At 44.1% G+C, this 57,671-nt stretch carries 50 protein-coding genes, 1 tRNA gene and 1 pseudogene (1 of these 52 only partly in view); 20 read left to right on the top strand and 32 right to left on the bottom strand.

The window, feature by feature from the left end:
• The 3 genes from kdpB to kdpF all read right to left on the bottom strand — a co-directional run.
• Window positions 1–1,538 carry the 5' portion of a potassium-transporting ATPase subunit KdpB gene (kdpB, locus tag MUCPA_RS29675; RefSeq protein ID WP_008511560.1) on the bottom strand. 490 nt of this gene lie to the left of the window's left edge, so the window shows 1,538 of its 2,028 coding nt (coding positions 1–1,538); it begins with the start codon at window positions 1,536–1,538; its stop codon lies beyond the left edge, outside the window.
• Between the two features lie 119 nt (window positions 1,539–1,657).
• On the bottom strand, window positions 1,658–3,373 hold the full coding sequence (kdpA, locus tag MUCPA_RS29670) for a potassium-transporting ATPase subunit KdpA (protein ID WP_008511559.1): 1,716 nt from the start codon (window positions 3,371–3,373) through the stop codon (window positions 1,658–1,660).
• An 11-nt stretch (window positions 3,374–3,384) separates the two neighbouring features.
• Window positions 3,385–3,462: a K(+)-transporting ATPase subunit F gene (gene kdpF, locus MUCPA_RS39640; RefSeq protein ID WP_083839428.1), complete on the bottom strand. Its 78-nt coding sequence runs from the start codon at window positions 3,460–3,462 to the stop codon at window positions 3,385–3,387.
• A gap of 731 nt (window positions 3,463–4,193) precedes the next feature.
• Between kdpF and MUCPA_RS29660 the strand changes: the two genes are divergently transcribed.
• The 7 genes from MUCPA_RS29660 to MUCPA_RS29620 all read left to right on the top strand — a co-directional run bounded on the left by MUCPA_RS29660 (window position 4,194) and on the right by MUCPA_RS29620 (window position 14,846).
• Window positions 4,194–4,751, top strand: a complete 558-nt coding sequence (locus MUCPA_RS29660; RefSeq protein WP_008511558.1) for a restriction endonuclease subunit S — start codon at window positions 4,194–4,196, stop codon at window positions 4,749–4,751.
• A 5-nt stretch (window positions 4,752–4,756) separates the two neighbouring features.
• Entirely contained in the window at window positions 4,757–6,316 is a 1,560-nt protein-coding gene (locus MUCPA_RS29655; protein ID WP_008511557.1) for a type I restriction-modification system subunit M, read from the top strand.
• Window positions 6,316–7,569, top strand: coding sequence for a restriction endonuclease subunit S (locus MUCPA_RS36515; RefSeq protein ID WP_008511556.1), 1,254 nt, complete (start codon window positions 6,316–6,318; stop codon window positions 7,567–7,569). Before MUCPA_RS29655 ends, MUCPA_RS36515 begins: the two co-directional genes overlap by 1 nt.
• A gap of 186 nt (window positions 7,570–7,755) precedes the next feature.
• Complete coding sequence (locus MUCPA_RS29640) at window positions 7,756–8,844, top strand: Fic family protein (protein WP_008511555.1); 1,089 nt, start codon at window positions 7,756–7,758, stop codon at window positions 8,842–8,844.
• 196 nt (window positions 8,845–9,040) lie between these two features.
• A complete protein-coding gene (locus tag MUCPA_RS29635; protein WP_008511554.1) occupies window positions 9,041–12,268 on the top strand; it encodes a type I restriction endonuclease subunit R in 3,228 nt (1,075 codons plus the stop codon).
• On the top strand, window positions 12,268–12,963 hold the full coding sequence (locus MUCPA_RS29630; protein WP_008511553.1) for a M48 family metallopeptidase: 696 nt from the start codon (window positions 12,268–12,270) through the stop codon (window positions 12,961–12,963). The genes MUCPA_RS29635 and MUCPA_RS29630 overlap by 1 nt, the downstream gene beginning before the upstream one ends.
• Before the next feature lie 977 nt (window positions 12,964–13,940).
• Window positions 13,941–14,846 (top strand): IS110 family RNA-guided transposase, encoded by a 906-nt coding sequence (locus tag MUCPA_RS29620; protein ID WP_008511552.1) that lies wholly within the window; start codon window positions 13,941–13,943, stop codon window positions 14,844–14,846.
• An 801-nt stretch (window positions 14,847–15,647) separates the two neighbouring features.
• On the opposite strand, the gene MUCPA_RS29610 is transcribed toward MUCPA_RS29620, so the two are convergent.
• The 5 genes and pseudogenes from MUCPA_RS29610 to MUCPA_RS29585 form a co-directional block, all read right to left on the bottom strand.
• Entirely contained in the window at window positions 15,648–17,003 is a 1,356-nt protein-coding gene (locus MUCPA_RS29610; protein WP_008511550.1) for a sigma-54-dependent transcriptional regulator, read from the bottom strand.
• A 473-nt stretch (window positions 17,004–17,476) separates the two neighbouring features.
• Window positions 17,477–18,570: pseudogene (locus MUCPA_RS38435) on the bottom strand (ISAs1 family transposase).
• A gap of 105 nt (window positions 18,571–18,675) precedes the next feature.
• Window positions 18,676–20,646, bottom strand: a complete 1,971-nt coding sequence (locus MUCPA_RS29595; RefSeq protein ID WP_008511549.1) for a KUP/HAK/KT family potassium transporter — start codon at window positions 20,644–20,646, stop codon at window positions 18,676–18,678.
• Between the two features lie 400 nt (window positions 20,647–21,046).
• The gene (locus MUCPA_RS29590) at window positions 21,047–22,117 is read right to left on the bottom strand and encodes a WD40/YVTN/BNR-like repeat-containing protein (RefSeq protein WP_008511548.1); all 1,071 of its coding nucleotides are present in this window, start codon (window positions 22,115–22,117) and stop codon (window positions 21,047–21,049) included.
• The gene (locus MUCPA_RS29585; protein ID WP_008511547.1) at window positions 22,114–22,548 is read right to left on the bottom strand and encodes a DUF2147 domain-containing protein; all 435 of its coding nucleotides are present in this window, start codon (window positions 22,546–22,548) and stop codon (window positions 22,114–22,116) included. Before MUCPA_RS29585 ends, MUCPA_RS29590 begins: the two co-directional genes overlap by 4 nt.
• Before the next feature lie 238 nt (window positions 22,549–22,786).
• On the opposite strand from MUCPA_RS29585, the gene MUCPA_RS29580 reads away from it, so the two are divergent.
• Both MUCPA_RS29580 and MUCPA_RS29575 read left to right on the top strand, forming a co-directional pair.
• A tRNA-Leu gene (locus MUCPA_RS29580) sits at window positions 22,787–22,873 on the top strand.
• Window positions 22,874–23,291: 418 nt separating this feature from the next.
• Window positions 23,292–23,918, top strand: coding sequence for a hypothetical protein (locus MUCPA_RS29575; RefSeq protein ID WP_040626657.1), 627 nt, complete (start codon window positions 23,292–23,294; stop codon window positions 23,916–23,918).
• 123 nt (window positions 23,919–24,041) lie between these two features.
• Here the strand turns inward: MUCPA_RS29575 and MUCPA_RS29570 are convergent, their stop codons facing one another.
• A complete protein-coding gene (locus MUCPA_RS29570) occupies window positions 24,042–24,437 on the bottom strand; it encodes a hypothetical protein (protein WP_008511545.1) in 396 nt (131 codons plus the stop codon).
• Window positions 24,438–24,925: 488 nt separating this feature from the next.
• Entirely contained in the window at window positions 24,926–26,164 is a 1,239-nt protein-coding gene (locus MUCPA_RS29565) for an IS4 family transposase (RefSeq protein ID WP_008503844.1), read from the bottom strand.
• A 467-nt stretch (window positions 26,165–26,631) separates the two neighbouring features.
• On the opposite strand from MUCPA_RS29565, the gene MUCPA_RS29560 reads away from it, so the two are divergent.
• Together MUCPA_RS29560 and MUCPA_RS29555 are read left to right on the top strand one after the other, a co-directional pair.
• Complete coding sequence (locus MUCPA_RS29560; protein ID WP_008511544.1) at window positions 26,632–27,492, top strand: hypothetical protein; 861 nt, start codon at window positions 26,632–26,634, stop codon at window positions 27,490–27,492.
• A 401-nt stretch (window positions 27,493–27,893) separates the two neighbouring features.
• On the top strand, window positions 27,894–28,814 hold the full coding sequence (locus tag MUCPA_RS29555; protein ID WP_008511543.1) for a hypothetical protein: 921 nt from the start codon (window positions 27,894–27,896) through the stop codon (window positions 28,812–28,814).
• A gap of 718 nt (window positions 28,815–29,532) precedes the next feature.
• Here MUCPA_RS29555 and MUCPA_RS29550 read toward each other — a convergent pair.
• From MUCPA_RS29550 to MUCPA_RS29515, 8 genes are all read right to left on the bottom strand, one after another.
• Window positions 29,533–31,287, bottom strand: coding sequence for a phage tail tape measure protein (locus MUCPA_RS29550; RefSeq protein ID WP_008511542.1), 1,755 nt, complete (start codon window positions 31,285–31,287; stop codon window positions 29,533–29,535).
• A gap of 175 nt (window positions 31,288–31,462) precedes the next feature.
• Window positions 31,463–31,807 carry a hypothetical protein gene (locus MUCPA_RS29545; RefSeq protein ID WP_008511540.1) on the bottom strand — a complete coding sequence of 115 codons (345 nt, stop codon included), beginning with the start codon at window positions 31,805–31,807 and terminating at the stop codon, window positions 31,463–31,465.
• Window positions 31,804–32,226 carry a hypothetical protein gene (locus MUCPA_RS29540; protein WP_008511537.1) on the bottom strand — a complete coding sequence of 141 codons (423 nt, stop codon included), beginning with the start codon at window positions 32,224–32,226 and terminating at the stop codon, window positions 31,804–31,806. The genes MUCPA_RS29545 and MUCPA_RS29540 overlap by 4 nt, the downstream gene beginning before the upstream one ends.
• 6 nt (window positions 32,227–32,232) lie before the next feature.
• Window positions 32,233–33,753, bottom strand: a complete 1,521-nt coding sequence (locus MUCPA_RS29535) for a DUF2586 family protein (protein ID WP_008511534.1) — start codon at window positions 33,751–33,753, stop codon at window positions 32,233–32,235.
• A gap of 13 nt (window positions 33,754–33,766) precedes the next feature.
• Window positions 33,767–34,141 (bottom strand): hypothetical protein, encoded by a 375-nt coding sequence (locus MUCPA_RS29530; protein WP_008511533.1) that lies wholly within the window; start codon window positions 34,139–34,141, stop codon window positions 33,767–33,769.
• Between the two features lie 19 nt (window positions 34,142–34,160).
• Window positions 34,161–34,403, bottom strand: a complete 243-nt coding sequence (locus MUCPA_RS29525; RefSeq protein ID WP_008511531.1) for a hypothetical protein — start codon at window positions 34,401–34,403, stop codon at window positions 34,161–34,163.
• A 14-nt stretch (window positions 34,404–34,417) separates the two neighbouring features.
• A complete protein-coding gene (locus MUCPA_RS29520) occupies window positions 34,418–35,347 on the bottom strand; it encodes a hypothetical protein (RefSeq protein ID WP_008511530.1) in 930 nt (309 codons plus the stop codon).
• Window positions 35,348–35,349: 2 nt separating this feature from the next.
• Complete coding sequence (locus MUCPA_RS29515; protein WP_008511529.1) at window positions 35,350–36,486, bottom strand: Clp protease ClpP; 1,137 nt, start codon at window positions 36,484–36,486, stop codon at window positions 35,350–35,352.
• Window positions 36,487–37,082: 596 nt separating this feature from the next.
• Between MUCPA_RS29515 and MUCPA_RS29510 the strand changes: the two genes are divergently transcribed.
• From MUCPA_RS29510 to MUCPA_RS37980, 3 genes are read left to right on the top strand one after another with little or no spacing between them, the layout of a single operon-like run.
• Window positions 37,083–37,664, top strand: coding sequence for a hypothetical protein (locus MUCPA_RS29510; protein WP_169316215.1), 582 nt, complete (start codon window positions 37,083–37,085; stop codon window positions 37,662–37,664).
• A 12-nt stretch (window positions 37,665–37,676) separates the two neighbouring features.
• Complete coding sequence (locus tag MUCPA_RS29505) at window positions 37,677–37,913, top strand: hypothetical protein (RefSeq protein ID WP_008511527.1); 237 nt, start codon at window positions 37,677–37,679, stop codon at window positions 37,911–37,913.
• Complete coding sequence (locus MUCPA_RS37980; protein ID WP_008511526.1) at window positions 37,913–38,338, top strand: protein-export chaperone SecB; 426 nt, start codon at window positions 37,913–37,915, stop codon at window positions 38,336–38,338. Before MUCPA_RS29505 ends, MUCPA_RS37980 begins: the two co-directional genes overlap by 1 nt.
• Before the next feature lie 200 nt (window positions 38,339–38,538).
• On the opposite strand, the gene MUCPA_RS29495 is transcribed toward MUCPA_RS37980, so the two are convergent.
• From MUCPA_RS29495 to MUCPA_RS36505, 14 genes are all read right to left on the bottom strand, one after another.
• A complete protein-coding gene (locus MUCPA_RS29495) occupies window positions 38,539–38,994 on the bottom strand; it encodes a DUF6169 family protein (RefSeq protein ID WP_008511525.1) in 456 nt (151 codons plus the stop codon).
• Window positions 38,978–39,133 (bottom strand): hypothetical protein, encoded by a 156-nt coding sequence (locus tag MUCPA_RS37975; protein ID WP_008511524.1) that lies wholly within the window; start codon window positions 39,131–39,133, stop codon window positions 38,978–38,980. The genes MUCPA_RS29495 and MUCPA_RS37975 overlap by 17 nt, the downstream gene beginning before the upstream one ends.
• Window positions 39,134–39,395: 262 nt before the next feature.
• Window positions 39,396–39,872 (bottom strand): hypothetical protein, encoded by a 477-nt coding sequence (locus tag MUCPA_RS29490; RefSeq protein WP_008511523.1) that lies wholly within the window; start codon window positions 39,870–39,872, stop codon window positions 39,396–39,398.
• 95 nt (window positions 39,873–39,967) lie between these two features.
• Window positions 39,968–40,528 carry a glycoside hydrolase family 19 protein gene (locus tag MUCPA_RS29485; RefSeq protein WP_008511522.1) on the bottom strand — a complete coding sequence of 187 codons (561 nt, stop codon included), beginning with the start codon at window positions 40,526–40,528 and terminating at the stop codon, window positions 39,968–39,970.
• A 7-nt stretch (window positions 40,529–40,535) separates the two neighbouring features.
• Window positions 40,536–40,871: a hypothetical protein gene (locus MUCPA_RS29480; RefSeq protein WP_008511521.1), complete on the bottom strand. Its 336-nt coding sequence runs from the start codon at window positions 40,869–40,871 to the stop codon at window positions 40,536–40,538.
• Between the two features lie 22 nt (window positions 40,872–40,893).
• Window positions 40,894–41,202: a hypothetical protein gene (locus MUCPA_RS29475; RefSeq protein WP_008511520.1), complete on the bottom strand. Its 309-nt coding sequence runs from the start codon at window positions 41,200–41,202 to the stop codon at window positions 40,894–40,896.
• 8 nt (window positions 41,203–41,210) lie between these two features.
• Complete coding sequence (locus MUCPA_RS29470) at window positions 41,211–41,492, bottom strand: hypothetical protein (protein ID WP_008511518.1); 282 nt, start codon at window positions 41,490–41,492, stop codon at window positions 41,211–41,213.
• A 2-nt stretch (window positions 41,493–41,494) separates the two neighbouring features.
• Window positions 41,495–45,130 carry a beta strand repeat-containing protein gene (locus MUCPA_RS29465; RefSeq protein ID WP_008511516.1) on the bottom strand — a complete coding sequence of 1,212 codons (3,636 nt, stop codon included), beginning with the start codon at window positions 45,128–45,130 and terminating at the stop codon, window positions 41,495–41,497.
• Window position 45,131: 1 nt separating this feature from the next.
• Window positions 45,132–46,481: a hypothetical protein gene (locus tag MUCPA_RS29460; protein WP_008511514.1), complete on the bottom strand. Its 1,350-nt coding sequence runs from the start codon at window positions 46,479–46,481 to the stop codon at window positions 45,132–45,134.
• Entirely contained in the window at window positions 46,478–47,083 is a 606-nt protein-coding gene (locus tag MUCPA_RS29455) for a hypothetical protein (protein WP_008511512.1), read from the bottom strand. The genes MUCPA_RS29460 and MUCPA_RS29455 overlap by 4 nt, the downstream gene beginning before the upstream one ends.
• The gene (locus tag MUCPA_RS29450; protein WP_008511510.1) at window positions 47,080–47,394 is read right to left on the bottom strand and encodes a hypothetical protein; all 315 of its coding nucleotides are present in this window, start codon (window positions 47,392–47,394) and stop codon (window positions 47,080–47,082) included. Before MUCPA_RS29450 ends, MUCPA_RS29455 begins: the two co-directional genes overlap by 4 nt.
• A complete protein-coding gene (locus MUCPA_RS29445) occupies window positions 47,384–47,899 on the bottom strand; it encodes a hypothetical protein (protein WP_008511508.1) in 516 nt (171 codons plus the stop codon). Before MUCPA_RS29445 ends, MUCPA_RS29450 begins: the two co-directional genes overlap by 11 nt.
• Before the next feature lie 211 nt (window positions 47,900–48,110).
• Entirely contained in the window at window positions 48,111–49,334 is a 1,224-nt protein-coding gene (locus MUCPA_RS29440) for a hypothetical protein (protein WP_008511507.1), read from the bottom strand.
• Entirely contained in the window at window positions 49,334–49,957 is a 624-nt protein-coding gene (locus MUCPA_RS36505; protein WP_008511506.1) for a DUF6046 domain-containing protein, read from the bottom strand. Before MUCPA_RS36505 ends, MUCPA_RS29440 begins: the two co-directional genes overlap by 1 nt.
• A 112-nt stretch (window positions 49,958–50,069) precedes the next feature.
• Between MUCPA_RS36505 and MUCPA_RS29430 the strand changes: the two genes are divergently transcribed.
• The 6 genes from MUCPA_RS29430 (at window position 50,070) to MUCPA_RS29405 (ending at window position 57,196) form a co-directional block, all read left to right on the top strand.
• Entirely contained in the window at window positions 50,070–50,615 is a 546-nt protein-coding gene (locus MUCPA_RS29430) for a hypothetical protein (protein WP_008511505.1), read from the top strand.
• 76 nt (window positions 50,616–50,691) lie between these two features.
• Complete coding sequence (locus MUCPA_RS29425) at window positions 50,692–51,924, top strand: IS256 family transposase (protein ID WP_008504193.1); 1,233 nt, start codon at window positions 50,692–50,694, stop codon at window positions 51,922–51,924.
• 764 nt (window positions 51,925–52,688) lie between these two features.
• Window positions 52,689–53,054 (top strand): NINE protein, encoded by a 366-nt coding sequence (locus MUCPA_RS36735; RefSeq protein WP_008511504.1) that lies wholly within the window; start codon window positions 52,689–52,691, stop codon window positions 53,052–53,054.
• 389 nt (window positions 53,055–53,443) lie between these two features.
• Window positions 53,444–53,866, top strand: coding sequence for a hypothetical protein (locus MUCPA_RS29415; RefSeq protein WP_008511503.1), 423 nt, complete (start codon window positions 53,444–53,446; stop codon window positions 53,864–53,866).
• A complete protein-coding gene (pta, locus tag MUCPA_RS29410) occupies window positions 53,859–55,988 on the top strand; it encodes a phosphate acetyltransferase (protein ID WP_008511502.1) in 2,130 nt (709 codons plus the stop codon). The genes MUCPA_RS29415 and pta overlap by 8 nt, the downstream gene beginning before the upstream one ends.
• Window positions 55,985–57,196 carry an acetate/propionate family kinase gene (locus MUCPA_RS29405; protein ID WP_008511501.1) on the top strand — a complete coding sequence of 404 codons (1,212 nt, stop codon included), beginning with the start codon at window positions 55,985–55,987 and terminating at the stop codon, window positions 57,194–57,196. The genes pta and MUCPA_RS29405 overlap by 4 nt, the downstream gene beginning before the upstream one ends.
• Window positions 57,197–57,671: the final 475 nt, after the last annotated feature.

Here is a 57,671-nt window from a genome sequence, read left to right as displayed (position 1 = left end):
TCACCCATCATGGCAACCAGCTTGCCGCCTTGTTGCTCGGCTTTAATGTAGTTCATTTTATCTTCGGGCTTAGCCTCGGCAATAAAATCGTCAACACCGGCTTTTTCGGCTATAAATTTAGCTGTAAGGGGGTTATCACCGGTAACCATCACGGTTTTTACACCCATCTTGCGTAAGCGCTCAAAACGTTCGGCAATGCCGGGTTTAATAATATCCTGTAACTCAATTACGCCCAGTATCTCTTCATTTTCAGATACTACCAGCGGTGTACCACCGTTAGAGGCTATCAGCTTTACCTGTTTTTCAACTTCCGACGGGAAGATGTGCCCAGCCTTTAAAGCGATGTTACGGATCGAATCAAACGCGCCTTTACGGATGCGCAAGCCATCGGGAGTATCCAATCCGCTCGAGCGGGTTTCGGCAGTAAACTTAATAAATACCGAACCGGCAGGTGCTTTCACAGCCAGCATATTTTTGGTTTGCTCGGCCAGTTCCACAATTGATTTACCTTCGGGAGTTTCGTCGGCCAGCGAGCTTAGTACGCAGGCACGGGCAAACACATCCTCGTTAACGCCATCGGCGGGGTAAAAGTTGGTGGCTTTACGGTTACCTATAGTAATGGTGCCTGTTTTATCTAACAACAGGGTATCTAAATCGCCGGCAGTTTCAACCGCTTTGCCCGATTTGGTAATTACGTTGGCACGCAGCGCCCTATCCATCCCCGCTATACCGATGGCCGATAAAAGGCCACCGATGGTAGTAGGGATCAAACAAACAAACAGTGAAATAAAGGCCGCTATGGTAATCGGAGTGTTAGCATAGTCGGCAAAGGGTTTAAGCGTGATACATACAATAACAAATATCAGGGTAAAGCCGGCCAGTAAAATGGTTAAAGCAATTTCGTTAGGTGTTTTTTGGCGCGATGCACCTTCAACCAAAGCAATCATCTTATCTAAAAAGCTTTCGCCGGGCTGGGTGGTTACCATCACCTTAATCCTGTCCGACAGTACTTTGGTACCACCAGTAACGGATGATTTATCGCCGCCCGACTCCCGGATAACCGGGGCAGATTCGCCTGTAATGGCCGACTCATCAATGGTGGCTATCCCTTCAATAATTTCGCCATCGGTAGGGATATTATCTCCGGTTTCGCAGATAAATACATCGCCCTTTTTTAATTGCGACGACATTACCCTTTGTTCTTTACCGTTAACAATAACCCGGGCAGGTGTTTCTTCGCGGGTTTTGCGCAGGCTTTCGGCCTGGGCCTTGCCACGTGCTTCGGCAATAGCCTCTGCAAAATTGGCAAACAAAACGGTTAACAACAGTACAATAAAAACGGTAAGGTTGTAACCAAAGCTTCCCTGGCCTTTGTTGGCAAACGAGAAGATGCTCACAATCAGCATCACCACGGTGCCTATTTCCACGGTGAACATCACCGGGTTTTTAATTAATATACGTGGATCAAGTTTAATGAACGATTGCTTTAAAGCATCACTCACCTGCTCGCCCTGGAATAATTTATTTTGAGTTTTCATTTTTTTATTTTGTTAAACATAAACACCGGGCCCCCTCTAAATCTCCCCCAATAGGGGAGACTTTTTTTCTTTTTGCTTTTAAAAGCCCTCTCCTTTGGGGAGGGTTGGGTGGGGCTTTTTTATTTTAAAGAAAAATGTTCGGCAATTGGCCCCAGCGCCAATGCAGGGAAAAACGACAGCGCGGCAATAATCACGATGACGGCGAAAACCATCACACCAAATGTGGAGGTATCGCTTTTTAAGGTACCGGCACTCTCGGGCACAAATTTTTTGTTAGCCAGTATACCTGCTATAGCTACCGGACCAATAATGGGTAAAAACCTGCCCAGTATCATCACAAAACCGGCGCTTACGTTCCAAAAAATATTGTTATCGCCCAGGCCCTCAAAGCCCGAACCATTGTTGGCTGCGCACGATGAGTATTGGTACAACATTTCGGAGAAACCGTGGCTGCCCGGGTTGTTTAACCATGCCGAAGGCTTAACGGCCCAATCGGCATTGGGGAAGTGTACCAGCACATAAGATGATATGGCGGTACCCACCAGGATAATAAAGGGGTGCAGCAGGGCAATCAGCGAAGCGATCTTCATTTCGCGAGCCTCTATCTTTCGGCCAAAAAACTCCGGCGTACGCCCAACCATCAATCCCGAAATAAATATGGCGATGATGATAAAAATGTAAAAGTTTAAAAAGCCTACACCCACACCACCATAAAAGCAGTTCACCATCATGCCCATCATCATGCTGAAGCCCGAAACCGGCATAGCACTATCATGCATCGAGTTAACCGATCCGGTAGAGGTTATGGTAGTCATCACGCTCCAGTAGGCCGAGTTTAAAGGCCCAAAGCGCACTTCCTTACCTTCCATGGCTCCGGTAGGCTGGCTAATACCCATGTGGGCAATGGCCGGGTTACCGTTTACCTCGGCGTTAAGGGTGGGTATCATCAGGCAAAGCATCCCAATGGTCATCACGCCAAACATCACGTAAGCAAACTTCTTTTTATTTAAATAAAAGCCTAAGGCAAATACCAAACCTATCGGTATAATCAGCTGAGCTACAAGCTCAACCGTATTGGTTAAATAGTTAGGGTTTTCCAGCGGGTGGGCCGAGTTGGCTCCAAACCATCCGCCGCCATTGGTACCTAAGTGCTTAATGGCAACCATGGCAGCAACCGGTCCGCGCGATACGTGGATGGTATCGCCCTGCATGCCTATCAGCGTATCTTTACCCTGGTAGCTGGTTGGCATACCGTTAAAAGCCAGGATAATGGCAATCAGGATAGAAAAAGGTAATAGTATACGGGTTATCGTTTTAACAAAGTTATCCCAAAAGTTACCCAGCTTATCGGTTACCTTATCCTTTAACCCTCTAAACAGGGCAACCAAGGCAGCTATACCAGTTGCGGCCGATGCAAAGTGCAAAAACATAAACACAAAATGCTGTGTAAAGTAAGTGGCACCGCTCTCGCCCGAGTAATCCTGCAGGTTACAGTTTACCAAAAAGCTAATGGCCGTGTTAAAGGCTAAATCGGGCGTTTGGCTGGGGTTGGCATCCGGGTTTAACGGCAAGTGCGACTGGTACAGTAAGCAAAAGAAAGCGTAAAACAGCCACACTGCGTTAACGGTAAGCATGGCGTATAAATGCTGTTTCCAGTTCATTTCGCGCTGAGCATCAATCCCGCTCAAGCGGAAGATCAAGCGCTCAACAGGAGCCATAAAATCAAGCCATGTTTTTTCGCCCTTAAAAACCTTGGCCATATACAAGCCAAGCGGTACGGCAATGATGAGCGTGAGCAGGTAAGTGAGTATTACCCCTGAAAGTTCGGTGTTCATTGTTTTAATAATTAAAATTGTTCGGGTTTAAGAAGCACGTATACCATGTATACAAACACGGCCACGGCCACAATAAATAGTGCGATCATGTTGCTTAGATTTTTTCGAAGTAATTAACTGATTTAAAAAAGAGCCAGAAAAAGGCTATAAATAAAACTACGTAGGCTATTGTGAGTAATGCATCCATAATGTTTGATTTTTTATAGAGCCTTTACCAAGAGCGGTGCCAGAGGAGTATCATATTTGTAATTACTTGACTTACAGAAAATTAAATATTAAAAATATTTTACCAAACCTGAATTGGAAATCATAATGAGAAGGAATTATCATTTTGATAGACCGGAGGAATTGTTGATTGATTGATTTGATGGGTGGCTGGGGAACACCAGGTTATTGATTGAATGATCGATGGCGTTATTTCAACTTTCCACCTCGTGTTTTCAGTTTAGCAGGGCGTTGCCTCCGGCCCACGCTTTCCGTTTATACTGCGCAGGCCTTAGCCACAGGCCGGTATTCACTGCAATCGTTAACGCAAAAGGGGGTTGTTAACAAAAAAAATATACATCATACAAACAGGGCCACCTTGATTATATTTGTCCAGATGGATCAGAAGTTATCTTTATCAGCCCTCTCTCCAACACCTTTCAGCAAATTGGGCATGGAAAATTACACTGCCCTATAGCCAATGCTCCAAACACGAAAAATCTTCTAAAAAAAACCTGCGTAATTTTGTAGGGCCTCTACTTTAAATAATTTTTATTAAATTAAGCTTATTGGAAAGATTAATTTACATTTGTAGCTCTATTACAAAAGAATAAATTTGAAAAAGCTAATAAAAGATATTACAAATATCCAAACCGGGCTATTTGCAAAGCCATCCGGAATTGGTGAAGTGGTGTATTTGCAATCTAAGCATTTTGATGAATATGGTCAATTACTTTCTATTCTGCATCCCGATTTAATGGCTGAAGGCATCTCTGAAAAGCACCTGTTAAAAAACGGAGATGTTTTGTTTGCTGCCAAGGGAACAAAAAACTTTGCTGCTGTTTTTGAAAATCATAACGAAGCTTCTGTAGCATCAACTTCGTTTTTTGTAATAAGACTGACTGGTGAAACATTGTTGGCTGAATATCTGGCGTTGTTCCTTAACAGTTATACAACACAAACAATTTTAAAAGCACAAGCAATAGGTACTTCAATGCCTTCAATTTCAAAACAAGTTTTAGAGAATCTGGAAATTACTGTTCCGGGTTTAGAAATACAAAAAGCGATTTTGCAAATCAATAAGCTTCGAAATAAAGAAAAAGTGCTGAAGAATAAAATAGAGGTACTTCGGGAAAAACAAATTCAACAACAAATAATCAACGCAATAAAATAAATATCATGACTAAAATAACTCAGAAAGATATCAACGACGCCGTTTGGAAAGCCTGTGACACTTTCAGAGGCAGTATAGACCCAAGCGTTTACAAAGACTATGTACTCACTATGCTGTTTATCAAATACCTAAGCGACGTACACGACGATAAAATGGATGCTTATCTAAAGAAATACAATGGTGATATGGAACGTGCCAAGCGTGCTATGCAGCACGAACGCTTTATTGTGCCCGAACATAGTCATTTTAATTTTTTATACAATTCGCGTAATGAAGCCAATATTGGGGAGCTTATAAATATAGCTTTAGCTGATTTAGAAGAAGCCAACCGGGAAAAACTCTACAGTGAAGATGGTGCCGGCATTTTCCAAAACATTGACTTTAACAGCAGTAAGCTGGGCGAACCTAAAGACAAAAATACCAGGCTAAAACACCTGTTACTCGATTTCAATAAAGATGCCCTAAACCTGCGCCCTTCGCATTTGGACGGGGTTGATATTATTGGTGGAGCCTATATGTTTCTCATAGAAAATTTTGCAAGTGATGCCGGTAAAAAAGCAGGCGAATTTTTCACACCTAAAGAAGTTTCTACTCTCATTGCCAAACTCACCAAATCAAAACCCGGTTCACGTATTTGCGACCCAACCTGCGGCTCTGCATCGTTGTTAATTAAAGCGGGTGAGGAGGTTGGCTCTGATAACTTTTCCTTGTACGGACAGGAAGCCAACGGCAGTACCTGGGCTTTGGCAGTAATGAACATGTTTTTGCATGGCTTTGACAATGCCACTATCCGCTGGGGCGATACCATCCGCAATCCCAAACTGAAAGAAGGTGATATGCTGATGAAGTTTGATACTGTAGTAGCCAACCCTCCTTTTTCGTTAGATAAGTGGGGTAAAGTAGAAGACAAGGAAGGTGATAAAACCACCGTAAGTTATGATCCTGAAACTGATAAATACAATCGTTTTTGGAGAGGCGTACCACCCAAAAGCAAGGGCGACTGGGCCTTTATCAGCCATATGATAGAAACGCTGAACGAACATGGCAGAGCAGGCGTTGTAGTGCCGCATGGTGTATTATTCAGAAGCAGCAGTGAAGGCCGTATACGCCAACGCACCATCGAAGAGAACCTTCTGGAAGCAGTAATTGGTTTACCTGCTAATTTGTTTTTTGGTACAGGTATTCCGGCAGCCATCCTCATTTTTAACAAGCAAAAAAGTAGCAATAATTTTTTGTTTATTGATGCGAGTAAACAATATAAAAACGCTAAAAACCAAAACAGGTTGCGAGCAAGGGATATAGAACTCATTGTGAAAACTTACCGGGATTTTGCAGAAGGTAAATTAAAGCCAGGAATAGTAGAAGAGAAGTTTAGTTATGTAGCCACTCCCGAAGAGGTACAGGAAAATGATTACAATCTGAATCTCCCCCGCTATGTAGACACATTTGAAGAAGAACCGGAAGTGGATATTGCGAAGGTACAAGAAGAGATCATTGGACTTGAAGAGGAATTAAGTAAAGTGCAACATGAAATTAATCAGTACCTAAATCAGTTGATAAAATAATGGCAAAAACAAAATACATACAAGATTTTCATGACATAGAAGTTCCAGAGAATTGGCAGGTCAAGAAGCTAAAGACCATTATGAAAGAAGGCCGTCTTGGTGGAAATTATGAAAATGCTGAGGCTAACACAGGAATACCAGTTATTAAAATGGGTAATCTTGACAGAGGTACGATTAAAATTGATAAGGTTCAATATCTGCCAAAAGGTGAATCCTACAATAATAAAGATGTTTTAACAGACGGTGATTTGCTTTTCAATACTCGAAATACTCTTGAGTTAGTGGGTAAAGTCGCTGTATGGAATAATGAGTTGCCATTTGCTGTTTATAATTCAAATTTGTTGCGAATAAAATTTGATTCCACTTTTGTAGAATCAAATTGGTTCATGAACTATGCTTTTAATTCAGAATACGGATTAAGACAATTAAAAGCGATTGCAACGGGGACAACAAGCGTAGCTGCTATATATGGAAAAGATTTAGAATCAATAAAATTTTTGTTGCCTCCCCTCCCCGAACAAAAAGTGATAGCCTCTATGTTCCGAATTTGGGATAAAGCAGTTCGAAAAACTGAACAGCTCATCGTTCAGAAGAAACAACGTAAAAAATGGATGATGCAACAGTTGTTTAGTGGGAAGAAACGATTAAAAGGTTTTGGAAAGGCCAATTATAAAAAAGTAGCTCTTGATGAAATATTAACCCCAATTCGTAATCCGCTTATACCTGAAGAAAAAACGCTTTATCAACAAATAGGCATCCGATCGCATGGCAAAGGTATTTTTCATAAAGAGTTAGTTTCAGGTAAAGACTTAGGTAATAAGCGAGTGTTTTGGATTGAACCCAATTGCCTAGTAATTAATATCGTTTTTGCCTGGGAGCAAGCGATAGCTAAAACTACTGAATTAGAAATCGGTATGATTGCATCTCATAGATTCCCGATGTTTAAACCAACTGAGGGGAAACTCAATTTAGACTATATTCTGTATTATTTCAAATCACCAAGGGGTAAGCAGTTACTGGTTAACGCTTCGCCCGGGGGAGCTGGTAGGAATAAGACCTTAGGACAGAATGAATTTATCAACCAGTTTATTTCACTTCCAACACTTGAAGAACAAACTGCAATTTCCCAAGTATTACAGGCAGCAGATAAGGAAATCAGCCTACTTAAAGCTAAGGTGGAGAAGTTGCGCGAGCAGAAAAAGGGATTGATGCAACAGCTTTTAACGGGGAGAGTAAGATTAAAAATCGACTGATATGAAGATACTTGGAGTAAGAAACTCACCAACAAAAATCAGGTTCTGTATTCTTGAGGGAGATAAAACCAATTACGCCTTCATCAAAGTTAGATAGAAATTGATACCAGTTCCCTACCAAACAGAATTCAAGATTAGAATGCGAATGGGCCTATTCTTAACAAAACACCCTTTAAAAAAAAGAGCATGAGTAATTACCAAATACCCAAACTCCCTTTGGATTTCGATTTAGAAACCAAAGCCATCATGAAAAAAACGGCTGCTGCACGTAGTGCGCTGGCTGAGATGAAAGGAGCTGCTCTAAGTATCCCGAACGAAAACATTTTAATCAGCACTCTCTCTTTGCAGGAAGCCAAAGACAGTTCGGCCATTGAAAACATCATTACCACACATGATGAATTGTACCAGGGCGACTATCTCAAACAAGAATTTAAATCAATAGCTTCTAAAGAAGTACACAACTATGCAGAAGCACTGCGTTGGGGATTTGAAACTGTAAGACAAAAAGGATTTCTGTCAAATAATCATATCATCCAAATGCAGGCAACATTAGAAGAAAATGATGCCGGTTTCAGAAAAGTGCCAGGAACAGAACTAAAAAATGAGCAAACGGGTGCTATCATATATACACCGCCCCAATCTCATAATGATGTTGTAACCTTTATGAGCAATCTGGAGCAATTTATAAATGATGATGATATCTGCGATTGGGATCCGTTGGTAAAAATGGCTATTATCCATCACCAGTTTGAAAGCATCCACCCGTTTTATGACGGGAATGGACGGACGGGCAGGATCATCAATATCCTGTATCTTGTAAAAGTAGGTATGTTAAATTTACCTATTCTGTACTTGAGCCGTTTTATCAATCAAAATAAAACAGATTATTACCGTTTGCTCCAAAAAGTAAGAACTGAACATGCGTGGGAAGAATGGGTGCTTTATATCCTTGATGGTATTGAACAGACCTCTTTACAAACCATCAAAGTTATTGAAGGGATTAAAAACCTGATGCTAAAACATAAGAAGAAAATCAGGGAGAATACCAAATTTTACAGCCAAGACCTAATCAACAATCTGTTCAACCATCCTTACACTAAAATTGATTTTGTAATGGCCGATTTGGATGTAAGCCGATTGACGGCGACCAAATATTTGGATGAACTTGACCAGATTGGAATTTTGAAAAAAATAAAACTGGGCAGGGATAATTATTACATCAATACAGACCTATATAACCTACTATCGAACGTGAATCAGACAAGATATGTATAGAAAAACGGGCTTTTCTATACATATAATCGGGACATGTATAGAGAAAAATATTCGAGTAGTTCCCCTACAAAAAAATAGCGAATTATCCTCCTATTGGGGTTAATGTAAAGAATAACGGTAAAAGTATAAATGAAAAAATAAACCTGTATAGAAACTGTACTTATTCTATACATAACGCAACGAAATAAATAAAGTAATGGACACACCAAGCTTTAAAGAAGGCCATATCAGCCAGATTCCGGCATTACAAATGCTGGTGAATTTGGGCTATACTTATTTAAGTCCGGCGGAAGTTGACAGGTTGAGAGGCGGCAAAACCACTAATGTGCTGCTGGAAGATGTGTTAAGGAAACAATTAAAGGAACTAAACAGCATTAAAGTTAGTGCTACTAAAACCAGCATTTTTACAGACGAGAATATTGATCGTGGTATTTTGGCATTGAAGCATTTGCCAATGAACGAGGGATACATTGCGGCCAGTGAGAAAGCATATAACCTGCTTACCTTGGGCATGGCATTGGAACAAAGTATTGATGGCGACAAAAAGAGCTTTACACTGCAATACATCGACTGGAAAAACATAAACAACAATGTTTTTCATATAGCCGAAGAATTTAGTGTAATGCGAAGTACAAGCAAAGAGCATTACCGCCCTGATTTGGTTTTATTTGTAAATGGTGTTCCGTTTTGCATTATTGAGTGCAAAAGCCCTAACATAAAAGAACCTTTAACGCAGGCTATAAGTCAGCAACTGAGAAGCCAGCAAGAAGATGGTATACGAAACTTATATGTTTACTCACAAATACTGCTATGCTTAAGTTGCAATGATGCCTTATATGCAACCAATGCAACACCAGAAAAATTTTGGGCAAAATGGCAGGAGAAATCAAACAGCGATGAAGAAGAACAGAGATATAAAACCTCATTACAAAAACTCAAAAATCAAAAACTTTCCGTTTCTGTAAAAGAGCAATTGTTTTCCGACCGTTTTAAATATGCTCGCCAGTACTTTGATGCTTTAGAGCAAGAAGAAATACTTCCCACTGTTCAGGATGAATACTTGTATAGCTTATGCCGTCCTCAACGATTGATGGACATTGTATTCAATTTTATTTTGTTTGACAATGGCGAAAAGAAAATTGCGCGCTATCAGCAATTTTTCGCCATTAAAAAATCCATGCAACAAATAAAGCAAATTGAAAATGGTCGAAGAAAAGGGGGCGTAATATGGCATACACAAGGAAGTGGTAAATCATTAACTATGGTAATGTTAGCGCAAGCTATTGCATTGGAACCGAGCATTCGCAATCCCAAAATTATTTTGGTAACAGACCGCACTGATTTGGACAATCAGATTACCAGCACATTCCGTAAATGTGGCAAATTTGTAGAAAATGCTTCCACAGGTCAGCGTTTGGTGGATTTACTGGAAAGCAAAAGCGATGCGGTGGTAACCACTATCATCAACAAATTTGTTGCGGCAGTAAAGAAAATCAGTAAGCCTTTAGAGAGCCACGACATTTTTGTATTAGTGGACGAAGGACACCGAACACAACACGGTATTTTCAATATCGATATGCAAAAAACCTTGCCCAATGCTTGCTTCATAGCACTTACCGGAACTCCACTATTTAAAAAAGAAAAAAGCACCGCGGCAAAGTTTGGCGGTGTAATTGATGCTTATACGGTTGACCAGGCTGTAAATGACAAAGCGGTTGTTCCGTTGTTGTATGAAGGAAGATTGGCTTTACAAGAAGTCAGCGCCAGCCCGATAGATACTTTTTTCGGAATGGTTTCAGAACCTTTAACTGAATACCAAAGAGCGGATATCAAAAAGAAATTTGCCCGTTATGACCACCTGAATTCAGTTGAGCAAAAAATGCGAATGATTGCATGGGACATCAGCTATCATTTTCGTGACAACTGGCAAGGGAGTACACCTTTCAAAGGCCAATTGGTTTGCGATAAAAAAGTAAATGCGATTAAGTACAAAGAATACCTGGATGAGATTGGCATTGTGAGCAGCGAAGTGTTGATTTCTGCCGTTGATGAACGGGAGGGAGAAGAGAGTGCTTATGAAAAATCACCTGAAAAAGTAAATCAGTTCTGGAAACGAATGATGGACGAACATGGCAATTCAAAGAGCTATGAAAAGAACATCATCAACCGTTTTAAAAATCAAAAAGACCCGGAAATAATTATTGTGGTAGATAAACTACTTACAGGGTTTGATGAGCCGAAAAACACTGTATTATACCTTACCAGAAATTTACAGGGACACAAACTGCTGCAAGCTATTGCAAGGGTAAACCGTATTTACCCTGATAAAGAATTTGGTTATATTTTAGATTATTACGGAGTGATTGAAAATCTGGATGATGCTTTACAATTGTATTCTTCTTTTGAAGATTTTGATGAAGAAGATTTAGAAGGAACATTCACTAATATTTCGGATGAAATCAAAAAGCTTCCACAAAAGCACTCTGAGCTTTGGGATATTTTTAAAACCATTACCAATAAGCGCGATGCAGAAGCTTATCAGCAATTACTAAAAGATGAGGCAATAAGGGTTTTGTTTTACGATAAACTGGCTGTTTTTGCCAAAAGTTTGAAGCTGGCGTTATCTACTATTCAATTTTATAAGGATACAGAAGAGAAGACAATCAACCGTTACAAAGAAGATTTAATGATGTTCCTGAAGCTTCGCTTGGCAGTGCTGGAAAGATATAGTGATGTCATTGACTACAAACAGTATGAAGGACAAATTCAAAAACTAATTGATACACACATCACCACGGAGAAAATTGAAACCATCACCGAGCTGGTAAACATTTTTGACAAAGATAAATTTCGCCTGGAAGTAGAAAATACCACAGGAAAAGCAGCAAAGGCAGATAAGATTGCAAGTAGAACTGCAAAGCACATCTCCGAAAAAATGGATGAAGACCCAGCATTTTATAAGAAGTTTTCACAAATGCTGAAGGAAACGATTGCAGACTATGAAGCTAAACGAATCAGCGAAGCACAATACTTTAGGAGAGTTCAGGAACTGATGAACAATGTACTGTCACATACAGACAATAACATACCGGAGCAGTTGAAAACCAGAGATGTAGCGAAAGCATTTTATGGATTGACCTTTGAAGCACTTTCCGAAAAAATCCAAGATAATACGGTGCGTAAAGAAGTTTCAACTCAAACGGCTTTACAAATTGATGACCTGATACAGCAATCTATATTAGACAACGGTAAACCCATAATCGACTGGCAGTTCAAAACCAACATCACAGGAAAATTAATAATTGATATTGGGGACTATCTTATTGATGAGGTGAGAGATAAATACAATGTGGACTTGTCCTTCAAAGAAATGGACAAAATTGCAGATGATTGTATTGAAGTAGCTAAAATTAGGTATAAGTGATGATGGAGACAATACAATTTGGAAGTAAAACAATTGATTTCAGTCTGGAATATTCAGACAGGAAATCGCTTTGTATTACAGTAACACCTGAAATGGATGTATTGGTAAAAGCTCCGGCAGATACCTCTATTGAAAAAGTGAAGGAAAAAATCAAAAAAAAAGTTCCATGGATTATTAAACAACAAAGTTTTTTTCTTTCCTTTCAACCAAAAACGCCAAAGAGAAAATATGTAAGCGGGGAAACACATTTGTATTTGGGCAGGCAATACCGTTTACAAATACAAATTGGAGAAGATGAATCAGTCAAATTGAAGGGCAAATTCATAGAAGTAACTGTTTGTGAAAAAATAAGGGCAGAAGACTTATTAAATGATTGGTACTTGCAACATGCGCGGTCAAGGTTTCAATCAATTGCAGAGCCACTGATCGAAAAATTCAAGAGACACAAAGTAGCACCAAGTTCAATTGTATTGCGTGATATGCCAACACGCTGGGGAAGTTGCACTCCTAAAGGCAAAATCCTTTTAAATCCTGAATTAATTAAAGCTCCTAAAGGCTGTATTGAATATGTTATCATCCATGAACTTTGTCACTTAATTCATCACGACCATACACAGAAATTTATAGATTTACAGACTAAGGAAATGAAGGACTGGGAAAAGTGGAAAATGAAATTGGAGAAATTGTTAGCATAGCGAACAAAAGTAGTAACTGCAGGGAAGAATGCAAAAAGGTAGAAAAAAGCATGCATCTGCACCGGTTTTTGTAAGCCCTTCACAAGTGGTTCTATCGGGATTTGAGACACCGTTCTCACAAAAGCTAAACCCTGTTCGATGCCAAGTCCTGCCCGCTGGACATTGCCTATCCCACTGATCTGGGATGATTATCGAATGCGAAGGAAAAATCAGAGGAGCTCATGCAATCCATCAAAAGGAAGCACCCAGCACGCGCAAAAGCTCCCTCCCTCCGGTCGGGATGACATCGTTTGTGAGTTTTTTTGTGGGGCGGGGCAGGCGATGCTAATCAATCATTCAAAAAAACATTCAATCAATCAATCAATCAATCAATCCTCGCCCTGTCATCCCGAGGTACGAGGGAACTTTTACGAGCGATAAGTATAAAGTTTGCATACGCAGCAGAAGGACCAAGCACGCGCAAAAGCTCCCTCCCTCCGGTCGGGATGGCATCGTTTTTGAGTTTTTTGGGGAAAGGCAGGCAATGCTAATCAAAAAAACAATCGAAAATCAATCAATCAATCAATCAATCAATCAACTTCCTCGCCCTGTCATCCCGAGGTACGAGGGAACTTTTACGAGCGATAAGTATAAAGTTTGCATACGCAGCAGAAGGACCAAGCACGCGCAAAAGGTCCCTCCCTCCGGTCGGGATGACATAGTTTGTGAGTTTTTTTGGGGGGGGGGGCAGGGGAGGCTAATCAATCAAAAAAATTTTTTTTCAATCAATCAATCAATCAATCCTCGCCCTGTCATCCCGAGGTACGAGGGAACTTTTACGAGCGATTAGTATAAAGTTTGCACACGCAGCAGAAGGACCAAGCACGCGCAAAAGGTCGTATGTATGAAATGGTTCGATAGATGATGTAAAAGAGTTCTTGAAAAAAAGGTTGTAGCTTAATAGTGAACCATTAACAAACACTTTAAACCAAGAACTCATGAAACAAGGTACACAATTAGATTTTAGCGGACAAACTATTTTTGTTGGCATAGATGTACACAAGAAGTCCTGGAAGGTCAGCCTTCGCAGCACCCATATGGAGCTAAAGACGTTTTCCCAGGAACCTTCACCTAAGGCCTTAAGCGGGCATCTACAACAGAACTATCCTTCGGCCGATTACAGGCTCGTTTACGAAGCCGGTTTTTGCGGCTTTGGCTATCAGCGACAGTTTAGTGAGCTGGGGATGTCCTGCATCGTCGTAAATCCTGCCGATGTCCCGCTGACAGACAAGGAAAAGCAGCGCAAATCAGATACGGTCGATTGCCGGAAACTCAGTAAAACATTAAGTGAAGGAGCCCTGAAAGGTATCTTCGTGCCTGGCATCGAGCAACAGGATGACCGCGGTATTATCCGTGTTTACCAGCAAATGATCAAAGATCAGACACGCTATAAGAACCGAATAAAAGGATGGCTTAACTTCCAGGACCAGTCGGTGACGGTAGACACCGATAAATACTGGTCGAATCATTATATCTGCCTGCTCAAGGCCCTTTGCTTGCCTTCATCAGCACGGATCAACCTGGATATTCTGCTACAGGGATACCAGCAGACCCGTATCATGGTACTCACAGCCACCAGGGAAGTCAGAGCCCTATCCAGGCAGCCACGTTATCAACAAATTATAAAACTGATCCGGACCATCCCCGGTATAGGCGAGATTACCGCCTTATTATTTGTCACAGAGATCGGCGACATTGAACGCTTTGATTCCCTGGATGCCTTGTGTGGATATATAGGCTTGGTACCGGATATGCATAGTTCCGGCGATCAAAAATCATATTGGGGCTCACTAAAAGAGCTCATCATCAATTACGGGAGAAGCTTATCGAGGCCTCTTGGATAGCTGTCAGGCTCGACCCGGCCATGACGCTGGCTTTCAATAACCTTTGCAAAAAAATGAAAAAGAATAAGGCCATCATCAGGATAGCTAAAAAAATGCTCAACCGGATACGGTTCGTTATGAAGAATCAAAAACCTTACGTAACTTCGGTTGTCAAATAAGTCCACAAGGACAAATGCCTGATAAAGCCGGTTTGGTTTTTTTATGAAATGGGCAAACCGAAGCGAGGGATCTGCGGCCCGAAAGGTGTCTGCTATACAAAAGGTTACGGTTGCCCTTTTATCCAAATAATTTGAACGCGATCCTGCAGCCTGCAAAGTGTCTAGCTTATAGGAGGTTAGCTGGTCATTTATCAACGCATTAAAATAAAAATTCGTGAAGGTTTTTTTAGCCATTCAGTGAACAGGATAAATAAAAAGCCTCCTTTGACAGAGGCCTTTATCCGTGGTTCAGCAAATCATATTGCTGGCAGGTTGCTCCTCAGCAGCGCCTGTTTCCTCTTTTGATTTGCACTGGAAAGTTAAACAAACAGGGCCATGCTTTGACCAAAAATATTTAAAACATTTAAGCAATACGTGTTATAACCCCTTTTTAAGCCCTTTTGCCTCGTTTACCTTGCATATTTCATCATAGGAGATCCCTCCCTCCGGTCGGGATGACATAGTTTGTGAGTTTTTTTTGGGGGGCGGGGCAGGCGATGCTAATCAATCATTCAAAACATCCAACCAAAAATCAATCAATCATTCAAAATTCAATCAATCAATAATTAAAAAATCAGTGTAATCAAAAAAATCATCCTTAAAATCAGTGGTCAATGTCGTACTCCTTTAGCTTGCGGTACAAGGTAGCAATGCCGATATTCAGCAGGCGTGCTGCTTCGGCGCGGTTGCCGTGGGTGTGGTTAATTACCCGTTGGATGTGCAGTTTCTCTACCGAGGCCAGATCGAAGGCAGATATCGAATTGCTGTTTTTTGCCGCCGGGTGTTCAAATTCGTAAGGTAACAGCGAGGCATCCAGCTCGTTGTTATCGCTCAGGATGATGGCTCTTTCAATAATATTTTTAAGTTCCCTCACGTTGCCGGGCCAGTTGTAGGTTTCCAGTTTTTCAACAAAATCGGACTTAAGCGATGCTACCTGTTTATTTACCTTGGCCGCAAAATAGGCTACAAAATACTTGGCCAGCAGGCCTATATCCTTACGGCGCTCGCGCAAAGCGGGCAGCGTGATCTGGAAAACCGACAAGCGGTAAAACAAATCCGACCGGAAGGTGCCTTTGGCTACATCCTCCTGCAGGTTACGGTTGGTGGCTGCCAATAAGCGCACATTAACCTTGGTGGTTTTGGTATCGCCCAGTTTAATAAACTGCTGCGACTCTAAAACCCGCAACAACTTGGCTTGCAGGTCGTGGTCCAGTTCGCCCAGCTCGTCTAAAAAAATGGTGCCGCCGGTGGCCTCTTCAAACAAACCCTTTTTATCTTTTATGGCGCCGGTAAAGGCGCCTGCCTTGTGGCCAAACAATTCGCTCTCCAGCAAATCCTTACTAAAGGCGCTGCAATTAATAGCTACAAACGGTTTGGCGCTACGGGGGCTGGCCTGGTGTATGGCTTCGGCAAAAACTTCTTTGCCGGTACCGGTTTCGCCCAAAAGTAATACAGTAGTATCGGTTACGGCCACCCTTTGGGCCAGCTTAATGGCATCGGTAATGGCGGCTGATGTGCCCACAATCCTATCGAAACCAAACTTCACCTTCAGCTTGCTTTCCAGTTCCAAAACACGGCGCTGTAAAATGGCCTTGTCCATGGCCTTGCTAATCAGCGGGATTATTTTTTCGTTATCATCGCCCTTGGTAATATAATCAAAAGCGCCGTTTTTAATGGCTGTTACACCATCGTTAATGGTGCCGTAGGCGGTTAAAACTATAATTTCGGTAGCGGGGTAGTCGGTTTTTATTTTTTTGGTAAGGTCGATGCCGTTCATATCGGGCAGCTTTACGTCGCTTATCACCACATCGATGGTATCGTTGCGCAATTTATTTAAACCTTCTTTAGCGGTTGCGCCCTCCAAAACCTCGTAACCTTCCAGCTGAAGTATCCGGGCGAGCAGCTTGCGCAGGCGTTCCTCATCGTCAATAATTAGCAGCTTACCTTTACTGTTTTCCATTGGTATAGTGTTATTTATACTCCCCGCTCTTTGTGCGGGGAGGTATTAGCTTTGTTTTGTGGCGGGGTGTGTTTTGCCGCGCGACGAAATTGCAAGTTTTTTGTCGCTCGTATAGAACACACCCCTCCGCCCCTCTCGAGAGGGGAATCGCGCGAGGCCACCGCTTTTGCTTTTCAGCTCCCCTCTCGAGAGGGGGCGGGCCGGGCTTGAACGCGATGCCATGGGGTGTGTTCGCCGCGCGACGAAATTGTAAATCGCTCATCGCTCGCATAGAACACACCCCTCCGCCCCTCTCAAGAGGGGAATCGCGCGAGGCCCCCGCTTTTCCTTTTCAGCTCCCCTCTCGAGAGGGGGCGGGCCGGGCTTGAACGCGATGCCATGGGGTGTGTTCGCCGCGCGACGAAATTGTAAATCGCTCATCGCTCGCATAGAACACCCCCCTCCGCCCCTCTCAAGAGCAGGGCTGTTGCATTCTAAGTGAGTAATTGTTTCAATCTGCCGATGTCATTGCAAACGAGTCTTTGTGCTTGTGCTATATTTTGAAAGCCATGAGCTCTGAAAACGTTAATAGCGATGTTTCTAAACACCGATATATTTTCTGGTGCATGAGAAGTTCTAATGCGGGAGGCATCCTCTTTAAACGTGACATCCTTTACCCAATGTAGCTTATTCTCTATCCCCCAATGACTTCTGATTCCATAGCATAACAATTGTGCATTTTCCCTCACACTGCTGATATAGAATGCGCAATCCTCACTGATCTTATTTTTGTCTTTTACCCAACGCTCTACCTTGATTACCTGACTGGCGCCTATCCAGGCTTTACTGATTTCTTCTGGCGCCGGGCATATACATACCGATCTGCGCTCTGTACGTCCTTTATTTTTCTCCAATTCAACGAACTTGCTGCAAACCTTTGCTGTATCCGATGTCAGCGCCGCTATTTTTTCATAAAGGCCCTTTTGATTCTTTTTTACGCCTATCATATAATCATTATTCGTACCTATTATCAGCTCAACTGTTTTTTTTGGCAATGTAAGGCGTCAAGCGTAAACGTTACCCCTTCCAATCCCAGTTCAGCAATAAGCTTGCGTACCACCGGAATTTCACTTTCCTTTGAATTGTCTACAAGACCCTGGGCTAATACTTGACCACGGCTCCCATTATAGATACTTACCAAATTTACAAATCGCTGTTTTTCAAGCGCATAATCACTCATTGTCCCTTTGATCGCTTTGCCATCTATATTCATCCATTCATTTTTATTGATTTCTGTATACTGACTGGCCCATTGATAAAAAACTTCGCTTAAACTTTCAAAATCTAAATTCTGCAGTACACGCCTCACGGTATAAAACGTAGGCAAACGGGATTTTTTCGGAGTGAAATAAGTCAAAAGATCTTTTTGATTACGCTTTATAAAATCACCCAGAGCACGATAGCCGTAATAACCACTCATCGTCCCCATCACAAATAATAACAAAATAAACGTTTGGTCATGCCGCTGACCAGCCTTTCTACGCACGTCTGGCAACTTCTGCAAATAGGTTATGATGCCCTTGTCCATACTCTTTTTTCTGCAAATTTAAATCCTTCTTCTTTTAAATGCAACAGCCCTGCTCTCAAGAGGGGAATCGCACTTTCCCTGGCACCTTAATTCAAAATTACGGTTTTACTTAGCCAACTCAACCCGCTTTAAACTAATATTGCTTACCGGTTTAACTACCAGCGGTATTTTCTCTACTTTAGTTTCGCTGGTATCTAAACCAAAGGCCTTGGCTTCTGATTGGGCCAGCTTTTTGATGGCGAAGTAGGCGTTCAATATAAAACCTTCGCTCAGGTTGAACAGGTTATTGTACGACAGGAATTTCTCCATGATCACGAACCTGAAATCGGCAGCCAGCTTAAACTGGTGTAACGATGGATAGCGGCTGGTGATATCCATTTCGTTACGGGCCACCATATCTTCAATTACCTTTCTAAACAACACGTTTACACGGGGCTGGATGCGGAAACCTAAGCGGAAATCAATCCTGATCACTTTATCCTTTTCAATCTCGTCAACCGTGTACTCCATGGTAAAGGGCTCGTCGGTACGGTCAATATGCACAAACCAGTACACATCGGCCCGTTTGGGCATTCGGCTGATGATGGAGTAGATAATTTTTTGCTCTATCTGCTTGCTGTTATTGGCCTTGGTTAAATAAATTAAGTGGGTGGAGTATTTAGGCACCTGGGTATCTGCGCTCAGGGCGTTCAGCATCGGTATCTGGTCTTTCAGATCGATAAAGTGCAGAAAGCGGTTGTTAATTTTACGCGCCCTGAACCAGATGTACATGGTAAATATCAAACCAAACTCAAACACCAGGAAGAACAAACGTTTTAATATTTTAACGGCATTGGCCACAAAGAACGAAAACTCAACCGATAAAAATACGCACAGTATAATGGTAACCAGCCACACCGGCCAGTGCTTAACGTAGCGCATAAAGTAGTACATCAGTATGGTAGTGCTCAGCATGGCAATGGTGATACTGAAACCGTAGGCAGCCGTCATGGCTTCGGAGGTACGGAAGTACAGCGACACCGCGATACAGCCAAAGCACAAGATCCAGTTGATGCTGGGGATGTAAATTTGCCCCCTGATGTTTGACGGGAACTTGATGGTGATGCGCGGCCAAAAATTCATGCTCACGGCCTCGCTGATGAGCGTGAACGAACCGCTGATTAAGGCCTGACTGGCAATAATGGTAGCCAGCGTAGCCAGGGCAATGCTGGGCAGCAAAAACGCGTGCGGCACAATCTGGAAAAACGGGTTAACGCCCTTAAAGTTAAAGCCAGCGTTGCGGGTTAATACCCAGGCGCCCTGGCCTAAGTAATTAAGCAGCAGCGTTATTTTAACAAATATCCAGCTTACCTGGATGTTTTTGCGGCCGCAGTGGCCCAGATCAGAGTATAAGGCCTCGGCACCGGTTGTACACAAAAACACCGCGCCCAGCAGCCAGAAGCCTTTGGGATGATCCATTAGCAAACGCGCACCGTAATAGGGGTTTAAAGCCTTTACAATTTGGGGGTAATGTGCCAGTTGCAAACCGCCCACAACTCCCAGCATAATAAACCAAAGCAACATTACCGGCCCAAATGCCGAGCCTACCACTTTGGTACCAAATTGCTGGATAAAAAATAACAGCAAAATAATGCTCAGCACAATAATTAAAACCAGGCCGTTACCGGGCACAATATGCTCGGCAAAGGCGGGCACCAGGCCCAAACCTTCAATAGCCGATGTTACCGATATAGGCGGTGTAATAATACCATCGGCAAGCAAAGTACCGGCACCAATAATTGCCGGGATGGCCAGCCATTTACCATAGCGCCTTACCAGCGCGTAGAGCGAAAATATACCCCCCTCGCCATTGTTATCCGCTTGTAGCGTTATTACAATATACTTAAAGGTAGTTTGTAAGGTGAGTGTCCAAAAAATACAGGATATGGAGCCCAAAACCAAGGCTTCGTTAACGGTGCCGCCTTCTTGCAGCAACGTTTGAAAAACATACAGGGGCGAGGTGCCAATATCGCCAAAAATAATTCCGAGTGTGATGAGCATCCCTGCGGCAGAGAGCTTTTTAAGGTGAGGAGTCATTGTTTAGATCAGATTTGAGTATTGAAGTGTAAGATTTGAGTGTTGAGATATGAGTATTGATACATTGGAGTAGCGTTAGATATTAATTGCGCTCTGAGTATTAAGATTTGAGACGCTTGATGCAGATACAAGAAGTTGAGTATCATTTGCGCCGGTGCTGGCCGCGGATAAACCAAGTGCATTTTGAGTATTAGTCATTATGCAAACGGGCGCGCCAATACAATGCCAGGGGCCTAAATAAGGCATCTTAATACCATAAAAACCTAACAATCAACTCAATCAATTACATAACCAGGTAAAGACACCAACTCGCATAGCTATCAAAATGATAGGCTTTTATCAAAACGATAGGGTATCGATTATCAAAATGATAGCGTTAAACCGATCATTTTGATAAGCCTTATAACTTAATATAGGGTATCAAATACTCTTTTGGAGGAGTAAATACGGCAATTTTACCGTTGTTGCCAGCCAATAAAACAAGCTTACCGCTTTTGGCTTTGTTGCATACGTTAAAACTATTGGCATCAATTTTTTTCCAGGTGATGCCGCCGTCTTTGCTAAAGTTAGTGCCCGATGTACCGGTTGCCAGGTATTTGCTGCCGCTCAGGTATTCCACACACGATTGGAAAGCCGGTGTAGCCTTAGCCATTTTCCAGGTTTTGCCGGCATCAACACTGTAGCAGGCCGTCGAGTCGGTACGCTGGTCGTGCTGGTAATCGCCGCCCACAGCCACCCAGTGTTTGCCATCCGCAGCCACCGAAAACGCGCCCGAACTGGTGGTGCCCTGCACCAAAGGCAAAACATGCTGAAACCATTTTTTACCGGCAGATAACGTGTACACAATATTGGCCACACTACCGCCCGATGCCAGCGCCAGCTCGTAATTGCGCATCAGGCCGCTGGTATTAATCATGAGGCAGCTGCCGCTGGCGGCAAAGGCGGCCTCGCCGGCTCTGGCCAGGGGCGTTTTTGCCACGTCGCGCTGTTTCCAGGTGGCGCCTCTATCAAAAGTTTCAAAAATAACAAAGTGATTGTTTATCGGGTCGCCCATTATGCAGCCATACTTGCTTTTAAAGTCCATGGCGTCCAAAAAAACAGATGTATCGCGGTTATGATACCTCACCTGCCAGTTGAGGCCGCCATCCAGCGTTTTTAAAATCACCGCCGGCGTGCCAGAGCTCATCACCACTGCTTCCTTGGCCGAAAAAGCCTCAATATCCCTAAAGTCCGACTGCTCAAAGCCTTTAATCTGCATCCAGTTCCAGGTTTTACCGGCATCCTTAGTGCAGGCCACGTAGCCCTTGCTGCCGCTAACCCAGGCAATTTTATCATCCACTACCGATAGGCCCCTTAAGCTGCTGGGCCTGCCCTGCTGTAACACCGTTACTTTTTGCGAAAATGCCGGGCTAACCCCTCCTAAAAAGATCAGCCCGGCAACCAATATAAAATGTAAAGTTTTTTTAATCATTTAACCCTTGTCCAAACTTCCGTCCGGCCGAATAAAGATACACCAATAAATCCCCTAATTTTTAAAGTATTACCATTCAATGTCATCTTGCAGCTGTAAGTTTTGCCGCTCTTGGGGTCGTAAATAGTACCATCCTCATAAGTTTTTCCATCATAAGTAAAATCTTTTAACAGTTCAAGGCCTAACTCCGGTCTGCTCTTTAGGGCTGGGTCGGGGTTCAGTTTATCAGTTTTAGGCTTGCCGCTCTCATCATTCGGGAACTTAATCCAGGCCAGCTTACCATAATACTTATCACCCTTTTTGTAAATCTGTACCTGCCCTTCGCCACTGGGGTTAAGCCATTTACCCTCAATAGCATCGCCGCTTTGCGCCCACACACCAACAGATACCGCCATAAACAGTACCATCATCATTACAGTTTTAATTCTCATTATTTTTGGTTTTAGTAATTATAACGCCCAACACCGGCCATTTTGTTTTAAAAAAGCGGCCGATAAATGATCGTTATCAAATTTATTAATTGGTAAAACTAATTTAGCCCTTATACACAGCAATAGCAAGCATTAACAATTTTATATTTATTTGAAACAGGTAAAATAAAACTTTATATTTGCAGCCCCAAGCACGGTTTGCCAACGCAATTGGCTGCCAATGCTGCTACTAAAAAAAGCCCGGATGGCGAAATTGGTAAACGTTGCGGTCTCAGAAGCCGTTGAGAATTGTCTCTTGAGAGTTCGAGTCTCTCTTCGGGCACCATCCACAAAAAAAATAGCTCCGCAAGGGGCTATTTTAGTTTAAAAACCTTTTTGGGCGTTTCCCTACGGGCCACGCTGTCTGCTCATACTGCACAGGCCTTAGCCACAGGCCGGTATCCGCGCCCATCGTTAACGCGAAAAAGCCAACTGCGGCTGGTGTTGGTTCGTCGCGCGGAGAAACACACCCCTACGCCCCTCTCAAGAGGGGAATCGCACGGAGCCGGGGCTTTTTTTCTGTATAAATAATTGATAATAAGCAACAAAACAAAACTCCCCTCTTGAGAGGGGCGCGGGCGGCCCGTGCGGCTGCGGGGGTGTGTTTCTACGCGCGAAGAAATTGCAAGGCTGCACTTATTTTAATTGATTCGGAGATTGGACTGACTTTTTTATTAAATTTGACATCGTATCGCCGTTACCTCATGACCAATAGCATTATCGCAATTAAAGGGAGTCATCTCGATAAACAAATTGAGATTTTCAAAGAATTCAACTATGTAGACGTTCAACAAGATGAACAATTTGATAATTTGAACGATATGTATGACTATCTGTTTGATAACTATTTCAATTTTTCAGAACGTGATGTTGTCCTTCGGGGAATTTGGTTTGATAATGACTGGACAATAATCTGCGACCCGGAAATGATTAACGTTTGGGATGGGCCAGCTTTACTTAAACTTTCAGACAAAGTTAAATCAGATGTAATGACCTTTCTAATTCAGACAACTTCGGGTTCGTTTGGGTTTACCAAATGTGGCTTATCCGGTCAACGTAATTTCCTTTCAATTAACGGCAGTGTAACCGAGAACACCGGATTGCCATTACCAGAAGAATCGGGGCTAAATATCAATGAGCAAATATTTACTGATGACATTATCAGCTTAGCAGATAAGTTCGGGATTAACTTTGAGAAAACTGCTCCACAAAGTTGTTTGGCAAAAAAATTGAACTACACTGAAGAATTGAAAAGAGAGTTAACAACATTCAAATCGGATCGTGTAAAGGTTCCAACTCAGAAAAAGCATACCTGGTGGAAGTTTTGGTAACATTTATATGTTCATGATGACCTTGCCAACGCTCGTATGCGAGCCTCTCTTTCCACGTTAACAAAACATCCTTGCTTCAGATATTTAGAGTAAATGGAAAAGCCGTAGCGCTTACAACCTCACTCAATCGGCCAGAACCAAGGTATCCAAAACCCGGTTCCGGTTTTTAATTAAACTATCAACACTGTTATAAAGGCTAAGGCTATCGGGCCCGTAATGATTGCCGTACCGTTTGTAAATCCGCATAATGCGGTTAGCCACAGCTGTATCACGCTGTTGCCGATAGCTATCACACAAACAAAGCGCTAACTCATTTTGGGCGGCGCGCTCAATATCGCCCATCAAACCTTTGTTCCAATATTTATATCGGATGGTGCACGTTTTGAAAGATATGGTTTTGGTAGTTGCAAACAGGGCCTGAGCTTGATGATGCTGCTTTTGGCGTAAAATAATGATAAGGCCCAATGCAATCAAAACGAATATGCCTAATACAACTGCTGCCGTTTTTCGCTCTTCCATCGGTTTGTTTAGCCTTAATACGTCATTGATTATAAAGGTAACCTTATTTTTATTTGAGCATGTCGCAGGTATGTTTCTCCCCTACTGCTATTCGAAGTTTTTTACTTTGAATTGTAAACACACCGTGCGCATCGTTAAGGCTAAAAAACAAGTGCGACTGGTGTTTGTTCGTCGCGCGTAGATACACACCCCTCCGCCCCTCTCAAGCGGGGAATCGCACGGGGCCCTGGCTTTTTCCTGTGTAAATAATTGATAATAAGCAACAAATCAAACTCCCCTCTTGAGAGGCATAGCCGTCAATTTAAGTAGCTGTACTCATATATTGTTGATTTTCAGTTATTTAATTTTTAGGCGCGGTTTGCCCGCATGGGCAAACCTATGTATTTTTACTCTCATATTTTTCGTTTTTTAAGGCGGGGAGGTTTAGATGACCCCGCCTTTCTTATTTTTGTTTAACTATCTAAATATAGTATTTAAATATCTAATAATCAAATACTTATTACAATTTCTTCTATTTTTAACCTATGTTTTCTGTGCTCTTTTGAAAGGTGCTTTAAGTTTAATTTCTCCAACAGAGCTAACCACTTTGAGCATATCCCTAAAAGCTGCGCTCGCAATTCTTCTTTCGTAGAAGCGATTAGTCGATGCACCTTTAAAACACTAATTTGACCTATCTTACCGATAGCCATGCATATTTTCCAACTCAAAACTGCCCAGATCAACTTACTGTATAATATACTGGTTATACGATCCGAACTTCCTTTGGGGAACGTGTGTATCTTTAAAAACGACTTCCATGCTTTAAAAACCAATTCTATCTGCCATCGCAGGTGATATAACTTTTGGATCAATTCAGCGCTATATTTTTCGCTCACCAGGTTGGTAACAATAAAGTTAAACCCTGCCCGCTCTTTGAATCCCTTACTGGTGGTACTGCCTTTCTTTTTATTGTACTTTTCAGTATTGGCTATCCGCCTTGCCTTGAGCTCTTCACTTACCGGTTCTATTATTATCCTTACCGGCATCTTATCAGCTCCGATATATACCTGTTGATCAAATACGCCGGTTATGCCTTGTAGTTTCGACAACTCTAACTTTTGGTATTGGTCGTCCTTTAATAGATAAATCGTTGTTTTCGGACATAATTTATTAATAAAGAAAGCTTTGACTTTGTTAATATTGTTCATATAACTCAAGTGAGTGTAACCCAGATCTCTCATATATAATACCCCCGGCTGAATTGATGCCTTGTCCAGATGACTCTCACCCTGGTCATTTGCGTTGGCCGGAGTTACTTTGATATCGCTTTTACCACTTTTGATTTCAAATTCAAATTGTACAGATGCTCCCGCTTTCATCCCACTTCCTTTTGTTCCGGGGAATGTCTCTGCAATAACTTCCGGCAACGCGAAACGGGTAGAATCTTTGATACGGATCTCCAAGCCCTGTGTTTGCTCTTGCGGTAACTCAACTGCTATTAATTGCTCAAAAACGGCTTGTACAAACTTTGTCATATTGCTGTGATGTCTTTGATGCAATGCCTGCTTCGAAATATCAAGCCCATCCCTCCGCATTAACTGCATACTCATGCCGTTAAACGATTGATCTCCATCAAATAACGCCATATCCAATAGTTCCTTGCCTCCCACTTTTCGTTTGCGTTGTATAGCCTCTGTTTTACGGGCCAGGCCATCTAACACCGTTGGTTCAAATAGTTCCGAACTCATTCGCTCGAATAATGACTGCAATTTTGCAGTTCCGATTCTTGCTCTAAAAAAATTTTATCCCTTTTTTTTCTAAAGTTGACGGCTATGCTCTCAAGAGGGGGCGGGCGGACGGTGCGGCTGCGGGGGGTGTTTCTACGCGCGGCGAAATTGCTAATCTAAATATTAAGCTGTCGCGCGCGCAGCACACACCCCTCCGCCCTCAAGACAGGAATCGCACCGGGCCGCCGCTTTTCCTATATAAATAATTGATAATGAGCAACAAATAAGGGCTAACGTCTTGAAAGTGAGCGGGCTCGGCTGTGTGGCTGCGGTGGTGTGTTTCTATACCCGCGACAAGCTCGCTACACCAGCCATCATAGCCCGGCAATCAGGTAGCCCACACACAATGATGTAACAATAAATTTATATAAAATTAAAAAAACACATCCCTGAAAATGATACTTTTGAGTATCTAACTACCTACTATCATGTACCCTACAACCTTCAACAAATCTTATCTGTTTAAAGTATTATTGGCCTTTGCGGCTGTATTTTTTATGAACAAGGCCAGCTATGCCCAGGTTGATACCCTGGTGGCCAACAACCAAAAAATTGCATGCTCCGTTAAAGAAATAACGCCCGATGCCGTTAAATACACTTTGCCGGGCGAAGACTTAATTAACAGTGTTTATAAAAACACTGTTCAGCAAATCATTTTTAAAAACGGGCGCGTACAAACTTTTGCCGAATCAACTTCCTACAAATCGGTTACCGGCGTAATGGATTTCGACAATGTAACCATCACATCGGTAGAAAGTGAGGTGAAAGGCCTTTTTAAAATTACTGATGTAGGCGCCAAAGCAAAAGGAACTACCGTTTATGCCAACCAGGAGCGGGTTAAAGACAGGGCCTACCATAAGCTTAAACTACAGGCTGCCATGTTTGGTGCCAATATTATTTACCTATCCAACCAACGGACCGAAGGTAACAAGTACGGCAGCGAATACACCAGCGGCTCTACCACCGAAACTAACCTTACCGGCATAGCCTACTCCAACGTATTGCCTGATTTTGAGAAATTTAAAAAACTGATCGGATCAAAAACCGATTGTGTTGCCATTTTGAAATTTAAGCTCGGCCCAAGTTTTAGCGATGTATCCAGTGATGCTATGAACGAACCATTTAAAATAGCCAGCATCAGAAGTGAAAACGGACTTGTTTTTGTAGACGGCGACTTAAAAGGCGAAGACTACACCATCACTTTCCAACTGGTCAACTTTACCGATAAAAGCTTCACCGTTGCCTATAAAAATAAAGGCACTGCTTACAGCTTTGTAATCAATATATAAAATTCCAGCGGCTAATATCCCCTCTTCCGGATTTAGCTACAATAATAACATTGCTACCGCATCAAAAGATAAGGGGCAAAGGCTCAGGCCTTGCCCCTTATCTTTTACATCCACCCGCCAAACTTCACAAAAAACAGCCCGATTGAGGCCCTACGTTATTTTTTGTTAACTGTATTTCTTTTCTATCAGCCTGGAAATAATATATTTGAACCATCAATCCATATCACATTTATGCAAGCCGATGTTCGCAATTTCGGATATCTTGTTTTTTTTAAGCGATCTGTACTGGTTTGGAACGGTATTCGCACTTTTTTCAATATTATTTTTCATGATGGCTAAAACCAAACTGCCCAAGCCTTAATTTAGCGCACTAATCACAATTTTAAACAACCCTTATCACCTTGAAAAAAAGTATCCTTATCACTTTAATACTCTTCGTAATTTCTGCGGCTAAAGCTCAGCAGGCTTTCCAGGGAGTTATAGCGAATTCGTATGTTGTTTACGTTAGCGGCGGGCAGGATCGCCCGGTTAAAAAAACCATCTCGGTATTGTATAATAGCGACTATTGCAAAATTACCATAGGCGACTCGGTAGTTTATTTTGTTCCGGAGCTCTATGTCAACAGGATTGCCGGGGAATGCAATTGTCACTTAGAAACTCTTTTTAATAGAAAAACAGACGCCATGCCAAGGGCGATGTACGACATCCAGATTATGGATCCCGACCGTTTCGGCAAAAACCACTTGCAGATACGCGTTAAAGACTCTTACGGCACCACATTTTATGATGCTGACGTAAAAGACTACACAGGCACCAGAACGGTAAATGGCAAAGTTTACAAAGAAGATTGGGACGATTTATTGCGCCGCCAACGCATTGACGAAAATATCTACATGGCCAAAGAACGTGAAATTGAAAGGCAGGCGCATCTTAAAGACTCAACCGAAAAAGCCGATGCCCGCCGCGTTGAACTCAAAAGAAAAATAGACCAACTAAATACCGGCGACAACTACAATAGGCTCTCTTTTGAAACCAAGAGCTATCTTCAACATACCCTTGAGCAAGCCCTCACCATGAAGCTTGGAAACACAACAGCTTACGGCGATATCAATCTCCTGATTGACCGGCAAGGCAATATTACATCCTGCGTACCCGGCCATGACACGTATTATCTTGCTAAATGCCTCCCTTACCTCAACGAGATTTTAAAAGAACTCAAATTAAAGGTTGATCCCTTTATGGCCGATGGCGTAAGTTACCCCTCGTATTATCCGGGCCTGGATGTTAGTATATTTATACCGGTACACTATGGGGTGAGATAAAGGTGGCAGGCTGCGGAATCGGGATGATGTTTATGATTTAGTTCGGCTACGGCATCAAAATTCTCCAGCGCCCCCTTGCTATCTTGCTCGTTTTCGTTTTTATCAATAACAGGCTGCGACTCCTTCCTGGCATTTATCCGTAGTCGGTGGGGACACCGACAAATTTTCGCACCCCCATACCCGACGATAGTAGTCGGTGGGGACACCGACTACGGCGTAATCATAATCTAATAACGTTACGCCTGATGTCATTTCGACCGGAGGGAGAAATCTTCTGCGCGCGTTGAGTCTGTTTTAGGCCTGCTCTGCGATGCTTATCTGAAGCAGAAGATTTCTCCTCGTACCTCGTCGAAATGACATTTTTTTTATCCATTGTCGGTGTCCCACCGACAGCTTGTGTGCCCTTACCCAACGATAGTACTCGGCGAAGACACCGACTACAGCGTAATCATAATCCAATAACGTTACCCCTTGATGTCGACGAGAGGGGAGAAATCTTCTGTGCGTGCTGAGTCTGTTTTAGGACTGCTCTGCGATGCTCGTCTGAAGCAGAAGATTTTTCCTCGTAACTCGTCGAAATGACATTTTTTTTATCCATTGTCGGTGTCCCCACCAACTACTTGTGAGACTTGCCCAACGATAGTACTCAGCGAGGACACCGACTACAGCGTAAAGCTTAATCATAATCTAATAACGTTACCTCATCTAATCATTACCATTACTGCCCCACTACCAACTGACTATCATTAACCGCACTCAACAGCACCCGTGTTACCATTTCCTGCACTTTGGAGGTACTCTCTTCCATATTGGTGGTACTGATACTGAAGGATTTAATTAACGCCCCGATGTGGATATTGATGGTGGTAGCTTTTGCTTCGCCCGAAACTTTGGAAGTGGCTGATGGGGCTGGCTTAGCTGGCGGCGTTGGGGTAGGCTTACCGGTAGGTGCGGTTACAACCTTGCCAATAGTTGACTGGGGTTTGCTACCGGTTGTTGTGGGAGCAACGGTTGTTGTTGTCTTTGCTGTCTCTACTCCTTTAGCAGCAGTAGAAACGCCCGCTACATTTTCTGGCGCCTTGTGTTTTGTCAAGGCGGTCGCCAGTGTTTCTTGCCCTTTTTTTGCATCGTCCGCTTTCTTCTTCTCTTCGGCTTCGTTCTTTTTACTTGCAGCCAAACTTTTGTTGTAACCTCTACTAAATGCGTCTCCTATATCGCTGGTTCCGGCTTTAACATTAGCAATCCCATCTGCCATTAGCGAGAGATTACCCGTTTGAAAGCCTATAAATGCTTCATTTAATCCCCAAGCTACCTTTGTTACATCTTTTATCACCTCCCATATTCCCATCAAAACAGCTTTAAAGAGATCAAATTTATGAATGACCGTGTATACAACTAAGCCAACCATAACAATTCCCGCTATGATAAGGCCGATAGGATTTGCTTCCATTGCAGCATTTACCGCCCACCACGCAGCTTCCATAGTACCCAAGCCAGTAGAAGCCGCAACCGAATAAGCTTCCTGCAAAAGCAGTGCTCCATTTACCAAGCCGGTTTTAAATGCAACGAGTGATTCCCAAATTTCCACACCTTTTAATACTGCACTGTAAGTCCCCATGCCGATGGCGACAATACCTACTGCGGCACCGATGGCTTTGACTAAAACAACATTATCTTTAAAAAAATCAGTTACCCCCGAAACCACTCCCCCTACTGTTTTTAGCGCTGGTATCAATGTCTTTAGTAGACTACCGGCAACCTCCCCAACGGTCAGTTTAATAGAGTCCATAATACTATGGTAGGCATACAACGGATCAGCATCCGCCGCGGCCTGGGCGGCACCTCCAAAACGCGTCTGTAGTTCTTTGAGGATAATGGATTGTGCCTGGGCAGTATGCCCGGTTTCTACCAGTTTAGTAATGGTAGCTGTTTGAGATGCGGTAAGATCTACATTCATGGAGTGCAGGCTTTTCAAACCTTCTACCGGCGACTGCAACGCTGCGCCTACCAATTTTGCCGTGTCGGCAAGGCCTGCATGCTGGCGGGTAGCAATATCCATTATGGCTTGCGATGCCGTATTGAAGGTTGCCTTGGTTACCGCCGGGTACGATAGCAGCGTGCTCTGCATATCAACTATTTGGTCCTGTGCAAAGGGTAAAGTATCTGAAAACTTTTTGGCGTCTTTTTCGAGCTCGTTATAGCTCAGGCCAGCCGCATTGTTTGAGTTGATCAGCGCCGCCTTTACCTGGGCATTGGCCTGCTCCATCTTTTCGGCCATTTCAATACCCTGCTTGGCAAATTCAACCATTTTTTCCGAATCAAGCGGTATGTCTAAGCCTCCGGCGATAGTTGCGGCTCCCTTTCCCACACCATCTACTGCGGCCCTAACATCGTTCAAACTGGTTGCATAACTTTTTGATTGGTCTATAGTATTTTGCGTGCCTTTACTTGCTCTGGTCAGTCCTTTTGCCATTATTGATAAGTTATTTCGCCCCGTTCCTTTAAGCAAAACTCCAGGGCAAGTTTGTTTTTAATAAAATCTTCTTCGGTCATCACTTCAGGGTCTAAACGGAAATGAGAATAGTATCTGAGCCGGGCGGCCCATTTACTATCCTCACTTGATTGATCGGTGACCGTGTATTTGGCTATTAATCGCTTTTTTTTTCTGTCTGGTCCGTAGCCATCAGCAACAGGTCGCCGCAGTATTTGGCCGCACCGAGTTTATAGCGGTCGTTCGGATAGGTTTCGCTTAATAAGCGGGGGTCCGAGTGCTCGGTTAACAGGCAGGCACTTAAAATTTCCAGATTGGCAGAAAAGCCCATCCCGGTGTATACCTTATCCATCGCCCTGGCTTTTACCAAAAACGAAGGTTCCTTTATAAAGCCAATAACCAGATCGCTTTCATCCTTGCCGATAAAGGTGATCGGATAAACTTTTACGCCTTCTTTTACGGTTAATTCTTCGGCCTTTTTAATAACTTCTTCTTTTGTCATACTCTGTCAATTTGTGCAATAATTAATGGGATGGTAACCATCAGCTTGGTTTCGCCCTGGCTTGCCGAAAACGGATCGGCTAAAAATTCAACACCTTTCAGCTTGTCCTGACCGGGTGTGCGGCCATCGGCACCAAAGATGACCGATATAGTGAACGGCGAAATTTGCAGCGGATCTTGCCCTGGCGAATTGAGGATGATCATCTTCCATTCGTCCAGGTACATTTCTATCGAGCCCTCGTACTCCACGTTGCAGTATCCCCGGCTTACCGGGTAGGGGCCGACGCCGTAGTTGTTCTCTTTTTTTTGTTTTCGGCTGTACGATATCTTGGTGACGCCGGTAATGGGCACCCCGAAGAGCTGGATGGAGATGCTCGCCCAATCGTAATTGATGCCGTTTATCAATGGTGTTATTGTCATATCTTTTTAGCTTAATGATTGTACGTAACTAATTGGAACCTGTATTTGCCTTGCCACGCCGTCGGCTACTATCTGCACGGTAATTACCAGCGTACCGGTAGAGGATACGTTTTGTGCCGAATCGATCACCGGCTGATAGGCCGAAATCTCGCCGTCCCTCACCATCTGGTCCAGGTTGGGCGTGGTCATGGTTTCCAGGTAGGCCAGCGTGTTGGCCGAGAGCGTACCATCGGCATTAAGCACCAGCGGACCGTTCAATACCAGCAGCAGCGATGCGTAAATGCCGCGTTTGGCTTTCTGTATGGTGCGGTTATCCTCGCCGTAGGCATAATCCGAGCTTACGCTCACCGCCATGTTAAACGAGTTGAAAAAGCTGCCCGAGTAGCCCACATATTTGCGTAAAAACACATAGCGCTGGGCATCTAAGTAGTTCAGCAGGTTATCGGTAACGGATGGATCGCTAAACAGCACGCCGTTGGCAAAGGCCAGGGTTTCGCACTCGGTACCGTTGCTGATGTTGAATTTTTGTACCCAGGCAATATCCTCGTTCACCTTGGCTAAGGCCGTAGCGCCCAATTGAGCACCTAAAGTGGTGATGGATTTGCCGAAGGTTTGGTAAAGAGCCGCGCCAACCGCTCCCCCATCCTGCGCAATAATGGCGCTGGCCGTACTGGCCGATAGCAGCGACAAGTCGGTAAGGGCCGAAATATCGGCCATGCCTGACAGATCTGCACCGTAAAGGGCTATCAAAGGTTTGTGGCCCGTATCCTGCGCTTTGCATGCCAGGTCAATAGCCGTTAAATCGGCTGTGGCAAAGGCGGCGGCATCTTTATAAATCCCCACCTGCCTCAATGAGCCGTCGGCAATACTTTGCAGGGTGGCAATCTCGCTGAAGGTATAAGCAGATGGTACCGCGAAGATCCCCACCCACAACACACCCTTAGGCTGGATGCGGAAAAACTCGCTGATGTGATAATGATATACCGCATTGCGCGATGCTGCCCCGCCCGCAAACTGCGTCAAGGTACCGGCAATGGCGCCCGGCGATTGTACCACCAACGGCGAACCACTGTTGAGGTAAATACCCAAGCCCGCCCGCGCCGTAATAGTTACCGTAGCCACCAGTGCCGTAGCGCTGTAGCCCGTAGTTTGGGTATTGGCGTTAATGGCGGCGGCTATACCTGCGGCTACGGCGTTAACAGTAGTTTGGCCAGCAGTTTTGGTAAAGGTGCCCAACGCTACAGTTTTGCTACCGGGCTCAGTTACGTTAAAGCCAATGGTATCGCCGGTATTACCGGCTGCGCTTACCAGGTAGGTAGCGGTGGCTTTAGTTTCGTCGGTATAGGCCAGGTTAATACCGGCGCTCTCGGCATCGGTTACCGAAAAAAACTTTTTAACCCGGTTGCTTGCGCTAAAGCCCGAGGGCAGCGTGGCCGAATAAAAAATTAAGCCCGAATAATGATCCTGACCGGCCAATGGGCGGCCCAGGCCGCCACTGCCCTGTATAAAGGTGATATTACTTAGCATATTTTTTTAAGGGTTAAGCGGTTACAGTGCGGCCTGTTTCTTGCCAAACGGCACCGTTAAATATAAATTTGATATAGGCGTACTTGGCCGTAGTAACCGCCAGCGAACCTGCCGAAGCGAAACCCGTGCCGAAGGTTGCCGTACGTGTTGTAGCGTCCGAATCCAGCAGAAACACCAGCTCATCGCCTATCAACGGGGTATCCACATTGGCGGTAAATGTTACGGCACCGGTTAGGGTGGTGGGGTTAATGTAAGTAAACGCGTTAACCGCGGCAATAGCCAGCGCTATGGTTGCGGAGTAAGCAGGTGTTTGGTAATCCCGCTTCAGTATCCTGTCGGTATTGTCCCTGTTTTTAGCGCCGCTAAATCTTGATGTTGTGGTTGGCATAATAATTTATCCTTCTGTTTTAATCGGCAATGGTATCTGCCGGGTTAACGTCCTCTGTTTTTTTGTTCTCTTTTTTAGCCTTTTTGGCGTCCGGAGCTATTGCTCCGGTATCGCCATCAAGGCCTGCAGCCATTACCTCATCGCGGGTAAATACGGTATCGTAACCCTTGCGCTGGTGAAACAGCCATTCGCCCCTGTCATTCAGGTAAACATGGCCCAGTTGGGGGTTAAGCTCCAGGTGCTTTTTTAAATCCTCTGTCATCTGCTGATATTCAATTAAGCGCCGTAGTAAACGGTCTCGCTGTTCCAGCCAATGTTAACGTCGGCCTTCATCAGCATCTTTAAAAAGTAGAGCTCCGAGTTGGCCTGTAACTTTTCGAGCTTAATGTTGGCATCGTCAACCGAGTTCATCCCCACCCAAAGGTTACTCTCCATGCTGGGCAGGCCCTTGGCAATAAAGAAGGTGTTGTCCGGAAAGTCGGCAATCTTTTCAACCTTGCGGCCCTTAAACACATCCTTACCCTCTTGCGTGGTATCAATGCCTTTGTATTGCTGGTTCACCTGGCTATCGGCATACAAATCAAAAGTGGCGTACGAGCAGAAGAACTTCATGTCCTTATCATAACGCAACGCCGCCGGTATGCCGTTGTAACCCCTTAAAAACTCGCCCTGAATGTTAGCGGCAGTCAGTGTAGTGGGCGATGCTACCACTACCGTATCAGCGGCACTTTTAGCCTTTTTCAAAAACCCGTCGAAGTATTTAAAAATATCGCTGCGGGTGGTATCGCCGCTCCACATAATCTGGTTAAAATATTTGGCGTGGCGCTTCAATATCTCCTGCACCACCACACTCTCAACCGATAGCGGCAGCGCCCTGTCAATCAGCGTATCATCCAGCTGAGTAGCAAACCAGTGGTCCTCAAAGTCGCGCGGGTTAAACTCGTAGTAAATCATGTAATCCTCAGGGTCAAGTACCTGCCCGTCAATCACGGCGCTGCCCTTGCTTACCGGCGTAGCCGCCCTGTCCTGAATAAAATCAGTATAGGTAGCATCCCAGCGCGGAATGGTAAATTTCTTTTTAATACCGTCTTTCACATACACGTTGCCGCCGTTAATGGTATCGGCACCGGTAATAGCTTTTACGATAAATTGCGATGCGGCCTCGCCTGCATACGTGGTGTCATTAATTACAAAACCGTCAGCCATAATTATCTATTTTGATTTTCCTTGTTTAATTTTTTTGCGTTTAGTTTGGCCATTACAGCCCCTGCTGTCCACCGCGGACCAGTCGCGGTTGTCTTGTTAATTACCGGGGCAGTTTTGTTTAAGGGCAGGGCCTCAATTTGCTCTTTGGCAATCTCTTCGTCGGCTTTGAATTGCTCTGTCCAAAAGTCAATCACCTTGGGGTCGTTTTTAATGCGGCCCACCTTGGCGTATTCCTCCACGGCATTTTTGGCTTTCTGGGTTTTAGCCTCCTCTTCGGCCTCGCACTTCTCGGCCTCGGCTTTATCCTTGGCTTTCTCCAGGGCGTCTTTTTCCTTTTTCAGTTTGTCAATCTCAACCGAGTCGTCGTTCATCTTCTTTTCCAGATCGGCTATCTTGGCTTCCAGAACTTCCTTGTCGGTTTTAGCCTTGTTCTGCATGTTTTCGATGGCCCTCAGGATGCTGTCTTCAGTTGCATCATCATTCAGGCCCAATTTGTTGGTGATCAGTTTGCTCATTTTGCTGGCTTTTGTGGTATCAAAAAGTTTGTTTAGTATTAAATTTGCTTCCTTATGAAAATTGGAGGGTTCGGTAATAGCGGCCATGCGCTTGCGGTTATGCTGGGCCGAGTTTTCAATGGCGTCGGCAAAGCCGTATTCAAGGGCTTCCTGGGCGGTAATGTAGGTTTCCTTTTGCATCATGGCCAGTATCTCGGCCTCAGGCTTGCCCGAGCGGGCCACCATTTTAGATATACTTTCCCTCATCACCTCCAGCACCTTGGTATCATCGCCGCCAAAAGGGTTATGGTACATCAGCCAGCTGTAATCCATCATGGTACGGGTGCGCCCCGCCTGAAAAATTACCGCCGCAATGCTGGCCATACAACCAACGCCAACGGTATCAACCTTGGTAACCGATTTTAAAATGGCAGCATAAATATTATATCCATCCATCACCACGCCCCCAGGCGAATTGATCCAGATCTCGATGGATTTCGGCCGCATGGCATCCAGCGCCATCAGCTCGGCCATAAATTTGGCACCGTCAATACCCTTTCCGGTTTCGGTGTTAAAGCCTATATCGTCGTTCAATAACATGATCGGCTTTTCGGCCAGCGGGTCAACTGTATAAATAAATTTCATTGATGTAAAATTAGGGTGATAGCAGGTGGCAGGCCTGGATGTGGCACACGTATTTGTTATTTGGTTATTGGTTATTGGTTACTGAGTTATTGGTTATTGAGCTATTAAGTTACTGGGGTATTTGTTTTGGGTTACTGGTTATTAGGGTTATTGGTGGGTTGTTATTCGGTATTTTTTCATCAAAAAACTGTTTCATCACCTAATAACCCAGTAACTTAATAACTCAATAACCACCCAACAACCTAATAACTACCAATAACCTAACAGGGCGTTGCCTCCGGCCCACGCTATGCGCTCATACTGCACGAAGCCTTAGCCACGGGCCGGTATCCGCTTCTATCGTTAACGCAAAATATCTATCGGGGTAAGGAGTTTATTGAAAGGATGGAGAGTTTTAAAATCGCCGGCTATGGTATAGTTTATTGGAAGTTGAGCTAACAATTTATGTTTTGCAACGCTCCTCTCTAAAACTATGCCATCAGGAGGAAGGTGATATTTTGTGAGTTCAAGGGCATCTGTATTGATTTTATCTTAACCTATTCTCAAGGAAATATTCATGGCACAATATCAAACTAACTTTGTGTGGAACTATATATTTGCAGATAAATCACCAGCGTCATCATTTATTTCTATTTGATAATAATCATATCAATAGTATTTGTATTATTGCTGCGATGACTTCGATGCGAACTATGTTTCATACTCAAGGGTACAGATTACCTTACTTAACTGAACCTATAATTTGTTCGAGAGAAGATGCATGGCTTGGTGAAGGTTATTATTTTTGGTACGAAGAACAAGACGCCATATTTTGGGGGCAAAACGGAAAAAAAGCCTACAAAAAATACATTGTATATAAAGCTGTTATTGATTGTCAGGGGATATTAGATACCGTTTTTAACGAGAAGCATTATCTACTGTGGTATCGAGCGGTGGAAAAGATAGCTGATGATATATTTAAAAAATCCGGCAGAAAAGCTACAATACCAGAAATAAACAATATAATTAAAATGAATAAAATTTGGGAGTCTGTGTCTGGAATTATGTTTCAAGATATTCCAAACAATCAACAGGTAAATAAAGTTATCAATTTATATTACAGAAAGAGGATACAATTAGTCTGTTTTGAAATGAATATTATACATACCTTTACGCACCATTTTGAAGCAGAATGTTAATTTTAAAACACCATGTTAGATTTAAATAAATTAGAAGCAGCTATAGACAGTTTTATCTCAAAACAAACTGCTCAATCATATAATGACATGTTCAAAAAATTAGACTCGGTTGGCCTAAAGGACGCCATTGAGATAAGTGGTGGGTATACAGATCAATATGATTGTCCATCACATATCGAAATATTAAAAGGTAATGTTATTATATGTGAATCAGATTTTTATGGGCAAAATTTAAATATGGCCGCGTAATGGGTGTTACAAATCAACCCCGACTGAATTTTGTTGGTGTAGACATATCGTCTATCCATGTAGAAGTTCAGAATCAATATACAAACGCTGAAATTAAACATAGCATTCTTCCCAAAATTATCCTTCCTAAAAATTTGCCTGATAATTTTAAGGTTGTTATGGATGTTCACATAGAATCAGAAGGTTACTTTAATATAAAAACTATCATCTCAGGATTATTTATATTAAATATGGAGATGGAAGATAAGCATAGAGACACATTTATGCATTTAAATGCTCCGGCCATATTATTTCCTTATGTAAGATCATTTATTTCTACATTGACGTCCAACTTAGGCTCATCTATGGGAACAATAATAATCCCCCCCCAGGTATTTAAAGGGGAAATAGAAGTCATAATTGAATCACCCCAAATAGAGGATTAAATGATTAAATAAAGGGGGCGAACTCGCCGTGCAATATGTATATCAATCATACCAGCCCTATTAATACATTATGCTGATAAACAGAAACACAACGCAAATTGAAAGCATATTTTGCTGACTGCAAAAATCGTCGTGATAGAACCAACAACGCATCCCATCCGCTCCTCAAAGCTAACTATATATGATATGGGACAAATCATTTAACTATATTCAAGTGCTTTTTTAAATTCCTCTATTATAAAATCATCCAAAGGATTTTGATTATTATAAAGAACAGAAGAGTTTATTTGATAGCCATGCTCGGATTTGAAGCAATGATTGTATTTGCTGATATAATAGAAATGTTCAGAAGATTTTTGATACCAATAGTCAAAGATCAGATGCCTTTTATCTTGCCTGTCATCATCAGAATCACATATATAAAAAATAACATTTGACTCTTTATTCAAGATATCACCAATTACTTTTATTACCGTGTTCTTTATCCAGTAATCAACTTTTTGGGGTTCCTCATCCGGATACAGTGACAAAGAAAAAGCGCTAACTTCTCCTATCTGGTAGGTAGTTAACGCTAAGTGATATTTAATATCGTATCTTGTAGTAAAAGTATAGGTTAAGCCATCTTCTGAAGGCTCTACATTATAACGGTTTTGCAAAATTAATATCCTTTTCTTTTGCTAATTCGCTTAATGATTTTTTTTCTTTGAGAGCTTGCTTTATATCTCTTTTGTCCTGCATCACCTTATATAACAATGCGGGAATACCTGTTGGCATTTGCTTTTTGTTGGGTTCCATCTCGGTGGTGATCAAATTATTTTCTATTATATTTCAACTCAAAAATATACATAATGTTTCACAAACACAACGATTAGCACTAAGATGACACATTTTTAATAATTTCAATATAGCCGTGGCATATACCACAAAAACAGCTTTTTTACCGTGTACAAAATAACGACTAACACACTGCTTTGCCATGGATTCGGTTTCAAATACTCAATCATTCAATCATTCAAAAAAATCAGTGTAATCAAAAAAATCATCCTCAAATCAGTGGTCACGCCTTCACAAAAGCCCGGTACGCCCATTCCATTAAGCCCATCGATAAACTCACCCAATCCAAACTACCTGTGCTCAACCAACCGGCGAGCGATTTGGCGATGTTCGACCATAGGCCATTCCAGCCGGTATCGGTCAACAGTTCGTCAACCTTGCTGCCGATGTGGTCCAGTACCTGCTGCACGGTGGTGGCGTTAATACCCAGATCTTTACCAACAGCCAGGATGGCGGCGGTGGCAATATCGGGGCTCAGGCCGGTGGCTTCGGTTACTTTTTGCAGCACTACGGCTTCGCCGTCCTTATAAAACTGCTTGAGCAGCTCCCCTACCTTCGATCCGTTGATCACGGCGTCTTGCTCTGCTTTGGGCAGGTTATCCCATTGGCTTTGGATAGAATGCCCCAGTGATTTAATGACGTTGAACAGCGCCGACGGCAAATGTGCCAGGGCGGATAATACTTTGCTAATGATTGACATACGTTAATAGTTAGTGAGATGTGAAATAATTAATTCGATCAGGCTGAAGGCCAACAGGTACCAAAGCCACAGCCTGATGAGGAATTTAAGCTTCCTCATGCAGTTAAGGCAGCATGGAAAGCCTTGCCATAGGCAGCTATCTTTTCAGCGCAATCAATCCCGTTGATAATGCGGCGGGCATTTTCCCAGTCTTCGCGGGTGGCGTTAAAATAGGTATCGAGCTTCACGCCGGTAAAGGCCCCTTTAGTCATTCCCACCATCATGATCTTGGCGGCTACCGTCTGATCAAGGGCCAGTTCCGGGTGATTAACCAGGTCCTGTCCTATCAGTTTACCTAAGTAGCGGTAGTTATCAATCCAGGTGAGCTGTACGTAGCCACGGCCATAGTAAAGCTTGTCGGGCGTGGTATAAGGGCGGCGGTTGCGGTCGACCTTGGTGCCGTAGGCGCGGCCCTTGCCTTTGCCGTACTCTTCGATGGGCCGCATGGTGGCGGCGGTTTCGTGGTAGGCGGTAGCCAGTACGTAGGCGCGCTGCCGGTGGTCGGTTAAAGGCGCGCAGGCGCTTAGTATAGCCTCAATCCCATCAACCTGGTGCTGGCTCAGGCCGTTTAGAAAGATTGTTTTTTTGATGCTGTTATAAAATTCGGGTTTGTTCATGGCGCGGTTATCTTACTTTGGTTAATGCAACATGCCCGTTTACCACTCGCTCGGTAACAAAGGCCTGGATACGAGTATACTTTTTAAAACGGATGGTATCGCGGATGCCTTTGAGGGCGTTAAGCGTAACTAACTGGTTTTTATCCAGCTTATCCAGGTGCGCGTCCTGGATACTGTCGCGTTTGGCTAAGGCTATCAGCGTGCCGTTAATTTTTTCCTGGCCGTTGGTAATTTTGTTGGTAAAGTTGGCCACCGCCCAGGTGATGCTGATGGCTAAACCCATTACCGATACAGCGGCAGGCCAGCCGATGTGGAGGGTTCTGTTTTCGATGGTAACTGTCATGATGTTTTTAAAAATTAAATGGTTATGGCTCGGCCTGACCGGCAACCGTAACGCCGAACATTTTGGTAAGGCCCTTCACAATCACATCAAGCAGCAGGGTGATGGTAACCGTCACCACAAACTCGCTCCGGGTGCTCAGGATGTGTACCGCCGCCAACCAGCCTACCACAGCCTTGCTGATGATGAAGTACATATCGAAAAAATTGCGGGCCGCTTCGGGCGTTACCTTGTTGAACTGATCAAACCCGAACGAGGTTTTTGTCGGGGCTGTTACTTTGGCGTCGGGCACCACTATGGTGTTTTCTTCGCCGGGTTGTAGGGTATTTTCCATATTGTTTTTTATGCTGATGGTGTGGTATCTGAGCTTAAGGTTACGCCGATGATTGCGGCAAAGGCGTTGTATAAAAACTGTTCTTCGCCTGCCCATCCGGCTATGGGGATGGTTATACCTGTGTCGGTATCGAGCTGCGTTCTGTTACTGTCGTACAAATGGTACTCGCCCGTAGCGAATGCATCGCCTATGACGAGGCTGATTTCTAAATCGATATTGGTGGCCGTACCTAATGTTTTGGTATTTAACACATTGGTGGCTACCCTGGGTGTAATGCTAAAGTTTCTCATCGCTATCTGATTTTTGTTATGGTGGCGTGGCTGTTATAGGTGATGGTTCCGCTGCTTGTGGTGAGCACCGTTGATACCGTTATGGAGGTAGCTGCTTTAGACCGTATTTCCGCCAGGGGCGAATAATTGGTTACCCCCGTTGTAGATACCCCCGGCGATGTGGCTCCCTGGTTGTAAAATAGTAATGTACGGGCCGTATTTGTTTCGTCGGTATAAGCTACCTGGGTTTGGATAACATCGCCCGATATGGCCGTAATATTTAAATTAGCCGATATAGAATAAGATGCATCCGAAGCGCCGGTTGTATATAAAACAATGTTGGCTGGACCCGTTTGCGCGGTTGCATCCTGAGCCGAAACCATTTGATTGGATAATGTTGTATAGGTTAACGGATTAGTACCGCCTCCGCCGGATGTTAGTACCTGGCCAGCCGTTCCGGCCGTGGTTGGCAGGTTAAAGTTATAGGTTCCGGCGGCGGCCTGAGGTTGTATGGTTACTATGCCGCTTGTGCTACCCACCATTTGGTGCGAGCCTGTTTGCTTTAAGCCTACATAACTTATGCCGGTCAGTCCGATTGTGCTTATGGGGATAGAGAATCCTGAGCCAGTTCCTCCTCCAATATTTGTTGTTGAAGCACTAAGTATATCTCCTGCTGTATATCCTGTACCTCTTATAGCGATACCGACTGTAGTAACCACATTACCAGAAACAATGATTGTAGCGGTTGCTCCTGAACCTGTACCTCCGGTTAGTGGTATGTTATTATAAGTCCCATTGGTGTATCCGGAACCACCTGTTATTGTTCCGAATGTTGCAATTGCTGTAGTACCTACATTTGTAGTATTAGCTATATCAAGTCCTATTAATAGATCATTATTAGCATTAGCTTGCAGACTATGATTAAGATACATCCCCCTGGAAAATCCTGAGCTGCCAATAATAGTTCCATTACTTAATATATTACCAACCACTCCTAAACGATAACCAGGGTCTGTTTGAGTTCCTGCAGAAATTAAGGTGTTGCCACTACCGAAAAAAGTAGCATTGGGTGATGAACTGGCATTTACTAATATATTTCCATTTAAGTTATTTAAGTTATTGGTTTGTACAATACCTGCCGCTACAACCCCATAATAATTCGCTCGAGAACCTAAGCTGCCACCATTAGGGCTATTTGGACTCAATGTATTAACCCGTAATTGAGCAGCAGTTACACCTGAATATATTGTGGTTGACACTGTGAAAGTAAGGCCTGTTCCTGTTCCTCCTAACTGAGTATTTGTAACGGTTAATATATCTCCAACTGCATAACCAGTACCTGCATTAGGTAATGATGCTGAAGTAGCGTTTATTTGTGTTACTACGCCCCCAGAAACTATCACATTTGCAATAAAACCTGTACCGGCTCCTGTTACACTTGTGACAGTTACGTTACTATAACTACCGTTGGTGTACCCACTTCCAGCATTTGTGACAGTAGTCTGTCCAACTGATGTCCCACCTGTTATACTTAAATTTAGATTTGTTAAGTCTAATCCATATAGAGCATCATTATTAGCAGTTGCTTGAGCAGTACCTGTTACATTAATTATTCTGGCTATTTGAGAAATGGATGAAGACGTTCCTCCAATATTAATACTCGCTAAATTAGAAGTAGTTCCAAATTGAGCATTCCCTTGAACGTATAAGCCATTAGTTGGTGCTGCTATTGTTGTTGCTGCAGTCGAACCAATTGACACGCCACCGCCAACACCGAGCGCGCTTAGCGAGGTAGCATTCTCGGACGTGTTAGCCGGGCTGACCAGCACGCTGCCATCAAAATTTTGTATAAATGGGATGAAGTTGTTTATAATATGCTTTACAGACGACCCGTAAATACGGTTACCCGTAAGCGTACCACCCAACCACAATTGCCCCTTCTCGTTCTGGTAAACGCCATCGCGAATAGTCATAAAATTATCAGACTGTAGCGAGCCATTATATGGCACAATTCCATTCCCGACACCGGCCCAGGTCATGCCGCCGTTAAGCGTTGCATTGTAGGTTGTTCCGCTGGGGTTGGTATCTGTTGCCGTTACACCTGTCCCATCCTCAAATTCATATCTGCGGATAAGCCCTGTTGTAGGTATATTGATAGTGCCTGCACCGCTGTTGTATATTTGAGCAACATCGGTAGAGGTTAATACACGGTTGTAAATTAGAAGCTGATCTTGCGTGCCTATTATGGGGACTTGTTGCACAAAGCCAGTACCAGCAGTTAAATTATAACTCGGGATTGTAAGCGCAAGTGGCGAGCCTCCATCTAAATAAGCTAATACCGAGTTGCCATTAAAAGTAACTATTAAATGGTGAGGATTACCGTCATTTAGAGATGTAGAACGAAGTAGAACATCCCCGCCGGTACTATTGTATCTGATATGTAAAGTTTGACTGTTTGCAATTTGTATAGCAAAAGACCCGCTGGTAGCAACACCATATTGCAATATATCAGCATATAGCCTATCTGTTGTTATTTTGAACCAGGTGCTTATACTAAGCGTTATATTATTTCCATAAGGCATCCCCGTTTCGGCAGCTGCAAGGTTTTGCCCGGTTGCCGATGTACATTTAACACCGTTGCCTTTGCCGCCCACTGAATTAACCTGGCTGCTAAGAGTTAGGCTATTAAGTGTTGTTGAATAGTTCCAAATAGCACTATTGCCAGAGGTTGTGTTGTTCAATGTAAAAGTAGGCGATGTATTTGGTATTGAAGCATTGCCGGTAAATGTATTTGTACCGGCTAAATTCATGGTTCCCGTCCAGGTTTTGTTACCAGCGACGAACTGGTTAGCGGTTAAATCAACAAAGTTTTGCGATGCAGATCCGGTACCACCACTTGTTATAGGCAATACACCTGTCACATCTGTTGTTAATCCCACCGCCCCAAATGACGGATTTCCCGAAGCGTTGCCATGCAAAACACTTGTGGATGTTCCCTGGTTAGCGAAATCCGCGGAAGCAAGATTTAAGGTTATATTGCTGTTGAGCATTTTCCCATTTACCGACCGGCTCAAATTGGTAGCGCTGGAAGCATTACCGTTCAAGTTACCGTTTAGCGACCCGGTAAAGGTATTATTACCTGTGAACGTATTATTTAAAGGTTGGATGGCCGTACGGGCATAGTACTTAGTAGCTAAGGTTGATACGGTATCTGTTGCCGAGTATTTTGTCAGTAAGGCCGATTTGTTGGCTGTACCTATTATCGTATTGAAATAACTCTTGCTTGTTATGGCGGATGTATCTACAGAGAATGAGTTCCCGATAAGGTTAAGGCCGTAACCATTAGTATAAATAATACCCGAATTAACTGGTACCCATGCCGCGCCGCTCCATCTGTAAGTACTATCCACATTCTGAACATAACACAACATGCCTAATTTAAGCGCGGCTGTGTATTTTGTTGTAAAACCAGCATAGCTTAAACTATCGCGCCCATGATAATTAGGAACGATGTGATACCCGCCGTTGAGCAGGTCGGCATATCCGGTTACTGAGTTATCGGTCGGGCTGTTTTTTATAAACGGTACAGCCACCTTAATTTGCGCGGTTGCAAGGCCCCAGGGCAACAATAAAAATATTATATAGAGTAATTTTTTCATCTTAGTTTGTTGTGAATGTATAAGTTGCGCTTGTAGCTGTGGTGAGGGTATAAGTGGTGTAGGTTGCGGTGTACCCGTTAACATTGGTTACCGATACCGACGAGCTTGGGAAGCTGCTTGTTACATCGAAATTATTGACATCCTTAATCAGCGTGATATTGCCCTGGGTTGAATTAATAGCGATGAACGGATGATTACTGCCCGATGCCGTAACTACCCATGTACCCGCGTGGCCGGTAGCTATGCTTTTAGCGCCACCAGCTACAGCTAATACTTCGGCCTGTGTTGGCGCAGTTCCGGCGCATCTGCCGTAATATATCCCCGGTGCCCAGGTATCGGTTGTTGTGGCCGTGGCCGTTTTGCTATCCGTTGTGTTTACCGTAATGGTATAAGTGGTGTTGGTATTGGCGGAGGTAGTTACAGACTGGCTTCCGCTAACCGTGCCGGGGGCCGCTGGCTGAGTGCCAAATACATTAAAACTACCCGGATTAATAACAGCTGAGGCAATAGGCTGGGTAACATCCTGTCGCCCGTAACTCCAGGCCAGATTATGCGTTTTGCTGGCTGTGCTATACTCCGACAATGAACCTCCTGTCAATGTTGCCGTTGGTACTTTAGACTTGTAAAACTCCGATATAATCCATGCAGACGAGGTTAAGTTAGTGCCTGGGTTATCGCCAATAGCGGGTATTGACGATATTGCTCCACCAGGTATTTTTGGCGACGCTATACTTGCGTAATATTTTGTGGCTATGGCACTAACCGTATCTACATTTAAAGTTCCGGATGTGGTAATTGGCGTATTATTGGTAAACCCTATACCCGGTGTAATGCTTGAAACTGTAGTAAATGAGGGATTGCTGCCCAGTGTTTGAGAACTACCATTTACAGTTACAGTATTACTATTGTTGGCCTTTAAATTAACTGCCGCATTGAGCTGCGTTTTGGTAACCCATTTTGAAATACTATCGGCAACGTTGGCTTTTAAATTGAGCAGGCTTTGTGTTGATATACCGGTAGCAGTATTAAAGTGGGTGATGGTAATATACTTTGCACTGTCTATCGCCACAATATCGTTTAGGTTGGCAATGGCGGTATAGTTGCCGTCGTTCTGCTTCACGTAAACGTGCTTGTCCGCCGGATTGGTTGATACAAACACCCCGCCAATGGTATCGCGGCCCTGGTATAGGGGCGGCGCTCCGGGCGCCCATTTAGGCAAAATCAGGGTTTTGAATTTAACGTTCCAGTCTACAATGGTATTACCGCCGTTGGGCGTGCGCACAAAGTCGGGCTTTACCTGGCCAAGGCTTAGCAATGGCAGCAAGAGCAAGAGGTAAATGAGTTTTTTCATGGAATGCTTGTGTTGAATTTATTGGGATAGATAACCAGGTAATACTGATCAATCAGGCTGAAACCCGGCATTAACAAGGTGAACGAACCTGCTATGCTGTCGTAATGCAGATCGGTATCCTGGTTAACGTTAAAAAACTGGGCAAGCTGCTGCGCATATACCGCGTAGCCTGATTTGCCTTGCAGGTAAGCGTCGGTAAATACCTGCTGGCCTTCGGCATTGGTGCTCCACCGCACATCGGTATTGTATACCAGGTAATAATCGTACAGGGCGGAGCCGGTGCCGCTGCCAGGCGTAACCGGACTAACAATGGGCGAGCCGCTTACCGGCAGGCCATTGCCCTGGATGTTGTAAAGCAGGTTGCCCATATCAGATGCCCTCGTGGCATAATTTACACCGGCCGCCTGGTTGCTAATCAGCACCTGCTCGTTAAATACCAGCGTATCATCCCACACAAAGGCCTGCCCCTGCACTGGGTGGTTGTTGATGCTGCCTAAACCGTTATCCTGCATTAGCTTAAAAAGCTGATCGAGCGAGCCGTACGTCACCAGGCATACATCGTACAGGGTTTGGTTGTTTAAAGCGTAATAAGTTTGTATCATGATTTGATGGCGTTAGGTTGGATAATCAGTTCGCCATCCGGCGATTGGGTAATTACCGGGTTATTGCACTGGTAACCATCGGCCTGGAGCTGCTGTTTCAATATGCGGCCCAGCACCTGGAGCTGCCCGCTCGAATTCTGGTAAGCAAACACGCCCACGCCGTCGGCAGGGGCTTCTTTCCACCAGCCGGGGAAGGCCGCTATATTATCCATAATATGCTGATCATCGCTCACGGCAATCAAAAAATCGCCCGACTGCGCGTCAATCAGCAAATCGTTATCCTGCAAAAACAAATCAAAATTAGCTGCCATTAGATTTTCCGTGTGTTACCGTTTCGTTTTCAATTTGTGCCGTAGTGGTTTGCGCCAAAGGCGGTATGGCCGGCGTTGGCGCCAAGGCATTCACCTTGGTATTTAAAGCGTTAAAGGCATTTTCTATCAGGTTGAGCCGCGCCGTCAGGCTTTCGGCTATCACCAAGCCACCCAGCTCGCCGCCTTGCAGTTGTATCCCGCTCGCGGTAAATAAACTGATTTTTTCTATGGCGCTAAATAAGGCAATGTACGGCACACTGCGGGGCGAGTAGCACACAATTACGGCGCTGCCAATAGCTGGCACCAGCAAAAAGCCGTCGTCAACCTCGGCCATCAGCTGCACCCCGGTTAAATAGCTCGACCCGCCCCCGCTCAAAGGGTTGCAAACGCAGCTGCGGGTAGCCATATCCACGCTCACCACCTCGGCCACCACCATTACCGATAGCTCTTTGTTATAAGTGCCGGCCATCTTCCGCACGGCATCAATTATTCGGGTATCGCTCATTATTTTTGCATTTATAATTGATGTACTGTTTAGTTATAAAAAATCAACCTCCTCTAAAGCCCCCTCTAAATCTCCCCCGGTTGGGGAGACTTTTTTTTTCGTTTTTTTTAAGCCCTATCTACCGGGGCGGGCGCACAGAGCCCCCTCTAAATCTCCCCCGGTTGGGGAGACTTCTTTTAAGCCCTCTCCTTTGGGGAGGGTTGGGTGGGGCTCAAACCTTTTTCACTATCGGATCTACCTTATAATCCAAATGAATCACCTGCCTTAACCCGCCGGTGCCCCCCTTATACTCCACATTACTCACTTTATAAGTACCATTGCGCTCAGGCAAAACATTGTCCGTTAGCGCCACTTCATCCCCCATCCGCACAAAAGGGATCCCGAAGGTGGTGAAAGTGCCCTTGAAACCGGTGTAATAATAAATCATCAGCTCGGCCTCGGCCTGATCACCCAGTACCTTCGGGTCGGTAATACCGTTGTAGTTAAAATCGTGGCGTTCGCCCTCATTATTCGGGGGGAACTCGGTATTGTCGCCCGGCAACTTCACCGTCCGTTTAAACGTACCATCCTTTTGTAAAGTAATCAGCACCTGCAGCTTTTGCTGCTTGGTTTTCTGGTGCCCATCGCTGGTGGTGCCGTCTTTGCCGGTGCTGTAGGTAGACGTGGCTATGGCCGATAAAATAATATCCTCTTTACGTTGATATTCCAGGTCGTCGTCGATGATATTCTCCTGGAAAACAAAATTATACAATTGAGTTTCCTTCTCAAGATATACCACCGATCCGCAGCGCAATTCCGTACCCCTGAAATAACTTTTCAGGTAAAGGTCCTTCCGCAGCCGTTCCAGTACCTGGCCAATACTTTCGTTATCCACCCTGAAATCAATCCCCAGTTCCACTTGGGTTTTGCTTATATCGTTCACGGTATAAGGCAGTTTTCCATTCTTAAACAATTCGCTCAGCATCTCCTCCACACTGTATTTAGACGACGCGAACACCCCGTTTACGCCCCCCTTGGCCGCAGTTTGCTTCAGCTTCCACATCAAATCCTCACACTCCAAAGTAAAGGGCTTTTTGCTGCTTACCTTGCTGATGAAACCCTTAAAGTAAGTAGCAGTCTGCACAAAATCCTGGTCGCCCGATTTATATTGGTAACCGGCCTCAATTTTAACCTCATCGCCCCGAAGGAAGGTAGGCGGGGTATCGCTAAAGCCGCCAATGTTGGCATTTTTGTTGCCTAAATTGATTTCCTTCCCATTCTCATCAATGTACCTCACTTTTTTGGGAAGTGTTACCTTACCCTTGTTAGTAAGATCCTTCCAGCCATCATTGGCCTCAAAATCGCAAACAAAATCAAAATAAATTGTTTTGTTACGCGCCGGCCAGGCCTCCGTGGGGATTTGCTGAATGGTGATCAGCGACTTTACAATGTACATTACTTAGAGCTTACGTTAGCGATAATGGGCTTGTCGGAACTGGCGTTAATGGTGAAGGGTTGGTATGAATAACCGCCTTCTTGCTGTTTAATGTCGAAACTGTCGACAACGATGGAATTGATATCGAACATTTGCAGATAAGAACTTGTAACAGTTAAAGCGTTTGGGGAAACAAGAATGGTTTTGAGATGTTCAACATCTTGGAGCGGATACCGGCCATTGGTGCCAGGGATGATTCCGTTAATTGTAATTGCATAATCGCCCATACCGATATATTCTTTAATGGTACCGCTGCGGCCTTGAATTTGTGTTTTTACGATATTTTTGGATTGATTGATGGAGATGAGGATGGTGTCAAATTTAAGTAAATTAAAAGTAATTTGGCTGCCAATCTCATTGGTGTAATCGCCTTCTTTAAATGTCAGATCTACAAACACAGGGGTACCTAATGAGGATCGGGTCGTTAACGGCTTATCAAAACCTTTGCCTGTACCTGTGTTAAAGCCCTCCTGCTGCGACTCAAAAGGCGTTATTTTCTGCATTATCATACGCCGTGTCAAAAATTCAGCACTTTTAATTCCAAGCGCAATTTGAGTTGTTGGAATGATGATTTGATCGCTCATATATACAAATATGATGACATCGGCAAATGATAATGGAGATGTGTGCTACAATTACTTTGTTAAAACTGTTATGTTATAAAAAATAATATATTTGTTTTTTTTAATCAACCAAATGAAAAGATTATTATTAATTGCCCTGCTTATTTTACCATCGTTATTAAGAGCCCAGGTAAAACAGCAAATAGCAAGGGTTGATACAATCCCTGGCCACGGGTACGAAATTATGTATGTAGGCAAACATGAAAAATTGACAACCAGAACATCTGATGGAGAAATTCAAAGTTTGGACTACTTTAATAGCATTGAGTATAACTGGCCTAAAGCCAAATTTAAAATTGACAGTATTTACAATTTAAAACAAGGCTGGCGTCTTTCTACCACTGCGCAATTAAAAACGATCTTTAAAATAACCCAGGCCATCATGAATCAAAAAGACATTCGTATTGGCAGTTATGATTTTATTGGCATTAATGGATTATTTTGGTGTAACAATAGCCCTGATGGCTCATTTAACGATTTGGATAACCTTGCAGTTGCGGGCAGCCAAAATAGCCGAGAGTTTGAAGTTGAAAGAGGCTCAGGAAAAGACTATGCAACAAGCGACGAAGGCTATGGCTTGGTATACAAAGAGCAACTACTAATGGTTAGAAAATACTAACCACTGGTTTGGAGACTGTAAAATGAACTGTGTCAGTTAAAAATTTGGATAGAATTTTTAACTTAGACATAGTAGAATGAACAAAAACAACAATTTCGATTTTGAAAGTTTCAAACGAGAGGCGATCAAGGGGATGTACGCTGGTAAACCCCTTAACGGAGAAAAGGGCATCTTTGCGCCTTTACTGAAACATTTTTTAGAAGCAGCGCTTGAGGGCGAGCTAGAAACCCATCTACAGGAAGAAAAAGCCGCAGGCTTATCCAATCGCCTTAATGGTAAAATCACGAAACGAGTTAAGAGCCTTTCGGGCGAATTTGATCTGCAAAGCAACCGGGACCGGTCTGGCAGCTTTGAACCTGTAGTGTTACCAAAGCGACAAGTGATTATAACCGAAGAACTGGAAGAGAAGGTAATCGGCTTGTATGGGCTTGGCCTGAGCACACGGGATATTTCCAAACATATCATGGAAATATATCAAATGGATATCTCTGCAACTACCTTATCCTCTATTACAGACAAAGTTATCCCAGCCATGAACGAATGGCGGCAGCGGCCACTGGAATCGGTTTATGCATTTGTATACCTGGACTGTATGCACTATAAAGTACGTGAAGGCAACGGCGTAATTACCAGGGCTGTTTACAATATTCTTGGTGTTTCCCTTCGTGGGCAAAAGGATCTGTTAGGCATGTATTTATCAGAAAGCGAAGGCGCTAAGTTCTGGCTATCGGTTTTGACCGATCTAAAGAACCGTGGTTTGCAGGATATGCTAATTGCATGCATAGATGGTTTAAAAGGCTTTCCCGAGGCCATAGCAGCCATCTTTCCAAAAACGGAGATACAGACCTGCGTTGTTCATCAGATCCGTAATAGCTTGCGCTATATTGCCGAGAAAGACAAGAAGAAATTCATGGCTGATCTTAAGCCGGTTTACCAAGCCATTAATAAAGAACAGGGCTACGAAAATCTGATTTCCCTGGATGAAAAATGGGCTAAAAAGTATCCGGTTCCGGTCGGGTCGTGGTACAATAACTGGGAAAACCTGTCAACTTTTTTTAAGTATGATGCACACATTCGCAGAGTGATCTACACAACTAACGCGGTTGAGGGCTTTCACCGCCAGGTACGCAAAGTAACTAAAACAAAGGGCGCATTCACATCAGATACAGCCTTGTTAAAGCTGGTATATCTGGTAGTCCAGAATATCTCTGAGAAATGGACAATGCCAATGCACAACTGGAGTTTGACTTTATCTCAACTTTACATTATGTTTGGCGATAGGATAGCTGGTCACCTAAATAACGGATAGATGTTGAAATGTGGGAAACTGAAGGAGTTTCCCACATTTCAACATCTTAAACAATAACAAGTTTATTTTTAGTTGACACAGTTTAGTTTACACTCCCCTGGTTTGGGTTAACCAAGGCCTCCCACACCGTGTCATCCCGAGGTACGAGGTAACTTTTACGAGCGACAAGTCTCCAGCATACCCGTCGCATGCAAAAGGTTTTTCCTTCCAGTCGAAATGACATAGTTGAGAGTTTCGCGGATAAATATCCTCATCAACGCCTCCAAACCCTGTCATCCCGAGGTACGAGGGAACTTTTACGAGCGATAAGTATGCGCTATATCATCCTTCTCCAACCAGTTTTGACAACTTTTTAAAAGTTGTCAAAACTCTCATCGCCAGGCACTCCGTTGTAATCAATACAGCCCATCTGGCATGCGCAGAAGATCTGCCTCCGGAGATGACATAGTTTTATAAAACACTAAAAAACAAGTCCCTGCACACCATCAAAAAAAGCGGCGGCCCCGCGCGATTCCTTCCCCACGGGAAGGTGCAGGAAGGCGTTTCTAAGCCATGCTTAACCTTCCCGCGTACACAAAATCAAACGTAAAACTTCACCGCAGGCACAAAGCAATCTTTATAAAGGCCAATTCGCCCTGTATAGCTTAGAGATTGCTTCGTCGTACCTCCTCGCAATGACGATGGTTTGTATTTTCCTATTTCCAAAATTCATAAAAAATAATATCTTTGAATCACAACCAACTATTAATTACAATTAACAAACAATGAAATCAAAATCAACCGCTTACATTTTATGGTTTTTTCTTGGCGTTTTTGGCGCCCATAAATTCTATCTCAACAAAACCGGCATGGGCATCGTCTATCTGTTCACCGCGGGTATATTTGGCATCGGCTGGATTATCGACATATTTTCGCTCGGCGGCGATGTCGACCTGTACAACGCCATTTTCTTTAACCAACGCGGCCCATCGGTTACCAACAGCATTTATGTTAACGCCCCCCATGCAGCTCCGCCGGTTGCCGCAGGCCCACCCGTTCACGAGCAACTCAAAAGCCTGTTCGATTTAAACCAGGCCGGCGTACTTACCGATGAAGAATACAACACCCAAAAAGCCAGGCTGCTCTCGTAACCCGTTTAGTTTTTTTAGTCCATGGCTTCTTTTAGTCCATGGTCCATAGTCGATGGTCCATGGTTCTTTTAGTCCATGGTCCATAGTCAATGGTCCATGGTTTTGAATACAGTTTCTTTTAGTCCATTCTAAAGTAAAAATGCAAAGACCTATTTTATTCCATGGACTATGGACCATCGACCATGGACTTTTTTTGATTGTTCTTTTTGTCCATGATCTAAAGTAAAAATGCAATAGCCTTTTTTATTCCATGGACTATGGACCATCGACCATGGACTACACACCTCCCCCCCTCCCAAAAACCTGACCAACATCACTTCTCTTTCTGATACTAATCAATAATCCAACGCCCTAATTGCGGCAATTTTGGACTATCAAATCTGAAAGACATGACTACCGCAATTGAGGACCGCGAACTGAATACCGAGCTGCAGGAGCTTTACCTGATCAGCAAACAATGGATAACCGACCTTGACTTTTTAGAGGGCGAAATTGATTTCCTAAAAAAGTTAACGGCCAAACTTTTAGTAAAAACTACCCGCGCCCGCGAGTTAGAAAAGTTGCTGGACATTGAAACGGCTTATACCGGTTTAAAAAAAGATATGCTGAATTATTTGCATCATCTGGAGCCTTTAATTATGCAAACACAACAGGGTTTTAACTTATATTTGATTGAAAATTACGCCAGCCTTAAGCTGCGGCTCGATGATGCCCTGGTGAATTGCCACCTGGTTAAAAATTCCATTTTTGAGTGCAGCAGGCTACAAACTAAATACAACGATACTGACTTAAATATTCAAGAAAATGGCTAAAACTATTTTTGTGGCTTCGGCCGGGCCCTGCAGCGGAAAATCTGTAATTACTATAGGGCTGGTAAACATGCTGTTGTGCAAAACACAAAGGGTGGGTTACTTTAAACCGGTTATTAATACCTCGCCCGCCGAAAAAAACGACGTACACATCCAAACCATACTGGAGCATTTTAAACTGCCCATTAAGTTTGAGGATGCCTACGCCTTTACCCGCCAGGAAGCCATGCAATACCTGGAAAGCGAAAACCAGGGCCAGATGATCGATACCATCATCAGCAAATTTAAACGGCTCGAAGAGCAATATGATTTTACCGTTTTAGAGGGCAGCGATTACATTGGCGATGGCACCGCCTTTGAGTTTGATTTAAACCTGCTGATTGCCAAAAACTTAGGCTGCCCCGCCATACTGGTAGTATCCGGCGAGGATAAAACCAGCGCCCAGATCATCAACGAGTGCCTGAGCTTTTTACACAACTTTGAAGAACACGATGTACAGGTACTGGGCCTCATAGCCAATAAGGTACAGGCCGATCAGGTCGAAATTATCCAGGCCCTGCTGGCCGGGCAGTTGCCTGCGGACACCATCCTGTCGGTTATCCCAACCGATATTTCGCTTAAAAACCCTACCATTAAAGATATAGCCGAAGCCCTGGGCGGCAAAATGCTTTTCGGCGAAGATTACATGGCCAACCAGGTTGATAACTTTGTTACCGGCGCCATGATGCTGCCCAACTTTTTAAACCATATTAAAGATAATGTGCTGATTGTAACCCCGGGCGACCGGGGGGACATCATCCTCGGCTCCTTACAGGCCAACTTATCATCCAGTTACCCCAAGGTGGCAGGCATTGTGCTCACCGCGGGCACACAACCCGAAGAGCCTATTATGCGGCTCATTGAGGGGCTAAACAATGTGGTGCCCATTATGTCGGTTAATAGCGGCACCTTCCATTCTACCACGCAAATTGGCGCCCTAAAGGCCCGCATTACGCCCGATAACAGTAAAAAAATACTATTGGCTATCGATACCTTTAACAAGTTTGTTAACGCTCCCGCGCTTGATGCCAGCATACTAACCTACCAAAGCAACAGCATGACGAGCCACATGTTTCAGTACCAACTGCTAACCTGGGCCAAACGCCAAATCAAAACCATCGTACTGCCCGAAGGTAACGACGACCGTATACTTAAAGCCGCCGCCCGCTTAATTGATCAGCAAGCCGCCAACATTGTGCTGCTGGGCAAAACCAGCGAAGTGGCCGATGCCGTTAAACGCCTGGGCCTTAAGCTCGACTTAAGCAAAATTAAAATTATCGACCCGGCCACCAGTGAGCTTTTTGACAGCTACGCCCAAACCCTGTTTGAGCTGCGCAAGGCCAAGGGCGTAACCCTCGAAACCGCACGCGATTTAATGACCGACGTATCCTACTTCGGCACCATGATGGTGTACAAGGGCGATGCCGATGGCATGGTATCCGGCGCGGCCCATACCACCCAGCACACCATCAGGCCGGCTATGCAGTTTATTAAAACCAAACCCGGCACAGCCATCGTATCATCCGTATTTTTTATGTGCCTTGAGGATAGGGTTTGCGTATTTGGCGATTGCGCCGTTAACCCCAACCCCACTGCCGAGGAGCTTGCCGAAATTGCCATCCTATCGGCCGATACCAGCAAAAGCTTTGGCATTGAGCCACGCGTGGCCATGCTATCCTACTCGTCGGGCACATCCGGCGTGGGCGAAGATGTAGATAAGGTGCGCAACGCTACCAACATCGTCAAAGCCAAACGGCCCGACCTGAAGGTAGAAGGCCCCATCCAATACGATGCCGCCGTTGACCCTACCGTGGGCAAGCAAAAAATGCCGCTATCCACCGTTGCCGGCCAGGCCAGCGTATTAATTTTTCCCGATTTAAATACCGGCAACAACACCTACAAGGCCGTACAGCGCGAAACCGGCGCCCTGGCCATCGGCCCCATGTTGCAGGGCCTTAACAAACCCGTAAACGATTTAAGCCGCGGCTGCACCGTTGATGATATTTTTAACACCGTCATCATCACCGCCATCCAAAGCCAGCAAGCCAATCAACCAGCATCCACCTTAGCACCCTTAGCCTCATGAATATATTTGTAGTAAACAGCGGCAGCAGCTCCATCAAATACCAGTTTTTTAAAATGCCATCCGTGCAGCCCGTTTGTACCGGCCTGGTTGAGCGCATTGGCCAGCCCACAGCCGCCATTATCCACAAGGTAAATGTAAACGGCGCCGAGCAAACCGTGCAACTATCCCTTTACCTGGCCGACCACGAAGCCGGCATGCTCGAAATTGAAAAACTATTAACCGATGCCGCCATAGGCGTAATACAAAACCCCGACGAAATTGAGGCCGTGGGCCACCGCATTGTACACGGCGGCGAACACCTATCCCAGCCAACCATCATTACCGATGCCGTAAAAGAAGAAATTAAACGCATCTTCCCGCTGGCACCGCTCCATAACCCGGGCCACTATCAAGGCATCCAGATAGCGCAAAAGCTGTTTGCCAAGGCAGTACACATTGCCGTTTTTGATACCGCTTTCCACCAAACCCTGCCCGAAAAGGCTTACCGCTACGCCATACCACAAAGTTATTACGACGATTACGGCATCCGCGTGTACGGCTTCCACGGCATCAGCCACCAGTATGTAAGCGGCCAGGCCGCCCAATATTTAAACAAGCCCGACGCCAAAATCATCACCATCCACCTGGGCAACGGCTGCAGTATGTCGGCCGTGAAAGACGGAAAATGTATTGACACCAGCATGGGCCTCACCCCGCTCGACGGCCTCATTATGGGCACCCGCTGCGGCGATATCGACCCCTCAGTACTCACCTTCCTGATGCAAAACACCGGCTGCGATGGCGATCAGCTCAGCAACCTGCTCAACAAACAAAGCGGCATGCTCGGCCTAACCGGCTGCAGCGACATGCGCGACATTAAAGCCCTGATGGACAGCGGCGATACCAACGCCCGCCTGGCTTACGATATGTATGCCTACCGCATCAAAAAATACATAGGAGCCTACACAGCCGTACTTAACGGCCTCGACGCCATTGTATTTACCGCCGGCGTTGGCGAAAACGCCGCCCTGGTACGCCAAATGGTATGCCACGATATGGACTACCTGGGCATCCGCTTAGATGAGGCCGAAAACGAGATCCGCCGGTCAACCACCCACGAAATCAACACCGCCGATTCGCGCGTCAAAATCCTGGTGATCCCCACCAACGAAGAGCTCGAAATCAGCAACCAATGCGTCGAACTGATGCAGAACGTGGTTTGTTGCTGAGTTATTGGTTATTGGGTTATTGAGTTACTGGTTATTGGGTTACTGGGTTATTGGGTTATTGGCGTAAGGCTAATCTATGCGCCAAGTCACACCTTCCACTATGCATCATATAGTTAACCAACTCAATAACCCAATAACCAATAACTCAATAACCTAATAACTAATAACCAATAACCAGCAAGGGGCGTTTCCCTCCGTGCCGCGCTTTCCGTTACAAGTCCTCATTTCGCTGCGCTGCATTGCGGGCTTTCCACTGCAATCGCTAACGCGGCATACAGTATTTAACTGGCTTCATCCATCATATTCTGCGCCCCCAGACTGCCAAGGGCGGGGGTTGCAGAATTTTTATTCCCTTTTTTTTAACGAAATAAAAAGCTCCCCTCTTGAGAGCATAGCCGTCAACTTTAGAAAAAAAAGGGATAAAATTTTTTTAGAGCAAGAATCGGAACTGCAAAATTGCAGTCATTATTCGAGC

Origin of the sequence: Mucilaginibacter paludis DSM 18603 (assembly GCF_000166195.2) — a bacterium.
Classification (GTDB): Bacteria; Bacteroidota; Bacteroidia; order Sphingobacteriales; family Sphingobacteriaceae; genus Mucilaginibacter; species Mucilaginibacter paludis.
The sequence above is the reverse complement of the archived record's forward strand: the minus strand, read 5'-3'. Positions and strand labels throughout refer to the sequence as shown.

Coding starts and splice junctions, on each gene's coding strand:
- kdpA (WP_008511559.1), bottom strand. CDS start 3,373: ATGAACACCGAACTTTCAGGGGTAATACTCACTTACCTGCTCACGCTC.
- kdpF (WP_083839428.1), bottom strand. CDS start 3,462: ATGATCGCACTATTTATTGTGGCCGTGGCCGTGTTTGTATACATGGTA.
- MUCPA_RS29655 (WP_008511557.1), top strand. CDS start 4,757: ATGACTAAAATAACTCAGAAAGATATCAACGACGCCGTTTGGAAAGCC.
- MUCPA_RS36515 (WP_008511556.1), top strand. CDS start 6,316: ATGGCAAAAACAAAATACATACAAGATTTTCATGACATAGAAGTTCCA.
- MUCPA_RS29640 (WP_008511555.1), top strand. CDS start 7,756: ATGAGTAATTACCAAATACCCAAACTCCCTTTGGATTTCGATTTAGAA.
- MUCPA_RS29635 (WP_008511554.1), top strand. CDS start 9,041: ATGGACACACCAAGCTTTAAAGAAGGCCATATCAGCCAGATTCCGGCA.
- MUCPA_RS29630 (WP_008511553.1), top strand. CDS start 12,268: ATGATGGAGACAATACAATTTGGAAGTAAAACAATTGATTTCAGTCTG.
- MUCPA_RS29620 (WP_008511552.1), top strand. CDS start 13,941: ATGAAACAAGGTACACAATTAGATTTTAGCGGACAAACTATTTTTGTT.
- MUCPA_RS29610 (WP_008511550.1), bottom strand. CDS start 17,003: ATGGAAAACAGTAAAGGTAAGCTGCTAATTATTGACGATGAGGAACGC.
- MUCPA_RS29595 (WP_008511549.1), bottom strand. CDS start 20,646: ATGACTCCTCACCTTAAAAAGCTCTCTGCCGCAGGGATGCTCATCACA.
- MUCPA_RS29590 (WP_008511548.1), bottom strand. CDS start 22,117: ATGATTAAAAAAACTTTACATTTTATATTGGTTGCCGGGCTGATCTTT.
- MUCPA_RS29585 (WP_008511547.1), bottom strand. CDS start 22,548: ATGAGAATTAAAACTGTAATGATGATGGTACTGTTTATGGCGGTATCT.
- MUCPA_RS29575 (WP_040626657.1), top strand. CDS start 23,292: ATGACCAATAGCATTATCGCAATTAAAGGGAGTCATCTCGATAAACAA.
- MUCPA_RS29570 (WP_008511545.1), bottom strand. CDS start 24,437: ATGGAAGAGCGAAAAACGGCAGCAGTTGTATTAGGCATATTCGTTTTG.
- MUCPA_RS29565 (WP_008503844.1), bottom strand. CDS start 26,164: ATGAGTTCGGAACTATTTGAACCAACGGTGTTAGATGGCCTGGCCCGT.
- MUCPA_RS29560 (WP_008511544.1), top strand. CDS start 26,632: ATGTACCCTACAACCTTCAACAAATCTTATCTGTTTAAAGTATTATTG.
- MUCPA_RS29550 (WP_008511542.1), bottom strand. CDS start 31,287: ATGGCAAAAGGACTGACCAGAGCAAGTAAAGGCACGCAAAATACTATA.
- MUCPA_RS29545 (WP_008511540.1), bottom strand. CDS start 31,807: ATGACAAAAGAAGAAGTTATTAAAAAGGCCGAAGAATTAACCGTAAAA.
- MUCPA_RS29540 (WP_008511537.1), bottom strand. CDS start 32,226: ATGACAATAACACCATTGATAAACGGCATCAATTACGATTGGGCGAGC.
- MUCPA_RS29535 (WP_008511534.1), bottom strand. CDS start 33,753: ATGCTAAGTAATATCACCTTTATACAGGGCAGTGGCGGCCTGGGCCGC.
- MUCPA_RS29530 (WP_008511533.1), bottom strand. CDS start 34,141: ATGCCAACCACAACATCAAGATTTAGCGGCGCTAAAAACAGGGACAAT.
- MUCPA_RS29525 (WP_008511531.1), bottom strand. CDS start 34,403: ATGACAGAGGATTTAAAAAAGCACCTGGAGCTTAACCCCCAACTGGGC.
- MUCPA_RS29520 (WP_008511530.1), bottom strand. CDS start 35,347: ATGGCTGACGGTTTTGTAATTAATGACACCACGTATGCAGGCGAGGCC.
- MUCPA_RS29515 (WP_008511529.1), bottom strand. CDS start 36,486: ATGAAATTTATTTATACAGTTGACCCGCTGGCCGAAAAGCCGATCATG.
- MUCPA_RS29505 (WP_008511527.1), top strand. CDS start 37,677: ATGTTAGATTTAAATAAATTAGAAGCAGCTATAGACAGTTTTATCTCA.
- MUCPA_RS37980 (WP_008511526.1), top strand. CDS start 37,913: ATGGGTGTTACAAATCAACCCCGACTGAATTTTGTTGGTGTAGACATA.
- MUCPA_RS37975 (WP_008511524.1), bottom strand. CDS start 39,133: ATGGAACCCAACAAAAAGCAAATGCCAACAGGTATTCCCGCATTGTTA.
- MUCPA_RS29490 (WP_008511523.1), bottom strand. CDS start 39,872: ATGTCAATCATTAGCAAAGTATTATCCGCCCTGGCACATTTGCCGTCG.
- MUCPA_RS29485 (WP_008511522.1), bottom strand. CDS start 40,528: ATGAACAAACCCGAATTTTATAACAGCATCAAAAAAACAATCTTTCTA.
- MUCPA_RS29480 (WP_008511521.1), bottom strand. CDS start 40,871: ATGACAGTTACCATCGAAAACAGAACCCTCCACATCGGCTGGCCTGCC.
- MUCPA_RS29475 (WP_008511520.1), bottom strand. CDS start 41,202: ATGGAAAATACCCTACAACCCGGCGAAGAAAACACCATAGTGGTGCCC.
- MUCPA_RS29470 (WP_008511518.1), bottom strand. CDS start 41,492: ATGAGAAACTTTAGCATTACACCCAGGGTAGCCACCAATGTGTTAAAT.
- MUCPA_RS29465 (WP_008511516.1), bottom strand. CDS start 45,130: ATGAAAAAATTACTCTATATAATATTTTTATTGTTGCCCTGGGGCCTT.
- MUCPA_RS29460 (WP_008511514.1), bottom strand. CDS start 46,481: ATGAAAAAACTCATTTACCTCTTGCTCTTGCTGCCATTGCTAAGCCTT.
- MUCPA_RS29455 (WP_008511512.1), bottom strand. CDS start 47,083: ATGATACAAACTTATTACGCTTTAAACAACCAAACCCTGTACGATGTA.
- MUCPA_RS29450 (WP_008511510.1), bottom strand. CDS start 47,394: ATGGCAGCTAATTTTGATTTGTTTTTGCAGGATAACGATTTGCTGATT.
- MUCPA_RS29445 (WP_008511508.1), bottom strand. CDS start 47,899: ATGAGCGATACCCGAATAATTGATGCCGTGCGGAAGATGGCCGGCACT.
- MUCPA_RS29440 (WP_008511507.1), bottom strand. CDS start 49,334: ATGTACATTGTAAAGTCGCTGATCACCATTCAGCAAATCCCCACGGAG.
- MUCPA_RS36505 (WP_008511506.1), bottom strand. CDS start 49,957: ATGAGCGATCAAATCATCATTCCAACAACTCAAATTGCGCTTGGAATT.
- MUCPA_RS29430 (WP_008511505.1), top strand. CDS start 50,070: ATGAAAAGATTATTATTAATTGCCCTGCTTATTTTACCATCGTTATTA.
- MUCPA_RS29425 (WP_008504193.1), top strand. CDS start 50,692: ATGAACAAAAACAACAATTTCGATTTTGAAAGTTTCAAACGAGAGGCG.
- MUCPA_RS36735 (WP_008511504.1), top strand. CDS start 52,689: ATGAAATCAAAATCAACCGCTTACATTTTATGGTTTTTTCTTGGCGTT.
- MUCPA_RS29415 (WP_008511503.1), top strand. CDS start 53,444: ATGACTACCGCAATTGAGGACCGCGAACTGAATACCGAGCTGCAGGAG.
- pta (WP_008511502.1), top strand. CDS start 53,859: ATGGCTAAAACTATTTTTGTGGCTTCGGCCGGGCCCTGCAGCGGAAAA.
- MUCPA_RS29405 (WP_008511501.1), top strand. CDS start 55,985: ATGAATATATTTGTAGTAAACAGCGGCAGCAGCTCCATCAAATACCAG.